Source organism: Streptomyces sp. 1331.2, from assembly GCF_900199205.1.
GTDB lineage: Bacteria > Actinomycetota > Actinomycetes > Streptomycetales > Streptomycetaceae > Kitasatospora.
In genome coordinates this window covers 2752498-2810168 of record NZ_OBMJ01000001.1, presented here as the reverse complement: position 1 = coordinate 2810168, position 57671 = coordinate 2752498, and the positions used below count along the sequence as shown (strand labels likewise).

At 73.7% G+C, this 57671-nt stretch carries 46 protein-coding genes, 1 tRNA gene and 1 pseudogene (2 of these 48 only partly in view); 33 read left to right on the top strand and 15 right to left on the bottom strand.

The window, feature by feature from the left end; translation table 11 throughout:
* The 4 genes from CRP52_RS11770 to CRP52_RS11755 form a co-directional block, all read left to right on the top strand.
* A protein-coding gene (locus CRP52_RS11770) for an MGMT family protein (protein ID WP_097236350.1) crosses the window boundary here: on the top strand, positions 1-48 show its 3' end. 321 nt of this gene lie to the left of the window's left edge; only the last 48 of its 369 coding nucleotides appear in the window; its start codon lies beyond the left edge, outside the window; its stop codon occupies positions 46-48.
* Between the two features lie 165 nt (positions 49-213).
* On the top strand, positions 214-3576 hold the full coding sequence (locus tag CRP52_RS11765; RefSeq protein ID WP_097236349.1) for an ATP-dependent helicase: 3363 nt from the start codon (positions 214-216) through the stop codon (positions 3574-3576).
* Between the two features lie 104 nt (positions 3577-3680).
* Positions 3681-6905, top strand: a complete 3225-nt coding sequence (locus CRP52_RS11760) for an ATP-dependent DNA helicase (RefSeq protein WP_097236348.1) — start codon at positions 3681-3683, stop codon at positions 6903-6905.
* A gap of 194 nt (positions 6906-7099) precedes the next feature.
* Positions 7100-8284, top strand: coding sequence for a PP2C family protein-serine/threonine phosphatase (locus CRP52_RS11755; protein ID WP_097236347.1), 1185 nt, complete (start codon positions 7100-7102; stop codon positions 8282-8284).
* A 4-nt stretch (positions 8285-8288) separates the two neighbouring features.
* On the opposite strand, the gene CRP52_RS11750 is transcribed toward CRP52_RS11755, so the two are convergent.
* Complete coding sequence (locus CRP52_RS11750) at positions 8289-9260, bottom strand: endonuclease/exonuclease/phosphatase family protein (protein WP_097236346.1); 972 nt, start codon at positions 9258-9260, stop codon at positions 8289-8291.
* Positions 9261-9411: 151 nt separating this feature from the next.
* On the opposite strand from CRP52_RS11750, the gene CRP52_RS11745 reads away from it, so the two are divergent.
* From CRP52_RS11745 to CRP52_RS11720, 6 genes are all read left to right on the top strand, one after another.
* Positions 9412-10053, top strand: coding sequence for a PadR family transcriptional regulator (locus tag CRP52_RS11745; RefSeq protein ID WP_097236345.1), 642 nt, complete (start codon positions 9412-9414; stop codon positions 10051-10053).
* Positions 10054-10181: 128 nt separating this feature from the next.
* Positions 10182-10949, top strand: a complete 768-nt coding sequence (locus tag CRP52_RS11740; RefSeq protein WP_373560554.1) for an ABC transporter ATP-binding protein — start codon at positions 10182-10184, stop codon at positions 10947-10949.
* Positions 10946-13813, top strand: coding sequence for an ABC transporter permease (locus CRP52_RS11735; protein WP_097236343.1), 2868 nt, complete (start codon positions 10946-10948; stop codon positions 13811-13813). Before CRP52_RS11740 ends, CRP52_RS11735 begins: the two co-directional genes overlap by 4 nt.
* A gap of 134 nt (positions 13814-13947) precedes the next feature.
* Positions 13948-15351 (top strand): dipeptidase, encoded by a 1404-nt coding sequence (locus CRP52_RS11730; protein ID WP_097236342.1) that lies wholly within the window; start codon positions 13948-13950, stop codon positions 15349-15351.
* A 60-nt stretch (positions 15352-15411) separates the two neighbouring features.
* Positions 15412-16362 carry an NAD(+) diphosphatase gene (nudC, locus tag CRP52_RS11725; RefSeq protein WP_097236341.1) on the top strand — a complete coding sequence of 317 codons (951 nt, stop codon included), beginning with the start codon at positions 15412-15414 and terminating at the stop codon, positions 16360-16362.
* Between the two features lie 222 nt (positions 16363-16584).
* On the top strand, positions 16585-17424 hold the full coding sequence (locus CRP52_RS11720; protein WP_097236340.1) for a GntR family transcriptional regulator: 840 nt from the start codon (positions 16585-16587) through the stop codon (positions 17422-17424).
* A gap of 64 nt (positions 17425-17488) precedes the next feature.
* Here the strand turns inward: CRP52_RS11720 and CRP52_RS11715 are convergent, their stop codons facing one another.
* Entirely contained in the window at positions 17489-17746 is a 258-nt protein-coding gene (locus tag CRP52_RS11715) for a mycoredoxin (RefSeq protein WP_097236339.1), read from the bottom strand.
* A 164-nt stretch (positions 17747-17910) separates the two neighbouring features.
* Here CRP52_RS11715 and CRP52_RS11710 point away from each other — a divergent pair, with 164 nt between their 5' ends.
* The 4 genes from CRP52_RS11710 (at position 17911) to CRP52_RS11695 (ending at position 21856) form a co-directional block, all read left to right on the top strand.
* Entirely contained in the window at positions 17911-20178 is a 2268-nt protein-coding gene (locus CRP52_RS11710; RefSeq protein ID WP_097236338.1) for an ATP-dependent DNA helicase UvrD2, read from the top strand.
* 288 nt (positions 20179-20466) lie between these two features.
* Complete coding sequence (locus CRP52_RS11705) at positions 20467-20925, top strand: hypothetical protein (protein WP_097236337.1); 459 nt, start codon at positions 20467-20469, stop codon at positions 20923-20925.
* A gap of 167 nt (positions 20926-21092) precedes the next feature.
* Positions 21093-21461 (top strand): WhiB family transcriptional regulator, encoded by a 369-nt coding sequence (locus tag CRP52_RS11700; protein ID WP_373560481.1) that lies wholly within the window; start codon positions 21093-21095, stop codon positions 21459-21461.
* A complete protein-coding gene (locus CRP52_RS11695; RefSeq protein WP_097236336.1) occupies positions 21458-21856 on the top strand; it encodes a hypothetical protein in 399 nt (132 codons plus the stop codon). Before CRP52_RS11700 ends, CRP52_RS11695 begins: the two co-directional genes overlap by 4 nt.
* A gap of 105 nt (positions 21857-21961) precedes the next feature.
* On the opposite strand, the gene CRP52_RS11690 is transcribed toward CRP52_RS11695, so the two are convergent.
* The gene (locus tag CRP52_RS11690) at positions 21962-23344 is read right to left on the bottom strand and encodes an ABC1 kinase family protein (protein ID WP_097236335.1); all 1383 of its coding nucleotides are present in this window, start codon (positions 23342-23344) and stop codon (positions 21962-21964) included.
* Positions 23345-23567: 223 nt separating this feature from the next.
* The gene (locus CRP52_RS11685) at positions 23568-24287 is read right to left on the bottom strand and encodes a TetR/AcrR family transcriptional regulator (RefSeq protein ID WP_097236334.1); all 720 of its coding nucleotides are present in this window, start codon (positions 24285-24287) and stop codon (positions 23568-23570) included.
* A 155-nt stretch (positions 24288-24442) separates the two neighbouring features.
* Between CRP52_RS11685 and CRP52_RS11680 the strand changes: the two genes are divergently transcribed.
* Positions 24443-25996: an MFS transporter gene (locus CRP52_RS11680; protein ID WP_097236333.1), complete on the top strand. Its 1554-nt coding sequence runs from the start codon at positions 24443-24445 to the stop codon at positions 25994-25996.
* 531 nt (positions 25997-26527) lie between these two features.
* On the opposite strand, the gene CRP52_RS11675 is transcribed toward CRP52_RS11680, so the two are convergent.
* A complete protein-coding gene (locus CRP52_RS11675; RefSeq protein ID WP_179852763.1) occupies positions 26528-27616 on the bottom strand; it encodes a ThiF family adenylyltransferase in 1089 nt (362 codons plus the stop codon).
* A 324-nt stretch (positions 27617-27940) separates the two neighbouring features.
* Between CRP52_RS11675 and CRP52_RS11670 the strand changes: the two genes are divergently transcribed.
* Positions 27941-28600, top strand: coding sequence for a M48 metallopeptidase family protein (locus tag CRP52_RS11670; protein WP_097236331.1), 660 nt, complete (start codon positions 27941-27943; stop codon positions 28598-28600).
* 74 nt (positions 28601-28674) lie between these two features.
* Here CRP52_RS11670 and CRP52_RS11665 read toward each other — a convergent pair whose 3' ends face one another.
* Complete coding sequence (locus CRP52_RS11665) at positions 28675-29262, bottom strand: NUDIX hydrolase (protein ID WP_097236330.1); 588 nt, start codon at positions 29260-29262, stop codon at positions 28675-28677.
* Complete coding sequence (locus CRP52_RS11660) at positions 29259-30788, bottom strand: zinc-dependent metalloprotease (protein ID WP_097240021.1); 1530 nt, start codon at positions 30786-30788, stop codon at positions 29259-29261. The genes CRP52_RS11665 and CRP52_RS11660 overlap by 4 nt, the downstream gene beginning before the upstream one ends.
* A gap of 198 nt (positions 30789-30986) precedes the next feature.
* On the opposite strand from CRP52_RS11660, the gene CRP52_RS11655 reads away from it, so the two are divergent.
* The 4 genes from CRP52_RS11655 (at position 30987) to CRP52_RS11640 (ending at position 34279) form a co-directional block, all read left to right on the top strand.
* Positions 30987-32135, top strand: a complete 1149-nt coding sequence (locus tag CRP52_RS11655) for an NAD-dependent epimerase/dehydratase family protein (protein ID WP_373560480.1) — start codon at positions 30987-30989, stop codon at positions 32133-32135.
* Between the two features lie 135 nt (positions 32136-32270).
* The gene (locus CRP52_RS11650; RefSeq protein ID WP_234434744.1) at positions 32271-32711 is read left to right on the top strand and encodes a molybdenum cofactor biosynthesis protein MoaE; all 441 of its coding nucleotides are present in this window, start codon (positions 32271-32273) and stop codon (positions 32709-32711) included.
* Between the two features lie 239 nt (positions 32712-32950).
* Complete coding sequence (locus CRP52_RS11645) at positions 32951-33124, top strand: hypothetical protein (protein WP_306458854.1); 174 nt, start codon at positions 32951-32953, stop codon at positions 33122-33124.
* Between the two features lie 42 nt (positions 33125-33166).
* Entirely contained in the window at positions 33167-34279 is a 1113-nt protein-coding gene (locus CRP52_RS11640; RefSeq protein ID WP_097236328.1) for a YlbL family protein, read from the top strand.
* Between the two features lie 25 nt (positions 34280-34304).
* On the opposite strand, the gene CRP52_RS11635 is transcribed toward CRP52_RS11640, so the two are convergent.
* Entirely contained in the window at positions 34305-34877 is a 573-nt protein-coding gene (locus CRP52_RS11635) for a PPA1309 family protein (RefSeq protein WP_097236327.1), read from the bottom strand.
* A 246-nt stretch (positions 34878-35123) separates the two neighbouring features.
* Here CRP52_RS11635 and CRP52_RS11630 point away from each other — a divergent pair, with 246 nt between their 5' ends.
* From CRP52_RS11630 to CRP52_RS11620, 3 genes are all read left to right on the top strand, one after another.
* A complete protein-coding gene (locus CRP52_RS11630; protein WP_097236326.1) occupies positions 35124-38141 on the top strand; it encodes a UPF0182 family membrane protein in 3018 nt (1005 codons plus the stop codon).
* 114 nt (positions 38142-38255) lie between these two features.
* A tRNA-Met gene (locus CRP52_RS11625) sits at positions 38256-38329 on the top strand.
* A 369-nt stretch (positions 38330-38698) separates the two neighbouring features.
* Positions 38699-40672, top strand: a complete 1974-nt coding sequence (locus CRP52_RS11620; RefSeq protein ID WP_257032427.1) for an SEL1-like repeat protein — start codon at positions 38699-38701, stop codon at positions 40670-40672.
* Between the two features lie 25 nt (positions 40673-40697).
* On the opposite strand, the gene CRP52_RS11615 is transcribed toward CRP52_RS11620, so the two are convergent.
* On the bottom strand, positions 40698-41111 hold the full coding sequence (locus CRP52_RS11615) for a Fur family transcriptional regulator (RefSeq protein ID WP_097236325.1): 414 nt from the start codon (positions 41109-41111) through the stop codon (positions 40698-40700).
* Positions 41112-41215: 104 nt separating this feature from the next.
* On the opposite strand from CRP52_RS11615, the gene CRP52_RS11610 reads away from it, so the two are divergent.
* A complete protein-coding gene (locus CRP52_RS11610) occupies positions 41216-42691 on the top strand; it encodes a catalase (RefSeq protein ID WP_097236324.1) in 1476 nt (491 codons plus the stop codon).
* A 269-nt stretch (positions 42692-42960) separates the two neighbouring features.
* Here CRP52_RS11610 and hisN read toward each other — a convergent pair whose 3' ends face one another.
* From hisN to CRP52_RS11585, 5 genes are all read right to left on the bottom strand, one after another.
* A complete protein-coding gene (hisN, locus tag CRP52_RS11605; RefSeq protein ID WP_097236323.1) occupies positions 42961-43758 on the bottom strand; it encodes a histidinol-phosphatase in 798 nt (265 codons plus the stop codon).
* Between the two features lie 240 nt (positions 43759-43998).
* A complete protein-coding gene (locus tag CRP52_RS11600) occupies positions 43999-44322 on the bottom strand; it encodes a DMT family transporter (protein ID WP_097236322.1) in 324 nt (107 codons plus the stop codon).
* A gap of 129 nt (positions 44323-44451) precedes the next feature.
* Positions 44452-45507: a ribosome small subunit-dependent GTPase A gene (rsgA, locus tag CRP52_RS11595; protein WP_097236321.1), complete on the bottom strand. Its 1056-nt coding sequence runs from the start codon at positions 45505-45507 to the stop codon at positions 44452-44454.
* Between the two features lie 15 nt (positions 45508-45522).
* Positions 45523-46854: a 3-phosphoshikimate 1-carboxyvinyltransferase gene (gene aroA, locus CRP52_RS11590; RefSeq protein ID WP_097236320.1), complete on the bottom strand. Its 1332-nt coding sequence runs from the start codon at positions 46852-46854 to the stop codon at positions 45523-45525.
* A 116-nt stretch (positions 46855-46970) separates the two neighbouring features.
* Positions 46971-47696, bottom strand: a complete 726-nt coding sequence (locus CRP52_RS11585) for a M50 family metallopeptidase (protein WP_097236319.1) — start codon at positions 47694-47696, stop codon at positions 46971-46973.
* Positions 47697-47903: 207 nt separating this feature from the next.
* On the opposite strand from CRP52_RS11585, the gene CRP52_RS11580 reads away from it, so the two are divergent.
* The 9 genes and pseudogenes from CRP52_RS11580 to CRP52_RS11540 all read left to right on the top strand — a co-directional run bounded on the left by CRP52_RS11580 (position 47904) and on the right by CRP52_RS11540 (position 56691).
* Positions 47904-48656 carry an SOS response-associated peptidase gene (locus CRP52_RS11580; protein WP_097240018.1) on the top strand — a complete coding sequence of 251 codons (753 nt, stop codon included), beginning with the start codon at positions 47904-47906 and terminating at the stop codon, positions 48654-48656.
* A 28-nt stretch (positions 48657-48684) separates the two neighbouring features.
* Positions 48685-49350 (top strand): alpha/beta hydrolase family protein, encoded by a 666-nt coding sequence (locus CRP52_RS11575; protein ID WP_097236318.1) that lies wholly within the window; start codon positions 48685-48687, stop codon positions 49348-49350.
* Positions 49351-49459: 109 nt separating this feature from the next.
* Complete coding sequence (locus tag CRP52_RS11570) at positions 49460-50365, top strand: sigma-70 family RNA polymerase sigma factor (RefSeq protein ID WP_373560479.1); 906 nt, start codon at positions 49460-49462, stop codon at positions 50363-50365.
* Positions 50362-50643: pseudogene (gene rsrA, locus CRP52_RS40435) on the top strand (mycothiol system anti-sigma-R factor); the annotation flags it as partial. The gene CRP52_RS11570 and the pseudogene rsrA, both read left to right, overlap by 4 nt.
* 484 nt (positions 50644-51127) lie before the next feature.
* A complete protein-coding gene (locus tag CRP52_RS11560) occupies positions 51128-52561 on the top strand; it encodes an HD-GYP domain-containing protein (RefSeq protein WP_257032425.1) in 1434 nt (477 codons plus the stop codon).
* 161 nt (positions 52562-52722) lie between these two features.
* The gene (locus CRP52_RS11555) at positions 52723-54054 is read left to right on the top strand and encodes an HD-GYP domain-containing protein (RefSeq protein WP_097236316.1); all 1332 of its coding nucleotides are present in this window, start codon (positions 52723-52725) and stop codon (positions 54052-54054) included.
* A gap of 289 nt (positions 54055-54343) precedes the next feature.
* A complete protein-coding gene (locus CRP52_RS11550) occupies positions 54344-55336 on the top strand; it encodes a tetratricopeptide repeat protein (RefSeq protein WP_097236315.1) in 993 nt (330 codons plus the stop codon).
* A 79-nt stretch (positions 55337-55415) separates the two neighbouring features.
* The gene (gene def, locus CRP52_RS11545) at positions 55416-56069 is read left to right on the top strand and encodes a peptide deformylase (RefSeq protein WP_097236314.1); all 654 of its coding nucleotides are present in this window, start codon (positions 55416-55418) and stop codon (positions 56067-56069) included.
* Between the two features lie 154 nt (positions 56070-56223).
* A complete protein-coding gene (locus CRP52_RS11540; RefSeq protein WP_097236313.1) occupies positions 56224-56691 on the top strand; it encodes a flavodoxin family protein in 468 nt (155 codons plus the stop codon).
* A gap of 46 nt (positions 56692-56737) precedes the next feature.
* On the opposite strand, the gene CRP52_RS11535 is transcribed toward CRP52_RS11540, so the two are convergent.
* Positions 56738-57671, bottom strand: the 3' portion of a protein-coding gene (locus tag CRP52_RS11535; protein ID WP_179852762.1) for a ferritin-like domain-containing protein. 128 nt of this gene lie beyond the right edge of the window; 934 of the gene's 1062 nt are visible here — the last part of the coding sequence; its start codon lies off the right edge, out of view; its stop codon occupies positions 56738-56740.

Here is a 57671-nt window from a genome sequence, read left to right as displayed (position 1 = left end):
CGGGCCCGCTGGGACGGGGAGCCGATTCCTGAGGCCGCCGATTCCTGAGGTCGCTGATTCCTGAGGTCGCTGATTCCTGAGGGAGCCGATTCCCGAGAAAGGTCCGCACGGACGGGATTGACAGGGGAGGATCGTAGGCTCGATGGGGGCGGGCCCCGGCGGGCCCGCCCCCGCCGTGCCCCCCCGTTCCACCGTTCGACCCCAGGACCGTCCGTGAGTTCCCCCTACCGGCTCGTGCGCAACCCGCTCGTCCAGCCCGATCCACCGGTGCTGGACGCCTATCAGCGCGCCGTGGTCGAGCACACCGGAGGCCCACTGCTGGTCCTCGCCGGGCCGGGCACCGGAAAGACCACCACCCTGGTCGAGGCCGTCGCCCGGCGCATCGCCGACGGCACCGACCCCGAGCGGATCCTCGTCCTCACCTTCAGCCGCAAGGCCGCGACGGAACTGCGCGACCGGATGGCCGGCCGGCTCCGCAGCACCGCCGCCGCCCCGCAGGCCACCACCTTCCACTCCTTCTGCTACGCCCTGCTTCGCGCCCACCAGGACCCGCAGGACTACGCCGAGCCGCTGCGACTGCTCTCCGGCCCCGAGCAGGACGTCATGGTCCGCGAACTGCTCGCCGGCGGCGCCGAGGACGCCCGCCTCGGCAGCTCCCGGATCCCCTGGCCGCTGGACCTGCGGGCCTGCCTCACCACCCGCGGCTTCGCCGACGAGGTCCGCGCCGTCCTCGCCCGCAGCCGCGAGCTCGGCCTCGGCGAGGCCGAACTGGAACGCTTCGCCCAGGGCGTCCAGCGCCCCGACTGGGCCGCCGCCGCGCACTTCCTGGCCGACTACCTCGACGTGCTCGACCTGCGTGGCGTCCTCGACTACGCCGAACTCGTCCACCGCGCCGTCCTGCTCGCCGAGCGCCCCGACGTCGAGGAGGAACTGCGCGGGCGCTACGACGTCGTCTTCGTCGACGAGTACCAGGACACCGACCCCTCCCAGGTCCGGCTGCTGCGCCGGCTCGCCGGCGGCGGACGCGACCTCGTCGCGGTCGGCGACCCCGACCAGTCGATCTACGCCTTCCGCGGCGCCGACATCAACGGCATCCTCGACTTCCCGCAGACCTTCCGCCGGGCCGACGGCAGCCCCGCCGAGGTCAAGGTGCTGCGCGTCTCCCGCCGCTCCGGCGCCCTCCTGCTCGCCGCCTCCCGGGAGATCGCCCGGCGGATGCCGATGGGCCGCCTGCCCGCCGACAAACTCGCCCAGCACCGCGCCCTGCTGCCCTCCCGCGAGGGCGGCCGGGTCGAGGTGTACACCTACCCGACGCCCGGCGCCGAACTCGACTCGATCGCCGACCTGCTGCGCCGCGCCCACCTGGAGGACGGCGTGCCCTGGGGCGAGATGGCCGTCCTCGTCCGGGCCGGCGCCCGCTCCATCCCCGGCGTCCGGCGGGCGCTCGGCGCCGCCGGCGTCCCCCTGGAGATCGACGGCGACGACCTGCCGCTGCGCGAGGAGCCGGCCGTCGCCCACCTGCTGCTCGCCCTGCGGGTCTGCGCCGAGCAGGCCGCCCGGCAGAACGCCCTCGACCGGCAGGGCGACCCCGGCGACGAGGACCCCGCCTCGATGGCCGGCGCCGACACCCCGGACCCGCTCACCACCGAACGGGCGCACGCCCTGCTCACCGGCCCGCTCGGCGGCCTCGACGGCTCCGACCTGCGACGCCTGGGCCGCGCCCTGCGCGAGGAGGAACGCGCCGCCCTGCGCGCCGACGGCCGTCCCGCCGCCGCCCCGCGCCCGGCCGGCGAGCTGATCCGCGAAGCCCTCGCCGAACCCGAACGCCTCGTCGCCCTCGACCCCGCACACGCCCGCCGCGCCCGCGACCTCGGCACCCTGCTGCGCAAGGTCCGCGAGATGCTGGCCGGCGGCTGCACCGCCGAGGACGCGCTCTGGGAACTGTGGGACGGCAGCCGCCGCTGGCGCGAGCGCCTGGAGCGGGCCGCCCTGCGCGGCGGCGCCGCCGGCCGCAACGCCGACCGCGACCTGGACGCGCTGTGCGCCCTGTTCGAGACCGCCGCCCGCGCCGAGGAGCAGGTCACCGGCCACCGCAGCGCCCTCGACCTGCTCGCCGAACTCGAAGCCCAGGACATCGCCGCCGACACCCTCACCGTCCGGGCCGTACGCCCCGAAGCCGTCCGGCTGATGACCGCCCACCGCTCCAAGGGCCTGGAATGGCGCCTGGTCGTCGTCGCCGGCGTCCAGGACGGCCTCTGGCCCGACCTGCGCCGCCGCGGCTCCCTGCTGGAAGCCGACCGGATAGGCCGCGACGGCCTCGCCGAACCGCTCTCCCCGGCCGCCCTGCTCGGCGAGGAACGCCGCCTCTTCTACGTCGCCGCGACCCGTGCCAGGGAACGGCTGGTCGTCACCGCCGTCAAGGCCCCCGCCGACGACGGCGACGAACCCTCCCGCTTCCTGCGCGAGCTCTACCGCGAGGACGTCGACCCGCGCACCGGCAAGGTGGTGCGCCGCACCCCGCCGGTCACCGTCGAGGACGTCACCCACCGCCCGCGCCGCCCGCTGTCCGTCGCCGCGCTCGTCGCCGAACTGCGGGCCGTCACCGTCGACCCCGCCCGCTCGCCCGAACTGCGCCGCGCCGCCGCCGAACGGCTCGCCACCCTCGCCGCCGCCACCGACGAGGAAGGGCTGCCGCTGGTGCCCGCCGCCCACCCCGCCCGCTGGTGGGGCCTGGACGACCCGACCGCCGCCCCCGAACCGCTGCGCGACGCCGAGCTGCCGGTGCGGCTGTCCGGCAGCGGCCTGGAACAGCTGGAGAACTGCTCGCTGCAGTGGTTCCTGGACAAGGAGGTCAAGGCGCGCGGCGCCGGCTCCGCCGCCCAGGGCTTCGGCAACGTGGTGCACGCCCTCGCCGACGAGGTCGGCTCCGGCCGCACGCCCGCCGACCTCGCCGTCCTCATGGAACGCCTGGACACCGTCTGGGACGCGCTCGCCTTCGACGCGCCCTGGAAGTCCCACCAGGAGAAGACCGAGGCCCGCGCCGCCCTGGAACGCTTCCTCAACTGGCACGTCCTCGAACGCGGCCGGGACGTCGTCGCCACCGAGCACGGCTTCGACGTCACCCTCGACGTCGGCGGCGTCTCGGTGCGCATCCGCGGCTCGATGGACCGGGTCGAGAAGGACGCCGCCGGGCGCGCCTACGTGGTCGACTTCAAGACCGGCAAGCAGATCCCCACCGACAAGTCGCTGCCCGAGCACAAACAGCTCGCCGTCTACCAGCTCGCCGTCCGGGCCGGCGCCCTCAACCAGCTGCCCGGCTTCACCGAGCACCCCCCGGACACCGGCGGCGCCGAACTCGTCCACCTGCGCGAGCCCTCCGCCAAGGCCGCCCAGGACGCCCCCAAGATCCAGCGGCAGGAGCCGCCGGAGGGCGAGCCCTGGATCGAGAACCTGCTCGCCGAGGCCGCCGGGAAGGTCCTCGCCGAACGCTTCGTCCCGCAGACCGGCGGCGGTTGCGACCGCTGCACCTTCCGCCGCAGCTGTTCGGCGCAGCGGGACGGGGCGCAGCTGCTTTGACGGCGCGCCCCTTCGGCTCGGGGCGCAGCTGGGTAGCTGCCGAGTAGCCAGGGTCACCCCGGCCGGGCGTCCGGAGTGTCGGCTGCGACCGTTACGGTTGCGGGGTGACCGCCGTGCTCAGCCATCCCGACCAGCTCAAGGAGCTGCTGGGGATCCCCTTCAACCGGGAGCAGATGGCGGCCATCGGCGCCCCGCTGGAACCGGCCGTGATCGTGGCCGGCGCCGGCTCCGGCAAGACCACCGTGATGGCCGCCCGGGTGGTCTGGCTGGTCGGCTCCGGCGCCGTACGGCCCGAGGAGGTGCTGGGCCTCACCTTCACCAACAAGGCCGCCGCCGAGCTCTCCGAACGCGTCCGCACCGCCCTGCTCCGGGCCGGCGTCGCCGACCGGGACGCCGTCGAACCGCTCGGCGACCCGGAGATCTCCACCTACCACGCCTTCGCCGGCCGCCTCCTCAAGGAACACGGCCTGCGGATCGGCATCGAACCGGACGTCCGGCTGCTCGCCGACGCCACCCGCTTCCAGCTCGCCGCCAAGGTGCTGCGCACCGCCCGCGGACCGTTCCCCGCGCTCACCGGCACCTTCGCCAACCTGGTCGCCGACCTCACCGCCCTGGACGGCGAACTCGCCGAGCACCTGGTCGAGCCGCAGGCCCTGCGCGACTTCGACGAGCGGCTGCTGGACACCCTCGCCACCGTCAAGCTGACCAACGACGACCTGCGGGCCGTCCCGGCCACCGCCCGCGCCCGGCAGGAGCTGCTGCGCCTGGTCGAGGACTACCGCCGCCGCAAGCAGTCCGCCGGGCTGATGGACTTCGGCGACCAGATAGCCGCCGCCGCCCGCCTCGCCCAGCAGCGCCCCGAGGTCGGCGAACTGCTGCGCGGCCAGTTCCGGGTCGTCCTGCTGGACGAGTACCAGGACACTTCCGTCGCCCAGCGGCTGATGCTGGCCGGCCTGTTCGGCGCCGGTCCGGACGGCGGGGGCCCGGACGGCCGGGGGAGCGGCCACCCGGTGACCGCCGTCGGCGACCCCTGCCAGGCGATCTACGGCTGGCGCGGCGCCTCCGTCGCCAACCTCGACGAGTTCCCCCGGCACTTCCCCAAGGCCGACGGCCGCCCCGCCGACCGCTACGCGCTCAGCGAGAACCGCCGCAGCGGCGGGCGCCTGCTCGCCTTCGCCAACACCCTCGCCGCGCCGCTGCGCGCGATGCACGAGGGCGTCGAGGCGCTGCGCCCGGCCCCCGGCGCCGAGCAGGACGGCTTCGTGCGCACCGCCCTGCTGCCCACCCACGCCGAGGAGGTCGACTGGCTCGCCGACTCGATCGCCCACCTGGTGCGCACCGGCACCGCGCCCGGCCGGATCGCCGTGCTGTGCCGCGGCGGCGCCGCCTTCCCGGACATCCATGCGGCGCTGGTCGCCCGCGAGGTGCCGGTCGAGGTGGTGGGCCTGGGCGGGCTGCTGCAGCTGCCCGAGGTGGCCGACCTGGTGGCGGTCTGCGAGGTGCTGCAGGACCCGACGGCCAACGCCGCGCTGGTGCGCCTGCTGATCGGCCCGCGCTGGCGGATCGGCCCGCGCGACCTCGCCCTGCTCGGCCGGCGGGCCGCCGAACTCGTCCGCACCGAGCGGCCCGAGGGCGTCGAGGCGCTGGCCGCGGCCGTCGCCGAGGCCGACCCGACCGAGGTGGTCTCGCTGGCCGACGCGGTGGAGACCTTCCTGGACAGCGACCAGCCGGACGAGCTGCCGTTCTCCGCCGAGGCCCGGGTGCGCTTCGCCCGCCTGGCCCAGGAGCTGCGCGAGCTGCGCCGCTCGCTCGCCGACCCGCTGATGGACGTGCTGCACCGGGTGCTGTCCGCCACCGGCCTGGAGGTCGAACTCGCCGCCTCCCCGCAGGCGCTGGCCGCCCGCCGCCGGGAGACCCTGCACGCCTTCCTGGACGTCGCCGCCTCCTTCGCCGACCTCGACGGCGATCCGGGCCTCGCCGCCTTCCTCGGCTTCCTGCGCGCCGCCCAGGAGTACGAGCGCGGCCTGGACAGCAGCCTGCCCGGAGGCGAGGACACCGTGAAGGTCCTCACCGCTCACAAGTCCAAGGGCCTGGAGTGGGACGTGGTGGCCGTCCCCGGCCTGGTGCGGGGCGCGTTCCCCTCCGCCACCCCGCGCGAACGCTGGACCAGCGCCAAGCGCGTGCTTCCGCACGCCCTGCGCGGCGACGCGGCGACCCTGCCCGACGTGCGCGGCGGGTGGAACAGCAAGACGATGACGGCCTTCAAGAAGGAGCTGGCCGAGCACTCCGGCACCGAGGAACTGCGCCTGGGCTACGTGGCGTTCACCCGCCCGCGTTCGCTGCTGCTGGCCTCCGGGCACTGGTGGGGGCCGAGCCAGAAGACCGTCCGCGGGCCGTCCGCCTTCCTGGAGGCGCTGCGCGAGCACTGCGAGGAGCCCGGGGCCGGCGAGGTCGAGCACTGGGCCGCGCAGCCCGAGAAGGGCGCCGAGAACCCGGCACTGGCCGCGCCCGTCGAGCACCCCTGGCCGCTGCCGCTGGATCCGGCCGCGCAGCACGCCCGCCGCCGGGTCGCCGAGGTGGTGAACGCGAGGATCGCGGGTGCTGCTGCTCCCGACCCCGAGGAGATGGCCCCCGAGGACCAGCGGCAGGTGGCCTCCTGGGACCGTGACCTGACCGCGCTGCTGGGCGAGTTGGAGCGGTCCCGGCGCACCGTGCGGGAGGTGCCGTTGCCCGCGGCGCTGTCCGCGACCCAGCTGCTGCGGCTGGCCGCCGACCCGGACGGCTTCGCGCACGACCTGGCCCGTCCGATGCCGCGGCCCCCGCAGCCCGCCGCCCGGCGCGGCACCCGCTTCCACGCCTGGGTGCAGTCCCGGATCGAGCCGCTGCTGCTGGTCGAGCCCGGTGCGCTGCCCGGTGCCGACGACGACGGCATCGAGGACGAGCAGGACCTGGAGCGGCTCAAGGAGGCGTTCCTGCGCACCCCGTACGCGCAGCGCAAGCCCTACCGGGTCGAGGCGCCGTTCCAGCTGGTGCTGGCGGGGCGGGTGGTGCGCGGGCGGATCGACGCGGTCTACCGGGACGGTGACCGGTTGTCGGGATCCGGTGGTGCGTCACGCTACGAAGTGGTGGACTGGAAGACCCACCGCGAGGAGACCGCGGATCCGCTGCAGCTCGCGGTCTACCGACTGGCCTGGGCCGAGCAGATGGGGGTCGACCCCGAGCTGGTCACGGCTTCGTTCCTGTACGTCCGCAGCGGGCGGATCGAGCGTCCGGCAGGACTTCCCGACCGAAAAGAGTTGGAACGGCTCCTGATCGGGAACAGTGACTAATGAGTCACGCAGTGCATCCAAGTCGTCACGCCAGTGCCCGAAACCTGTGTGTCACGCACGTTTCGCGCCTATTGTGGGGTCGGTAACCGGTCAACTCCCGTACTCCGGCCGCCAGCGAGGCCCGCATTCCCTAACCCTCAGTCATCACCGCAGGTGCCCCCGGGCATCGGCGTCTTCTGCTGGAGAGTCCGAAGTTGAGCGCGACCGGATGGATCAGAGAGCGGTTCACCGGGCCGGCCCCGGCGCCCGCTTCCGGCGCGACCGGCACCTGGCCGAGGACGGCGCTCGCGCTGCCCTTCCTCGGCATGGCGCTGATCGTCGTCCTCGACTACCTCAGCGGCACCGAGGTGACGGTCGAACCCGCCCTCACCGCCGTACCCGCGCTGGCCGCCGTGGTCAGCCGCCGCACCTGGTACCCGTTCGTCATCGGCCTGTGCACCGAGGCGGCGGCCTTCCTGATGGCCTTCCGCAGCGACGCGCTCCACGAGTCCGTGCACGCCGCCAGCGTCATCGCGATCCTGCTGGTCGCCACCATCGGCTGGGTCAGCGCCACCCTGAGACTGCGCCAGGAACGGGCGCTGGCCGACGCCCAGCTGGTCGCCTCGATCGCCCGCCGGGTGCTGCTGCGCCCCGTCCCCGAACGGGTCGGCACCGTCCGGGCCGCCGTCCACTACGAGGCCGCCGCCGCGCACGCCCGGATCGGCGGCGACCTCTACGAGGTGGTCAACACCCGGCACGGCGTGCGGGCCGTGGTCGGGGACGTGCGCGGCAAGGGCCTCGGCGCGGTCGAGACGGCCGCCGCCGTGCTCGGCGCATTCCGCGAGGCCGCCCACCAGGAGCCCGCACTGGACCGGGTGGCCGGCTGGCTGGCCGTCAGCCTGGACCGCGCCCTGCACGAGAACGACCACCCCGGAGTGGAGGAGGAGTTCGTCACCCTGGTGCTGATCGGCGTCCGGCCCGACGGTTCCGCCGAGATCGTCAACTGCGGCCACCCCGCCCCGCTGCTGCTGCGCGGCAGTCAGGTCGTGGCGCTCGAACTCGCCGAGACCGTACCGCCGTTGGGCGTCCTCGACCCAGCCGACGTCCGCCCGCCGGTGCACCGGGTGCCGCTGCTCGGCGGCGACCGCGTGCTGCTCTTCACCGACGGAGTGATCGAGGCCCGCGACCGCGCCGGCACCTTCTACCCGCTCGCCGAACGCTTCCCGCGCTGTGCCGACGGCCACCCCGCCGACGTCCTGCAGCGTCTGCACGAGGACGTGGTGCGCCACGTCGGACGCCAGCTCGGCGACGACGCGGCGATGCTGCTCCTGCAGTACGACCCCCCACCCGCCAGCATCCTCCAACTCCCGCAGCAGGCCGGGGTCCTGACCCGCCACTGACCTTCTAGAGCGAGACCTCGACCAGCAGCGGCCGGTGGTCCGAGACCTCCGTGCGCGGCGCCGCCGCCGGGCCGACCGCCGTGCGCGGCACACCGATCGCCAGCACGTGGTCGAACTGCACCGCCGGCCGGTGCGAGGGGTAGGTCGGCGTGCGCGCCAGGTCGTACCAGCCCTGCAGCCGCGCCCGGGGCTCGCGCACCCGCCGCCGGCGCGGCTCGGTCAGCTGCGGCCGTGCCCGCCGGGCCGCCCGCAGCTCCCGCACCCGGGCCCGCGGCGCGGTGCGCTCCAGCACCGTCGCCCCGCCGAGCACCGTGCGCGGCACCGCGCCGACCAGGTTGAAGTCGCCCAGCACCAAGTACGGCTGCGGCAGGTCGGCGATCCACCGCCGGATGCCCGCGAGCTGCGCCATGTTCCAGCCCGGCACGAAGGACAGGTGCGCCGCCACCACGGTGAACGGCCCGCGATCGCCCTCCAGCACCGCCGCCAGCGCCGCCCGTGGCTCGTCCGGCACCGGGGTCAGTCCGCGTCGACCGGCCACCCGCAGGGGCAGGCCGAACGGTGCCGGGGCGAACCGTCGGGCCCGCCAGTGCCGTACCGGAAGCCTGGTCAGCAGGGCCGTCCCGTACGAGGGTGGGGCGTCGTCGTCCACCTCGCCGGGCCCGTACACCCGCAGGCCGTTCGGCCCGTCCGGCTCCGGCAGCCAGCCGGCCACCGGGGCCGGGCGCCCGTGCAGGGCGGCGGCGAAGCGCCAGTCCTTGGCGCCCATCGCCGCGGCGGCCACCGCGGCCTGGTCGGTGCCGCCGGAGCGGGCCTGGCCCCGGTCGACCTCCTGGAGCGCCAGCACGTCCGCGTCCAGCTCGGCCACCGCCCGGGCCAGCGGGGCGCCGGGGTCGGGCGGGTAGGGCCGTGGCGCGCCGTCCGGGGCGAGCGGCTGACCGTGCAGGAGGTTGAAGGTGGCGATGCGCAACTGGCTCACACCGCACGACGGTACCCGGTCGCCGGGGGGAGGGGGCGCGGCTGAGGGGGCGCCGGCTTGACGGGGGCGACTGGAAAGGGCGCGGCTTGAGGCGTGCGGCTGGAGGGGCGCGGCTTGAGGCGGTGGGGCATACCGGGTATACATACTCGGTATGTCCATCCGTCACGGTCTGCTCGCCCTGCTCGACCAGGGCCCGCGCTACGGCTACCAGCTGCGCACCGAGTTCGAGGCGCGCACCGGCGCCACCTGGCCCCTCAACGTCGGGCAGGTCTACACCACGCTGTCCCGGCTGGAGCGCGACGGCCTGGTCGAGCCCGCGGGGGAGGACGAGGACGGCCACCAGTTCTACGCCGTCACCGACGCCGGCCGCACCGAGCTGCGGGCCTGGTTCGACACCCCGGTGCCCCGGACCAACCCGCCGCGCGACGAACTGGCCATCAAGCTCGCCATGGCCGTCACCGTCCCCGGCGTGGACGTCTCCGCGGTCGTCCAGGGCCAGCGCCGACACAGCATCAAGGCGCTGCAGGACTACACCCGGCTCAAGGGCCGCGCCCTGGCGGGGGAGTCACGCCCCGGCGTGGTGCCCTCTGCGAGCAACGACCTCGCCTGGCTGCTCGTCCTCGACCAGCTGATCTTCCAGACCGAAGCCGAGATCCGCTGGCTCGACCACTGCGAGACCCGGCTCGCCCAGCAGGCCGAAGCCCTGCAGGCCGAGGCCCGGGCCGCCGAGGCCGGCGGCGGCCCGGGCACCGCGCCCGCGCCCGCCAAGCGCGGCCGCCGACTGCGTGCCTGAACGCCCGAGCGCCTGAACGCCCGAGCGCCCGAGCGCCCGCGGGCTTGAACGCCTGCGCTTCGGGTGCCCCGGCACCGAACCACCGGCTCGGACCCCGACCCCGAGCCCACACCCAGTACAAGGGGGGAATCGTGTCCCACACCCAAGAAGGCCGGCCCGCGCCGGTGCTGCACCTGGAGAACGTCACCCGGGTCCACGGCCACGGCGCCGCCGAGGTCCAGGCCCTGCGCGGTGTCGACCTCAAGGTCCACCCCGGCGAGTTCGTCGCCGTCATGGGCCCCTCCGGCTCCGGCAAGTCGACCCTGCTCACCCTCGCCGGCGGCCTCGACACCCCGACCGACGGCCGGGTCCTGATCGAGGGCACCTCCCTCGGCGAGCTCAACCGCAAGAAGCTCGCCCAGGTGCGCCGCCGCTCCGTCGGCTACGTCTTCCAGGACTACAACCTGATCCCGGCCCTCACCGCCGCCGAGAACATCTCGCTGCCCCGAGAACTCGACGGCCTCTCCGCCCGGGCCGCCCGCCGCGAGGCACTGGCCGCACTGGAGGAACTCGGCATCCCCGAACTCGCCGACCGCTTCCCCGACGACATGTCCGGCGGCCAGCAGCAGCGCGTCGCCATCGCCCGCGCCCTGATCGGCGACCGCCGCCTCGTCCTCGCCGACGAACCCACCGGCGCCCTCGACTCCACCACCGGCGAAGCCGTCCTCGCCGTCCTGCGCGCCCGCTGCGACGCCGGCGCCGCCGCCATGATGGTCACCCACGAGGCGCGGCACGCCGCCTGGGCCGACCGCGTCGTCTTCCTGCGCGACGGCCGCATGGTCGACGAGTCCGTCAGCCAGGACGCCGCCAGCCTGCTCGTCAGCGCCGCCACCAACAGCAGGAAGGTGGACGAGTGAAGCTCAGCGCCTGGCGGGTCGCCCTGCGCATCGCCCGCCGTGACGCCCTGCGGGCCAAGGGCCGCAGCGCCCTCGTCATCGCGATGGTCGCGCTGCCCGTACTCGGTGTCACCGGGGCCGACGTGGTCTTCCGCAGCGCCGACCTCTCGCCCGCCGAGAAGGCCGTGCGGATCATGGGCCAGGCGGCCGCCGAACTGGAGATGGTCGAGCGCGGCTCCGCCGTCCTCCAGGCGCCCGACCCGTCCGACGGGCTCAGCGTCGAGAACCCCACGGACGACCTCAAGCCCGGCGACGTCCCCCGGCACACCCCCGAGCAGCAGCGCGCCCTGGACACCGCGCCCGGCGACCTGGTCAAGCAGCTGCTCCCGGCCGGTGCCGTCCTGGTGCCCGAACGCGAGGGCCCGAACACCGCGGCGAGCAGCGTCATGGGCCTGCTGTCCACCCGCGTCAACGAGATGGACCTGAACGACCCGGTCTGGCAGGGCCGCGTCGACCTGGTCAAGGGCCGGGCCCCCGCGAACGGTCACGAGGTCGCCGTCACCCCGGCCTTCCTCAAGCGGTCCGGCCTCAAGATCGGCGAACGGACCGCCGTCCGCGGCCTGGAGGCCGACCCGTTCACCATCACCGGCGTCTACGAGTACCCCGGCGAGCTCACCGCCAGCGAACTCTTCGCGCCGCCCGGCACCCTGATCGACCGGCTCGCCACGCCCCCCGGCGCCTCCCGCGGCCCGGCCACCGGCACCGACGAGCCCGTCCGCTGGCTGGTCAAGCTCCCGGCCGGCGCCGACCTCGACTGGCGCAAGGTCGTCGAACTCAACCGGTACGGCTTCAGCGCCACCTCGCGCGCCGTCCTGATCGACCCCCCGGCCCGCGCCGACGTCCCCTTCTACGTCAAGGCGGACGAGCGGTCGCAGAACCAGACCTCCTACTTCGACCGGACCAGCGTGGTCATCCTGGCCACCGTGGTCGGCATGGCACTGCTGGAGATCGTCCTCCTCGCGGGCCCCGCCTTCGCCGTCGGAGCCCGGCGCTCCCGGCGGCAGCTCGGTCTGCTCGCCGCCGCCGGCGGTGACCGTGCCAACGTCCGCGCCGTCGTGCTCGGCGGGGGCATCGTCCTCGGCGTGACCGGTGCCGTCGTCGGCCTCGGCCTCGGCGTCAGCCTGGTCGCGCTGCTGCGGACCCAGGCCGAGGAGTACTCCGGCCGGCGCTTCGGCCACTTCGCCCTCCAGCCGCTCGATCTGATCGGCGTGCTCGTGGTGGGCCTGGTCACCGGTCTGCTCGCCGCGGTCGTCCCCGCCGTCCAGGCCTCCCGCCAGGACGTCGTCGCCGCGCTCACCGGCCGGGACTCGCTCAAGCCGCCGAACCGCAAGCTCGCCGTGCTCGGCCTGCTGATGCTGGGCGGAGGCGCCGCCCTGGCCCTGCTCGGCGCCACCAGCGGCATCGGCAGCCGCAGCCTCGCCGTGCTCGGCGGCTCGGTCGTCGCCGAACTCGGGATGGTCGCCCTCACGCCCTACCTGGTCGGCCTGTTCGGCCGGCTCGGCCGCTGGCTCTCGCTCGGCCCCCGGCTCGCCCTGCGCGACTCGGTGCGCCATCGGGGCCGCACCGCGCCCGCCGTCGCCGCCGTCATGGCCGCGGTGGCCGGCGCCGTCGCGGTCGGCGTCTACACCACCAGCGTTGCGGAGCAGAACCGGCGCGAGTACGTCGCGCACGGTCCCTCCGGTTCCGTCCTGCTCGGCCGGGGCTGGCTGTCCGGTACCGACGCCAAGCTGCTGCCGCAGATGCGGGAGGCCGTCGAGCGCAGCATCCCCGACCTCGGCCCGCGCGCCGACGTGCAGAACGTGCACTACAAGGGGGACTGTTCCGAGAACTCGTCCTGCGGCTACATCAGCGTGGACCTGCCCAAGGAGATCCGCTGCCCCGTCCTCGACCCGGGCCGCGAGTTCGCGCCCGGTGAGGCCGAGCGGATCCTGTCCACCGACACGCGCTGCCAGACCGACAACCGCCGGGGCAACCCGTACGGCGCGCTGACGGCCGGTGACGCCACCCTGCTGCACAACCTGTACGGCGTCACCGACCCGGCCGCCGGGCAGGCCCTCGCCGCCGGCAAGGCCGTGGTCTTCGACCCCCGGTACCTCAAGGACGGCAAGGTCGCGGTGCAGTTCAGAGAGCCGGCCGACCTCAGCACCGGCCCCGCCGACCGGAAGCAGGTCAGCCACGAGATCGCCGTCGACGCGGTGCTCGCGGACACCTCGGTTCCCTCGCCCGGGCAGGCCGTGATCAGCCCGGCCACCGCGGCCGGACTGGGGTTCACCACCACGTCGGTCGGCTCGGTCTGGCTGCCCGGCGCGGCGCCCTCGGACGGCTCCCAGCAGAAGGCCGACGGCGCGCTCGCCAGGATCACCGACCGCAGCCTCCTCACCGTCGAGCGCGGCTACCGGTCCCAGGCCGATCTCGTCACCCTCGGCCTGACCGTGTTCGCCGGCCTGGTCGCCCTCGGCGCGGCCGGCATCGCCACCGGCCTGGCCGCCGCCGACTCCCAGCGCGACCTGACCACCCTCGCGGCGGTCGGCGCCGAGCCCCGCATCCGGCGCTCGCTGTCCGGCTTCCAGTGCGGCGTGATCGCCGCGATGGGCGCCGTGCTCGGCGTGGTCTGCGGCATCGTGCCGGGCGTGGCACTGCGCAAGGTCGAGAGCGCGGGGGGAAGTTACCCCGGCATCAGTCCGGAGGAGCTCGCCAACCAGGCGATCGTGGTCCTCCCGTGGCCCACCATCGCCGGCGCCGTCGTGGTGCTCCCGGTGCTCGCGGCCGCCCTCGCGGCGGTGCTGACCCGCTCGCGGATCACGCTGCTGCGCCGCTCCGGCTGACACCCGGACGTCGGCCTCCGTCACCCCCGTCTGCGCCCGTGCGCGACGGGGGTGACGGAGGTTACAGCCCCGGGAGGGCCCGGCCGCCGGACGGCCGGGGCGGGCACCCACACGGGCGAACTACAGTCGTCGGTATGACGAGAACCCCGGACAGCGCCGTCCGCTCCTACATCGACTCGCACCAGGCCGCCTTCCTCGCCGACCTCTCGGAGTGGCTGGCCATCCCCTCGGTCTCCGCCGACCCGGAGCGCGCCGGCGAGGTGCGGCGCTCCGCCGAGTGGCTGGCGGCCAAGTTGCGCGAGACCGGCTTCCCGGTGGCCGAGGTGTGGGAGACGGACGGCCTGCCGGCGGTGTTCGCCGAGTGGCCCTCCGGGGACGCGTCCGCGCCGACCGTCCTGGTGTACGGGCACCACGACGTGCAGCCCGCCGCCAAGGAGGACGGCTGGGAGACCGAGCCGTTCACCCCGACCGTGGTCGGCGGCCGGCTGTACGCGCGCGGCGCCGCCGACGACAAGGGGCAGGTGTTCTTCCACACCCTGGGTGTGCGCGCCCACCTGGCCGCCACCGGCCGCACCGCCCCGGCCGTCAACCTCAAGCTGCTGATCGAGGGCGAGGAGGAGTCCGGCTCGCCGAACTTCGCCGCCCTGGTCCGTCGGGAGGCCGAGCGGCTGGCCGCCGACGTCGTGGTCATCTCGGACACCGGCATGTGGTCCGCCGAGACGCCGACCGTCTGCACCGGCATGCGCGGGCTCGCCGACGCCCAGATCGACCTGTACGGGCCGGACACCGACATCCACTCCGGCTCCTTCGGCGGCGCCGTCCCCAACCCGGCCCAGGTCGCGGCCGAGCTGGCCGCCGCCCTGCACGACGCGGACCGCAGGGTCGCCGTCCCGGGCTTCTACGACGGCGTGGTCGAGCTGACCGAGCGCGAGCGCGAGCTCTTCGCCGAGCTGCCCTTCGACGAGGAGCAGTGGCTGCGGGTCGCCAAGTCGTACGGCACCCGCGGCGAGGCCGGGTACACCACCCTGGAGCGGATCTGGGCCCGGCCGACCGCCGAGGTCAACGGCATCTGGGGCGGCTACACCGGCCCGGGCGGCAAGACCATCGTGCCGACCTCGGCGCACCTCAAGCTGTCCTTCCGGCTGGTCGCCGGGCAGGAGGTGGAGAAGGTCCGTGAGGCGGTGCGGGCCTGGGTGGCCGAGCGGGTGCCCGAGGGCATCCGCTACGAGCTGGTCTTCCCGGGCGCGACTCGGCCCTGCCTGACCCCGCTGGACCACCCGGCGCTGCAGTCCACCGTCCGCGCGATGGGGCGGGCCTTCGGGCAGAAGATCCTGTTCACCCGGGAGGGCGGCTCCGGCCCGGCCGCGGACCTGCAGGACGTGCTGGGCGCGCCGGTGCTGTTCCTCGGCATCTCGGTGCCCTCGGACGGCTGGCACTCGGTCAACGAGAAGGTCGAACTGGACCTGCTGGCCAAGGGCGTGGAGACCGCCGCGTACCTGTGGGGCGACCTGGCCGAGAACTTCCGGCCCGGTGCGTGAACTGCTCCCTGCACACCTTGGCCTGTCAGATCACTCATCCGGATGATTCACCACGTGGGGATGGAACCTGTGAGCACCGTGCCTGAGACCGAGCGCCCGCTGTACCTGGCACTGGCCCGGTCCGGGGTGGACCGGGCGGCCGAGCACCGCTTCGACGAGCCCTGGCTGGCGGCGGCCTGGAGCCACCCGGCCACCCGGGTGCTGCCGATCGCCGGCGGCGAGGCCTTCGTGGTCGACACCCCGCAGGGCACCGAACTCGTGCTGCTGCCCTCGTTCGAGGCACCGCAGACCGGCGACCGGTACTTCCTCGGCACCGACCAGGACGGCGTCTCGTACTTCGCGCTGGCCGGCGAGAGCCTGCCCGGGCGCTTGGACGGCGATGCCCGCCCGGCCGGGCTGCGGGAGGTCGGCGCGATGCTGTCGGACCGGGACGCCGGACTGCTGGTGCACGCCGTCGCGCTGGAGCACTGGCACCGGCTGCACAGCTTCTGCTCGCGCTGCGGGCACCCGACCGAGAAGGCCGGCGCCGGCCACGTGCGGCGCTGCACCTCCTGCGCGGCCGAGCACTACCCGCGCACCGACCCGGCGGTGATCATGGTGATCACCGACGAGCAGGACCGCTGCCTGCTCGGCCGTCAGGCGCTGTGGCCGGAGGGCCGCTGGTCGACGCTGGCCGGCTTCGTCGAGCCGGGGGAGTCGATCGAGCAGGCGGTGGCCCGCGAGGTGCACGAGGAGGCGGGCGTGCAGGTCGGCGAGGTGCAGTACGTGGCCAGCCAACCCTGGCCGTTCCCGTCCAGCCTGATGCTCGGCTTCACGGGCCGGGCACTGCCCGGCGGCACCGAGATCACCGTGGACGGCGAGGAGCTGGCCGAGGCGCGCTGGTTCTCCCGCGAGGAGCTGCGGGCCGGGATGGAGGCCGGCGAGATCCTGCCGCCGTCCGGGATCTCGATCGCCCGGCACCTGGTGGAGCTCTGGTACGGCGAGCCGCTGCCCGCGGCGGCGCGCTGGTAATCCGGTACGAACATTCCGCGGAATAGGGGGCGTGCAGCTGACGCTGCGCGCCCCCTATTTTCCTTCCGATCCCTTTCCGAATTCCGCACCACCAGATGTTCGTATCCGGACGGGCCAGTTCTGCTACCGGAAAGCATCTCCAGGCCCCCGTCGTCAACCCGCGCGGACGACATTGCCGGAAACGGCAGAAACCGCGTCACCGCGCTCGCTACATTCACTCGGGTGACAATCCCCCGGGGCACCGCCCAATCCCCCAAATACCAGCGCCTCGCCGCCGACCTGCGCCGTCGGATCGCCGAGGGCGAGTTCACCGCCGACGCCGCCCTGCCGGTCGAGAGCGAACTGGAACGCCAGTACGGCGTCGCCCGCAACACCGTTCGCCTCGCCGTCGACGTCCTGGTCAACGAGGGCCGCCTGGTCCGCCTCCAGGGCAAGGGCACCTACCTGCGCGAACACCCCGTCCTGGACCACCGCGCCTACGGACCGACCTCGGCCCCCGCGCCGCGCGACTGCCTCGCCGCGCCCTCCGAGGTCTACCTCGGCGAGGCCGCCGAAGCCGGGCGCGAACTCGGCACCGACTTCGAGATGATGATCGTCCGGGCCCGGGTGGACATCGCCGAACGGCTCGGACTGCGCCCCGGCGAGGCCATCGTGGTCCGCCGCCAGCTGCGGCTGCTCGACCGCGAGCCGTACTCCATCGAGGAGAGCCACTACCGGGCCGGCCTCGCCGCCGGCACCCCGCTGATGGAACCCGACCCCGTCGAAGGCGGCGACGAGGCCGTGCTCGCCGCCCTCGGACGCACCGAGATCGGCGCCGTCGACCACCTCGTCGCCCGGATGCCCGGGCCCGAGGAGGCCCAGTGGTTCCAGGGCGGCCCCGGCGTGCCGCTCATGGTGCAGACCCGCGTCACCTACGACCGGCGCGGGCCCGTCCGGGTCATCGAGACCCGCTACTCGGCCGACCGCAGCCGGCTCGTCTACGGCGTCGGCGACCTCGGCGCGCGCACCACGCTTCCCGCGCCCGCCGCACCCGTCGACCCCGCCCGGGCCGACGCGACGTGACCCGCGCCGGTCCCGGACGGCCCGGCCGGATCAGGCCGCGCCGGCCCCGGACGGCCCGGCCGGATCAGGCCGCCAGGGCCTTCTTGACCTGCAGCAGGCTCGGGTTGGTCATCACGACCTGCTCGCCGCCGCCCACCGGCGTCACCAGCACCGTCGGCACCGTCTGGTTGCCGTTGTTCACCGACTCGACGAAGGACGCCGACGCCGGGTCCTCCTCGATGTTGATCTCGGTGTAGCCGATGCCTTCGCGCTCCAGCTGGCTCTTGAGTCGGTTGCAGTACCCACACCAGGTCGTGCTGTACATCGTCACGGTGCCGGACATCGAGGGGGCTCCTTCGGAAGAGGGATGCGTACGGTCTCCGGACGCAACGTCCGCCGGGCGGCGGGCATTCCGGCAGCCCGTCGACCGTCCTGCGGAGCGATCATCCGGCGATCACACCGGGCCTGTGGACAACCCCGCCCCCGTTGTCCCACCGGGCTGAGAGGATGGAACGCATGCAGGAAGACCTCTTGAGCGGCAGCCCCCACGACGCCCCCCACGGCTCCCCCTGGGCCGACCCCGGCGCCGCCACGGGGCCCGACGCCGTGCTCGCCGGGCTCGACCCCGAACAGCGCGCCGTCGCCACCGCCCTGCACGGCCCCGTCTGCGTCCTCGCCGGCGCCGGCACCGGCAAGACCCGCGCCATCACCCACCGCATCGCCTACGGCGTGCGCAGCGGCGTCTACCACCCCCAGCAGGTCCTCGCCGTCACCTTCACCGCCCGCGCCGCCGGCGAGATGCGCGGCCGCCTGCGCCAGCTCGGCGCCGAAGGCGTCCAGGCCCGCACCTTCCACGCCGCCGCCCTGCGCCAGCTCCAGTACTTCTGGCCCCGCGCCGTCGGCGGCCCCGTCCCCCAGCTCCTCGAACGCAAGGTCCAGCTCGTCGCCGAAGCCGCCGGCCGCTGCGGACTGCGCGTCCAGCGCACCGAACTGCGCGACCTCACCGCCGAGATCGAATGGGCCAAGGTCACCCAGACCGCCCCCGAGGACTACCCCGCCGCCGTCGCCAAGTCCGGCCGCGAAGCCCCCCGCGACCCGGCCGAGACCGCCCAGGTCTACCGCGTCTACGAGGAGACCAAGACCCGCCGCGGCAACATCGACTTCGAGGACGTCCTGCTGCTCACCGCCGCCATCCTGGAGGACCGCCCCGACATCGCCGACCAGGTCCGCTCCCAGTACCGGCACTTCACCGTCGACGAGTACCAGGACGTCTCCCCGCTCCAGCAGCGCCTGCTCGACCAGTGGACCGGCCCCGACGGCGGCGCCAGCCTCTGCGTCGTCGGCGACGCCAGCCAGACCATCTACTCCTTCACCGGCGCCACCCCCGACTACCTGCTGAACTTCCGCGGCCGCCACCCCGGCGCCACCGTCGTCAAACTCGTCCGCGACTACCGCTCCACCCCCCAGGTCGTCCACCTCGCCAACGGACTGCTCGCCCAGGCCCGCGGCGAGGCCGCCCGCCACCGGCTCGAACTCGTCTCCCAGCGCGAAGCAGGCCCCGACCCCGTCTACACCGAGTACGAGGACGAACCGACCGAGGCCGAGACCACCGGCCGCCGGATCAAGGACCTGCTCGCCGCCGGCGTCCGCGCCAGCGAGATCGCCGTCCTCTTCCGCACCAACGGCCAGTCCGAGGTCTACGAACAGGCCCTCGCCGACCTCGGCGTCCCCTACCAGCTCAAGGGCGCCGAACGGTTCTTCGAACGACCCGAGGTCCGCGACGCCGGAGTCCTGCTGCGCGGCGCCGCCCGCGCCGCCTCCGACCCCCTCACCGACGGCGCCCCCGACCTCGCCGGCCAGGTCCGCGCCGTCCTCGCCACCCGCGGCTTCACCGCCGAACCCCCCGCCGGCTCCGGCGCCGTCCGCGACCGCTGGGAATCCCTCGCCGCCCTCGTCCGGCTCGCCGAGGAGTTCGAGCGCACCCGCACCGCCGCCGGCCAGGGCACCGACCTCGCCGCCTACGTCGCCGAACTCGACGCCCGCGCCGCCGCCCAGCACGCCCCCGCCGTAGAAGGCGTCACCCTCGCCTCCCTGCACGCCGCCAAGGGCCTCGAATGGGACGCCGTCTTCCTCGTCGGCCTCACCGAGGGCACCCTGCCGATCATCTACGCCAAGACCGACGAACAGATCGAGGAGGAACGCCGCCTCCTCTACGTCGGCGTCACCCGCGCCCGCAAGCACCTGACCCTCTCCTGGGCCCTCTCCCGCTCGCCCGGCGGCCGCGCGAGCCGCAAACCCAGCCGCTTCCTCGACGGGCTGCGCCCCGGCTCCTCCGCACCCGGCGCACGGACCGGCGCGCGCGGCGGTCGGGGGAGCGTCGAGCCCGGCGAGCGCTCCGCCGCCCGCCGGGTCCGCGGACCGGTCAAGTGCCGGGTCTGCGACAAGGCGCTCACCGAGGCCGTCGAACGCAAGCTGCGCCGCTGCGAGAGCTGCCCCTCCACGATGGACGAGGCACTCTACGAGCGGCTGCGCGAGTGGCGGGCCCGGCAGGCCAAGAAGCAGGGCGCCCCGGCCTACGTCGTGTTCACCGACGCGACGCTGATGGCGATCGCCGAGGACGTGCCCGCCAGCCGCCAGGAGCTGGCCTCCATCTCGGGGGTGGGCGCGATGAAGCTGGACAAGTACGGGGCCGCCGTGCTCTCGTTGTGTGCGGGGGAGGAGCCCGAGGAGGATCCGGACGGCGTCGAGGACGACGGTCCGGTCGATCCGGCGTGAGTCGGCGCGGGCGCGGTCCAGGGGACTGCTCGGGGGACTTCGAAGCCGGCTGCGGGACACACCGCGCAACTCGCCGCGAAAAATAGTTTGCGCGGCGTACCGGGAGCGCAATAGCCTGCCGGGGCGGTCAAGGGGACGCGGTCGCACGGGGTCACACCTGTGCCGATTCCCCCCTGGACTGACAGCTTCATCTGCTTCATCGATTCACCTGCTTCACCGAGACAGACATCCGAACATTCGGCGCCGGGGGAACCTGGCTCCGCGAGACGCCGAGAGGAGGCGAAGACAGTGGGAAACATCATGATCACCAAAATGACTGGCCAGACCGTTGTCGCTGCCTCCCTGCGTGCCGCCCGTCTGCGGGCGCTCGCCGAGCTCGGTGGAACCGGTCTGGGTCTCGACACCACCGGTGTCTCCGTCGCCCCCGTTGTCAGTGGTCCTGGACACACTGAGCTGTGCCTCACGGCCGGCAGGAGCATCGAAGGCACCGCTGTCGAGACCGGTCTGTCCCGTGACTGGGCGCCGGTCGGCACGTCGCGCTCCCCGCGTGATGAGCGACCGACCCAGGCACCGAAGGCAGCCGTAGCCGCCGCTGTTCATGGCGGCTATGCGCAGGTCATCGGTGCCGGAAACACCCAGAAGCAGAACGAGCAGCTGATCAACCAGGCCAAGGCCGCCTTCATCGGCGCCGAGGCCATCCGGATGCAGGCCTTCCGCGGCCCTGAACCCTGGAGAGAACGGACCTGAGGAAGCCTCAGGTCGGCACCTCCAGGGCCGCGGAACCCGTCACACCGGGATCCGCGGCCCTTCTGTTTTGTCCGGTACGCAAGACCACCCAGGCCCTCCGGGGCCTCCGGCCCAGCACCACCAGTCACCTGGGCCGGAACCACTGAGAAGACGAGGAAGACGCCACAGTGTCCACGGTCATCACACCGCCCACCCCGTCCGTACCGCCGACAAGCCAGATCACCAAGGCCGACCAGGCCGACCCCCCGGAGGTTCTTTCCATGCAGATCACCTCGATCGAGCAGGCCGAAGCGCTCGGTCTCCCCATCCCCTGCCGCGCCTTCGACCCCGAGGTCTTCTTCGCCGAGACGCCCGCCGACGTCGAGTACGCGAAGTCCCTCTGTGGCACCTGCCCGGTGAAGGACGCCTGCCTCGCCGGCGCGCTGGAGCGGCGCGAGCCGTGGGGCGTCTGGGGCGGCGAGCTGTTCGTCCAGGGCGTCGTCGTGGCCCGCAAGCGGCCGCGTGGCCGTCCGCGCAAGACCGAGGTCATGGCGTGAACCCCGCCGACCACGTCGGGTCCGTCCGCAGGGGAGAGCAGCCCCCGCTGGACAGCGCCCTCCGCCGATCCGTGCGGATCGCCGCCGCCAAGGCCGACGCCGCAGCCCACCGCCCATTCCCGAGCACGCACCACGAGCAGGACCACGACATGACCCCCGCCGCTTTCGATCCCACCGCCCGCGCCGAGCAGGCCACCGAACGTCAGACCCAGAACAGGATCCTCGAAATGCAACTCCTCCACGAATCCCTGGCCCGGGCCCATATGCAAGACAGGCTCCAGGAGGCCGAGAACCAACGGCTCGTCAGCCGGGTCGTCCGGGCCCGCAAGCTCAAGCAGCGGGCCGAGCGGGCCTCGCTGCGCGCCCGAAAGGCGATCGCCGTGGCGCTGATGTAAGGCCCGTCCACCGCAGGACCTCCGTCGTGCCGCAGGCCGCTCCCCCTCGTCGGGGAGCGGCCTGCGGCCGTTCTGCGGTGCGGTTGTTCTGGGCTGTGGTCGGGGTCAGCCCTTGCGCGGCCGGCGCTTCGCCGCGGCCTTGGCGGGGGCGGCCCGGTGCCCGTCGGAGAACTCGGGCAGCCACTCCAGCATCTCGGCGCGGAACGGCGCCTTCGCGCCCAACTGGCAGAGCACCCCGATGGTGCTCAGCGTCACCCGGTGGATCAGCAGGTACGCGGGCGGCAGGTTGAGCTGCTTGCCCAGGTTGTACGCCGGAGAGCGCGGGTCGGCGATCCGGGCCGCCTGGGCGCGCATCCACACCCGCGTGAAGTGGAAGACGTCCACCGCGGCCGGCTCGATGATCGGCAGCAGGTAGTCCAGCACCGCATCCGGATCGAGCTGGATCGAGGGCTTCACGAAGCCCTCCTCGCGCAGCATCTTCAGCACGCCCGCCGCGTCCCCGTCCAGCGCCATCCGCAACGAGGCCCCGATCGGCGCGGGCAGCCCGCCCGGAAGCCGGTCCACCGTGCCGAAGTCCAGCACACCGAGCCGCCAGCCCTCCGCCGGACCGTCGTCCTTCAACAGCCGGAAGTTGCCCGGGTGCGGATCCGCGTGCAGCAGCCCCGTCCGCGACGGGCCGGCGAACAGGAACCGGGCCAGCAACTGCCCGGCGCGGTCACGCTCCTCCTGGGAGCCGCGCGCGATCACCTCGGCCAGCGGGGTGCCGTCCATCCACTCGGTGACCAGCACCTGGTCGGCCTGCGCCACCACGCCCGGCACCGCGATGTCCGGATCCCCCGCGAACTCCTCGGCGTGCCGGCGCTGCGCCTGCGCCTCCAGCTCGTAGTCCAGCTCCTCCGAGACGCGCTCGCGCAGCTCGGCGATCAGCGGCTTGATGTCCAGCCCGGGGATCAGCGGCCCGAGCAGCCAGGCCACCCGGCTCAGCTGCGAGAGGTCCGCGAGCAGGGCGTCGCCCGCACCCGGGTACTGCACCTTGACCGCGACCGCGCGGCCGTCGTGCCAGACCGCCTTGTGCACCTGGCCGATCGAGGCCGCCGCAGCGGGCCGGTCGTCGAACTCCAGGAACAGCTCGCGCCAGCCGTCCCCGAGCCGCTGGGCGAGGGCGGTGTGCACCTTGGCCGCGGGCATCGGGGGCGCGGCGTCCTGCAGCTTGGTGAGCGCCGCCCGGTACGGGCCGGCGACCTCCTCGGGCAGTGCGGCCTCGAAGACGGACAGCACCTGCCCGAACTTCATCGCCCCGCCCTTGAGCTCGCCGAGCACCTTGAACAGCTGGTCGGCGGTGGCCTGTTGCAGCTCGGCGGTGACCACCTCGGCGGACCGGCCGCCGATCCGCCTGCCCAGACCGAGCGTGGCGCGACCGGCTATCCCCAGCGGCAGGGCGGCGAGCCGTGCCGTGCGGGTCACTGCCTTGCGCGGAAGATCGCTCACCCGGGCCTCCAATCCCTGGCCCCCCGACACCGGACGGCCGACCATCACTACGCCATTGTGCCCGCTCCCCGGCCCGGGCCCGCCGGAATTCTGCGAGGTGGGGCGGGGAGTGCCCTCCCTTTGCGGGGAGTTGGGCGGCTTGGTCCGGTCGGTGGCCGGGCCTGGGGGCCGGGGGCGGCGGGCCGTAACCGGTGGGTCGTAACCGGGGGGCGGCAGCCAGTGGTCAGCGGGACATGCGCAGGGCGAGGCCGTCCAGGACGACCGCCAGCCCGTAGGCGAACTTGGCGTCGCGCTCGGCGGCCGGGTCGAGCAGGGCGGTGGCCGCGTGCCCGTTGGTGAGGTGCTGGTAGCCGGCCGTGGCCTCCTGGGCGGCCGGCAGCAGCCGGGCGACGAACTCGGCCTCGTCCTCGCCGGAGCGGGCCACGGCACTGAGCCAGGCCGCCTCGGTGGTGCTCATCCCGACGACGTAGGCGATCAGGGCGTCGATCGCCCGGGCCGGATCGGGGAAGTCGGCCGCGACGAAGAGGGCGGACAGCCGCTCCGAGAAGGACATCAGATTGGGGCCGAGGTAGGCGAGGCCGGCCTGGCCCAGCACGGAGGAGAGCCAGGGGTGGCGCAGGGCCGTCGCCCGGAACGCCTCGGCGGCCTCGACGGCGGCGGCACGCCAGTCGGGGCTGTCGGCGGGCGGAAGGGCGATCTCCCCGAACACCTCGTCCACCGCGAGCTCCATCAGCTCGTCCTTCGTCGCGACGTGGCGGTAGAGGGAGGTCGCGCCCGCGTTCAGCCGGGCGGCGAGCTTGCGCATGCTCAGCGCCTCGACGCCGTCGGCGTCCAGCAGGGCGACCGCCTCGCGGACGATCGTCGCCCGGCTGAGGGCGGGCTGCTCCGGCTCGCTCGGCCGGCGGGCCCATACGGACGGGATCGGGTTCGTTCGGGCGGCCATGGGCGACTCCTCCTCCTGTAGTGCGTACACCGTTCGCATTGAGCGTACAGCAGTCGGGAGTTGCGCACACCGTTCCGCTGTGCGTACAGTGTTCGCATCGAAGGAACGCAGTGCGCACTCGGGGAACGGTGTGCGCAGATGGGGAGGGATGGCTGATGTCGGCCGACCACGTGACCGGCGCCGAAGGGCGCAACCCGCACCGCTGGTGGATCCTGCTCGTGCTCTGCCTGAGCTCGCTCGTGCTGGTCGTCGACAGCATGGCCCTGACGGTCGCGGTGCCCTCGATGACCGCCGACCTCGGCGCCAGTGCTCAGGACACCCAGTGGATCCTCGACTCCTACGTGCTGGTCTTCGCCGGGCTGCTGCTCACGTCCGGCAGCCTCGGTGACCGGTTCGGCCGCCGAAAGATCATGATCATCGGCTTGCTGCTCTTCGGTGCGGCCTCCCTGGCGGCGACCGTCTGCACCAACCCCGGCGAGGTGATCGCGGCGCGCATCGCGATGGGCGTCGGCGGCGCGCTGATCATGCCCTCGACCCTGTCGATCCTCATCACCGTCTTCGACGAGGAGGAGCGCAACAAGGCGATGGCCGCCTGGGGCTCGGTGTCGATGCTGGGACTGGTCGGAAGCCCGGTGCTCGGCGGTGTGCTGATCAACCACTTCTCGTGGCACTCGATCTTCTTCATCAACGTTCCGGTCGTCGCGCTGGCGATCCTGGCGGGCCTGCTGCTGATGCCGGAGTCCAAGGGCCCGTGGCAGAAGCCCGACCCGCTCGGCGCGGTGCTGTCCGCGGTCGGCATGACCGCCCTGATCTGGTGGATCATCGAGATCCCGCAGCACGGCGCCTTCGGCACCCGCTCGCTGGTCACCCTGATCATCGCGGTGGTCTCGCTGATCGGCTTCGTGGTGTGGGAGAACCTCAGCTCCGCGCCGATGGTGCCGCTGGTGCTCTTCCGCAACCGCAACTTCAGCGGGGGCTCGCTGTCGCTGACCCTGGTGCAGATCGGCAACGGCGGCCTGCTGCTGGTGCTCACCCAGTACCTCCAGTTCGTGCTCGGGTACTCGCCGGTCAAGGCGGGCCTCGCGTTCCTGCCGCTGGCCCTCGCCGCGCTGATCGGCAACGGGGCCGGGGCCAAGCTCGCGGCGAAGGCCGGCAACCGCCCGCTGATCCTCGCCGGGATGCTCGTCATGGCCGCGTCGTTCGCCCTGCTGACCACCGTCTCGGCCGACACCGGCTTCGCCGTCCCGGCGACTGCGCTCGGCCTGCTCGGCCTCGGCGCGGGCCTGGCCATGCCCGCCGCGGTGGGTGCGCTGATGGCCACCATTCCGCCGGAGCAGGCGGGCGTCGGCTCGGCGCTGAACGACACCATCCAGCAGGCCGGCACCGCGCTCGGCATCGCGATCCTGGGCTCGCTGCTGTCGAGCGGCTTCGCGAGCGAGATGCCGGCCGGGATGCCGGAGCAGGCGAAGGGTTCCATCGCCGGGGCGCTGGCGGTCGCCGGTGGTGACACCGGGCTCGTCCGGACCGCTCGGGAGGCGTTCACCTCGGCGATGTCGACGACCTTCACGGTCAGCGCGATCGGTGTCCTGTCGGCGGCCCTGCTGGCCGTGCTGCTGATGCGGGACCGGAAGGCCGGGACGGCTGCCGATCCGCAGTCCGCTGAAGGGGCTGCTGCGGAGGCCGCCGAGGGGGCCGGGCTCGCGGCCTGAAGCCGGTGGCGGTGGCTCTCTGAGATCTGAAGCGCTGCACAGGAAGTCGGATGGGCCGACTTCCTGTGTGGCATTTCCGGGTTGTTGGGATCTGGGCGGGGAGGGGTGTGGGGGTTTCGGCCCGGCCCTCCGCTTCGGCGGAGGGCCGGGCCGCGGGGTAATCGGATTCGCTGTTCCTCTCCTTGGGGCCCCCTCCCCCCCACCCCCCACCCTCCGCCCACCCACCGCCTCGCCGCCCACCCACCCGCCTCGCCGCCCGCCTCCCGCACCGCGCCTCGCAGCCCGGAGCCAGGGGCTGCCTGCTTCGGCCGGCCCGCGCCCTGCCCGGGGCAGGGCGCGGGCTTCGGGCTCGCCTCGCTTCGGGCTCGCCTCGCTTCGGGCTCGCCTCGCCACGGGGGCTCCTGGCCATGGGCTCACATGGCCGGGTGCTCGCCCGTGTCGCTTCGGTGCCCGGCCGGGCGGCTGCCGAGCCTCACAGCCGCCCGCCCGCTTCCGTTCACGCCTCGGTCTTCGGTCTCTCCACACTCCTCCTCAGCCCGGCGGCAGCGGCTGCCACAGGCATCCGCAGTCCGGGTGCCCGCGCAGTCGCAGTCGCCGGGGCATCCCGTCGCGTGCCGACACCTCGCACCACCCGTCCACGCTCGGCGGCCGGCCGCCGTCCAGGTACACCTGCACCTGCAGCGCGGCCAGCCCCGCGATCGCCGTCGCCAGGGCCGTGTCGCAGGCCGGGGTGCGCGCCTGCCCGCTGCCTCCGTGCGCCAGCTGGGCCAGCACCCGCGGCCAGGCCGCGTCCTCGTCCTCCCGTCGCAGCACCAGGCAGTGCCCGCACGCCGACATCCCGGGGATCACCAGCGGCCCGATGACGCCGAACTCCTCGACCACGCCCACGTACAGGTGCGGCACGCCGGCCCGAAGCAGTAACCGGGCCTCGTACGTCCCGCCGGCGAAGGCCGCGCTGCCGTCCCGCGGTGCGAGGACCACGAAGTCGGGCGGTGGCCCGTCGGGCTTTCGCCGGGGACCGGGCAGCAGCGGCCGGGCCGAGGCCCGTTGTACCGCCTCCCGCGCGGCCGTCGAGCGCAGCCGCCCGACGTCCCCCGGTGACAGCCCCGCCGGGGAGCAGTCGCCGGGGCGTACCCGCCCGCCGTCGGCGACCGTGACCGTGCCCGCTCCGCCCGCGGCGAGCACCGCGGCCACGGCCGCGCCGACCCGGCCCGCGCCGCGGACCTCGATCCGTGCGTCGGCCCGGCGGGCCAGGATGGCGGGTGCGGCGCACGGGGCGGAGTGGACGAGGGACAGTGAGGCGAGGTCGGGCCCGAGCAGTTCCCGGTGCTGCTGGGGGAAGCGGGCCAGCGCCCTGTCGGTCGCCTCCGCGTCGTCCAGCAGCCCGATCTCCTCCAGTTCCGTCAGCAGGGTGTCGGCCGGTTCGCGGCCGAGGCCGACGCGTTCGCCGGCCTCCAGGAGCGCCGGGCGGTCACGTGTCCCGTCGACGAGCCCGAGGAAGTCGCACAGGGCCTTGTCGGCGTGGTCGAGCACCCCCGCGTACCGGGTGACGGTCCCGAACTGCAGGGTTTCTTTGTCCCGCCAGCTGCGGGACAGGGCGGGCTTCAGGACGAGGCGCACGGCGGTCTCCCTTCCGATCGTTTCCGGACGGCTGACCGCAGCTTGCCCCATCGGGCCGACCTCGTGCTGAAAGTTATCCACAGGCCCGTGCGCATGATCGCATCATCTGTTCGTAGGCCCTGTGGGTAACTGCCCATCCCCTCCGGCGTCGGTTTCCGGACACCCTCCGTCGACTTTTCGTTCGCGATCACTCCATGAAAGATTCCGGCCACGGCAGCGGACTTCTGTCCGTGGTACCGGGTAACGTCGTGTGCCATGGCAGCCGAGCGGGACTCCCATCCACCGGCGTCGCGTCGGCGTGCCCGTGCAGCATCCGGGTCACAGATGGCGACGCCGAGCACGCGCGGGCGCCCGGACCAGAACCAGCAGCCGAGGCCGGCGCCGTCGCAGCACCCGCCCGCCGGGGTCGTCTCCCCGGAGCCGCACGACCGCAGCCGGGTCGAGGTGCGGCGCAGCGCCCGTCGCAGTCGCACCGTCTCCGCCTACCGCGAGGGCGACCGCACCGTCGTGCTGATCCCGGCCCGGATGTCGCACGCCGAGGAGCAGCGCTGGGTCGCGCAGATGCTGGAGAAGCTCGCCGTCCAGGAGTCCCGGCGGATCCCCGGGGACGAGGCCCTGATGGCGCGGGCCCGCGAGCTGTCGGCGGCCTACCTGGACGACCGCGCTCACCCCAGTCAGGTCCGCTGGGTCACCAACCAAAACTCGCGCTGGGGTTCCTGCACCCCGAGCGAGGGCACGATCCGCCTCTCGCACCGGCTCCAGGGCATGCCGGAGTACGTGCTGGACTACGTGCTGCTGCACGAGCTGGCGCACCTGCTGGTGCCGGACCACGGCCCGGCGTTCTGGGCGCTGTTGGAGGCGTACCCGCGGACGGAGCGGGCCCGCGGCTACCTGGAGGGCGTGGTCTCCGCCGGCCGCCTGCCGCACATCCCCGGTGCCCGGCACGCGGACCCGGGGCCGGATCCGGCGGCCTCCTGCGGCTGAGGGCCGGGACGAGTCGGTACGAAAGGAGGGGGCGCGGGCCGTATCGGCCCGCGCCCCCTCCTGGTTGCTTCACCTCAGCCGGTCAGCCGGCGGGCCCGGGTCACCAGGTCGCGCACCGAGTGGTCGGTGAGCTCCGGCAGCCGGTCGTAGTCGAACCAGCGCAGGTCCAGCGACTCCTCGCTGATCAGCGCCTGGGCGCCGGCCGGGGCCAGCGCGATGTACTGGACGTCCAGGTGGGTGTTCTCCGGCCGGTCCTTGCCGGCGCAGCGGACCAGGTGGCGGTCCAGCTTGACCGGTACGGGGGCACCGTCCGACTCCAGCAGGACGAGGTCGGGGATGCCGGACTCCTCGACGGCCTCGCGCAGCGCGGCCGCGGCGAGGTCGCGGTCGCCGGGCTCGCAGTGCCCGCCCATCTGCAACCACATGCCGACCTTGGGGTGCAGGGTGAGCAGCACCCGCCCGGCCGCCGGGTCGACGACGGCCGCGCTCGCGGTGATGTGCGCGGGCAGGCAGGACCGGTACAGGCCCTGCGGTTGCGCGGCCAGGTGCTCCAGGTAGTCGAGCCGCAGCCGTTCCTGGTCCTCGTCGGCGGGCTGCCAGGCGGACAGGGTGCGGACGGCGTCCGCGTGCAGGGTGGACGCGGACGTCCCGGTGTCCGTCATGCGGTGGGCTCGCCCTTCCCGTCGGTGTCGGTGTCGTCGGCCTTCGGCTGCTCGGTGCCCTTGGTGAGGTCGGGCTTGCCGGCCGCGGCCTCGCCGAGCAGCTTGTCGATGGCGTCGAAGTCGAGGCCGCCCTCCAGCTCGTCCCCGGAGCCGCGGTGCACGAAGGCGTCCGGGTCGTCCAGGTCGGCGGCGGTGGGCAGCATGTCCGGGTGCTCCCAGAGGGCGTCGCGGCCCTCGACGCCGCGGGCGTCGGCGAGCAGCGCCCACAGCCGGGAGGCGTCGCGCAGGCGGCGCGGGCGCAGTTCCAGGCCGACCAGGGTGGCGAAGGTCTGCTCGGCGGGCCCGCCGGCCGCGCGGCGGCGGCGGACGGTCTCGCGCAGCGCGCCGGCCTGCGGCAGGTGCGGTTCGGCGGCGGCGTGCACGACGGCGTCGACCCAGCCCTCGACCAGGGCGAGCGCCGTCTCCAGGCGGGCGAGCGCGGCCTTCTGCTCCGGGGTGTCCTCGGGCTGGAGCAGGCCGCCGGCCAGGGCCTCCTGGAGCGCTTCGGGGTTGGTCGGGTCGAGCTGGCCGACGAGCTCCTCCATGCGGGAGGTGTCGACCTTGATGCCGCGGGCGTAGGCCTCGACGGCGCCCAGCAGGTGGGCGCGCAGCCACGGCACGTGGGCGAAGAGGCGCTGGTGGGCGGCCTCGCGCAGGGCGAGGTAGAGGCGGACCTCGTCGGCGGGCACGCTCAGGCCCTCGCCGAACTCGGCGACGTTCTGCGGCAGCAGCGCGGCCTTGCCGGCCGGGGCGAGCGGCAGGCCGACGTCGGCGGAGCCGACCACCTCGCCGGCGAGCGCGCCGAGCGCCTGGCCGATCTGGGTGCCGAACATGGCGCCGCCCATGGAGCGCATCATGCCCATCAGCGGGCCGGCCATGGCCTGCATCTCCTCGGGCAGGACGCCGCCCATGGCGTTGCCGACGCGCTCGGCGACCGGGTCGACCAGGTCCTTCCAGACCGGGAGGGTGGCCTCGATCCACTCGGCGCGGCTCCAGGCGACGGCGGTGCCGGCGCCGGAGGGGAACTCGGTGGCGCCGTCGAGCCAGAGGTCGGCCAGGCGGACGGCCTCGGCGACGGCGGAGCGCTCCGCGGCGCTGACCGAGCGGTCCTTGCTCTTGCCCTCGGCGGGCTCGGCGACCACGGTCTGGCGGGCGATGTTGGTGGCGAGGTCCCAGTTCACCGGGCCGCCCTCGAACGAGAGCATCTGTCCGAGCTGCTGGAACGCGGCGCCGAGGTCACCGGGGTTCATGCCGCCGAACATCGCGGCGAAGGGGTTGTCGCCGGCGGCGCCGCCGGGGCCACCGGGGGCGCCCGGCATGCCGAAGATCGCGCCGAAGGGGTTGCCGGCGCCGAAGCCGAAGGGCTGCGGGTCGTTTCCGGAGCCGGACTGCTCCTGGTCCTTCTTCTTCTGGGCGTCGTCGGGCTTGGCCTTGCCGTCCTCGGGCTCCTCGGGCGGAACGCCGAATCCGAAGGGAAGGTCGCTCACGGGGTCCTCGATCCGGTCGGCCGTCATACGGGTGTGGCGGAAAAGTCTGCGCCCGGGGCGGCGGCGGAGTGGGGTACTCGGGGGCGGCTCCCGCGCGGCAGGCCCGCGCCGGGTGCACCGCCGGGCCTTCGCCTCGGGCAGGATGGTCGTACGTGACACACGTCCGTACGCACATAAGCTAACCGTGGAGGATGGCCGGTGAGTTCCCCGCCTTCGGACGTTCGCTCTGGGCTGACCGGAGGAGAGGACGCGTCGGACACCACGGCGTCGCCGCCTCCAGCCTACGGCGGACGGCCGCTGATCGTGGCGGTGACCGGTGCCGCAGGCGTGCTGGGAGAGCGGGTCGCGGCGCGGCTGGTGGCCTCCCCGCACGTGCGCAGGGTCCTGGCGGTGGACGACCGGCGCGGCGACGTGCCGGGCGTGCAGTGGCGGGTGCTGGACGTGCGGGACCCGGCGGTGGCCGAGCGGCTGGCCGGGGTCGACGTGGTGGTGCACCTGGCGATGGACTTCGGCATGGAGTCCGACCCGCGGGCCCGCAGCGCCTACAACGTGCGCGGTGCGCAGACGGTGCTGACCGCGGCCGCGGCCGCCGGGGTGCACCGGGTGGTGCTCTGCACCTCGGCGATGGTCTACGGCGCGCTGGCCGACAACGAGGTGCCGCTGGCGGAGGACTCCGAGCTGCGGGCGACCGAGGAGGCCTCGCTGGTCGGGGACCTGCTGGAGATCGAGCGGCTGGCCCGCCGCGCGCCGCGCGCCCACCCGGGGCTGCAGGTGACGGTGCTGCGCCCGGCGGTGGTGGTGGGCCCGGGTGTGGACACCGTGCTGACCCGGCACTTCGAGGCGCCCCGGCTGCTGGTGGTGGCCGGTTCGCGCCCGTGCTGGCAGTTCTGCCACGTGGACGACCTGGCGGCGGCGCTGGAGTACGCGGCGCTGGGCCTGGTCGAGGGCGAGGTGACGGTCGGCTGCGACGGCTGGCTGGAGCAGGAGGACGTGGAGCGGCTGTCGGGGATCCGGCGGATGGAGCTGCCGGCCGCGCTGGCGCTGGGGACGGCGGCCCGGCTGCACCGGCTGGGGCTGACGCCGGCCCCGGCGGGGGACCTGGCCTACACGATGTACCCGTGGGTGGTGTCCGGGAGCCGGCTGCACGAGGCGGGGTGGCGGCCGGCGCACACCAACGAGCAGGTGCTGGCCGAGCTGCTGGCGCAGGTGTCGGGCAAGCACGCGGTGGCGGGGCGCCGGCTGGGTGGCAAGGAGGCCGCGACCAGCCTGGGGGCGGCGGGGGCGACGGTGGCGCTGGTCGGTACGGCGGCGCTGGTGCGCCGGGCCCGCAAGCGGCGCCGGTTCTGACCCGGTGCTCTGACGGGGCGCCGGTCAGCCGCTGGGCGCCCACAGATCGGTGCCACTTCTCACGATGCGAAATTTCGAGATCGTGATGCGGAAGACCCTTGCCTCCTCCGGGCCCGGATGAGGAATCATGGGGTCATGTCCGAGAACCACGACCCCATCCGGCTGCTCGCCGTCCGTGACACCCCGCTCTCACTGGACGAGGTGTACGAGGCGGTCGGCGACGACGCGGCCGGCGGCACCACCGTCTTCGTCGGGACGGTCCGTGACCACGACGGCGGCAAGTCGGTCGCCGCGCTGGAGTACAGCTGCCACCCGAGCGCCGAGCAGGAGATGCGCCGGATCGCCGAGAAGGTCGTCGCCGACTTCCCGGTCCGGGCGCTCGCGGCGGTCCACCGGATCGGCCGGCTGGAGATCACCGACAAGGCCGTCATCGTCGCCGTCTCCTGCGCCCACCGCGGGGAGGCCTTCGCGGCCGCCCGCCGGCTGATCGACGACCTCAAGCACGAGGTGCCGATCTGGAAGCACCAGGTCTTCGCCGACGGCGAGGAGGAGTGGGTCGGCGCCGGCGGCTGCTGAGCCGAGCCGTAGGAACACCGGGAAGGTCGGAACCGCGGGCACGGCCCGCGCGTCTGTCGGGTCAGGCGCGCCGGGGCCTCACTCGAACGGGTCCGGAGCGGCGCCCCGAATACTCCCTGGAAGTGAGCCGATCGGCCGTCCCGTAACCCGGATGGCGCCGGCTGCGTTGTCCGCCGGAGTGGTTAGTCTGCTCATAGACACGACGAGCTGGGAGTACTGATATGGGTGCGCTCGCCTGGTTGATCATTCCGGTTGTCGCCGTCCTGCTCGCCGCACTCTGGGCGGTCTGGGCCCAGCGGGCCCCACGGGCCACGGGGGATCCGGCCTCGCTCGCCGAGCACCGACGCTTCATGGCCGCGATGGAACGCACCACGGCCGGGACCTCGGCCCCCGGCGAGGGTGTCGGCCGGTAGCCCGGCGGGCATCGCGTCACCCGCGTCCCGTACTGTCGAGGCATGCCACGCCGCTCCGCGACGATGCTCGCTGCCACCCTGCTGCTCATAGCGCTGCTCTGCGTCTCGGTGCTGATGAAGGTGCCGTACACGGAGATGAGCCCGGGGCCGACGTACAACACGCTCGGCAACCAGGGCGGCAAGCCGGTGATCAGCATCGCCGGGCACGACTCGTACCCGACCAGCGGGCACCTCAACATGACGACCGTCCAGGTCACCGGGGCCAAGTACGAGCCCAGCCTGGTCAACGCGGTGGTCGGCTGGCTGCGCGGCGACGTGCTGGTGGTGCCGCACGACAACGTGTACCCGAAGGGGCAGTCGGACGCCGACGCCAAGAAGCAGAACGCCGAGGAGTTCGCCTCCTCCGAGGACAGCGCCCGCACCGCGGCGCTCAAGCAGCTGAACATCCCGGTCGGCAACGAGTTGATCGTCAAGTCGGTCACCGCGGGCGCCCCGGCGGAGGGCAGGCTGCACGCGGGCGACCAGATCGTCGCCGTCGACGGCGCGCCGGTCTCCTCGGTCGACCAGGTCGTCGCCGCCGTCACCAAGCACAAGCCGGGCGAGTCGGTGGTCTTCACCGTCGTGCCGCGGGTCAAGGACGCGGCCGGCAACGCCGCCGCGGCGCCGGGGGCCAAGACGGACGTCAGCGTCCCGACCGTACGGGCCAAGGACCTCGACCCGAAGGCCCCGGCCGAGCGGGCCGAGCTCGCGGTGATCGGCATCGGCACCGGGATCCGGCACACCTACCCGTTCCAGATCGACATCGGGCTGCAGGACGTCGGCGGCCCGAGCGCCGGCCTGATGTTCTCGCTCGGCATCATCGACAAGCTGACCCCGGGCGGCGACCTCACCGGCGGGAAGTTCGTCGCGGGCACCGGCACCATCGACGACGACGGCAAGGTCGGCCCGATCGGCGGGATATCGATGAAGCTGATCGCCGCCCGGGACGCCGGGGCCGAGTACTTCTTCACCCCGTCCTCGAACTGCGCCGAGGCCACCAAGAACACCCCGTCCGGGCTGACCCTGATCAAGACGGACACCCTGGACGGCGCGCTGAAGTCGCTGGAGCAGCTCCGCTCCGGGCAGACCCCCGCGCTGCCGTCCTGCCCCAAGTAGTCCTCGGGTAGGGCCCGGGCTCGTCCTACGCGAAGGTCGCCAGCAGGGCGTCGGTCAGGCCGGGCACCAGGTCCGGGCCGGTCAGCACCTCGCGGGCGACGTCCTTGGAGCGCAGCCGCAGGGCGATCTCCTTCTTGCCGTCGCGCAGCACCGCGGCGGTGATCCGCACCTCCTCGCGCTGGGGGTGGTTGGCCACCCAGTCGGCGAGCTGGGCGTCGGAGGCGCCGCGCGGGCGGGACTGCTCGGCGCCCGGGGGGAGCATCAGGCGCTCGACGACCAGGGCGCAGCCGGCCACCGCGTCGGGCCAGGCGATGGTGCCGAGGAACTTGTCGAGCTCCATGCCGGCCGGCAGCTCGTCCTGCTCGACGGGGGTGAGGCCGGGCTCGTCGCTGTCGGCGAGGCCGAGCTGCTTGGCGACCCGGGGGTCGGCCTTGCGCAGGGCGGCGCTGTCCACCAGGGCGAACAGGCGGGCCGGGAGGTCCCAGCCGAGGGTGGCGGCGTACTCGTCGATCTCCAGCGCGGCCCGGGTGAGCGGGGACGCGGCCGGGAGCTTGGAGACGTCGTCGGGGGAGTTGGTGAATGCAGACGCGTCGGACATGCCTCAATCCTCACACGTCGGGCGGGGCGCGCTCGCCGGGCGGCCCGGGGGAAGGCCCGGGGGAAGGCCCGGGCGGCCGGCCCGGGGGTCGACCGTCGGCGCCGGATCAAGAGCGCCCCGGAGGCGAGCGGGCGGGCAACCGTAACCGTCTGCTAACGGTGGGAACTCGGCCAAAGCCTGGTTAAGTTGCTCTGACGACCGATCGATCCCAGACGACACAGCTGAGGTGCCACCGTGGTATTCCAGATGCCGGAACGCTCAGGGCCGGGTTTCCGGCGAAGGGTGGGTCCGCCCTCGCGGCGGGCGCGGGTGGCCCTGCTGACCCTGGGCGTGCTCGCGGTGCTGTTCCTGCTGTTCGTCATGTTCGCGGGCTTCTGGACGGACTGGCTGTGGTTCAGGTCGGTCCACTACTCCTCGGTGTTCACCACCCAGCTGTGGACCAAGATCGGGCTGTTCGCGGTGTTCGGCCTGCTGATGGCGGTGATCGTCGGCTTCAACATCTGGCTGGCGCACCGGCTGCGGCCGCCGCTGTCGGCGATGTCGGTGGAGCAGCAGAGCCTGGACCGCTACCGGGCCGGCCTGGCGCCGTTCAAACGCTGGGCGCTGATCGGCGTCTCGCTGGTGATCGGGCTGGTGGCAGGCGCCGCGGCGTCGGGCCAGTGGCGGACCTGGCTGATGTGGACGAACTCCACGTCCTTCGGGGAGAAGGACGCCCAGTTCGGGATGGACGTCTCCTTCTACGCCTTCGACCTGCCGTTCTACGAGTTCGTGCTGGGCTTCGCGTTCAGCGCGGTGATCGTCTCCCTGCTGACCTCGGCGCTGGTGCACTACCTGTACGGCGGGTTGCGGCTGCAGGGCCCGGGCCGGCGGGCGAGCGCGGGCGCGCAGGGGCACCTGGCGGTGCTGCTGGGCGTGTTCGTGCTGCTGAAGGCCGTGGCGTACTGGCTGGACCGGTACGCGCTGGCGGTCAAGACCGGTTCGTACAAGGGTGTTTCGGGCTGGACGGGCCTGCGTTACGTGGACGCGAACGCGTTCCTTCCGGCCAAGACCATCCTGTTCTTCGTCGCGATCATCTGCGCGGTGCTGTTCTTCCTGACCCCGGTGCGCCGCACCTGGGCGCCGGCCCTGATCGGGCTGGGGCTGATGGTGCTGTCGGCGGTGCTGATCGGCGGCCTGTACCCGGCGATCGTGCAGCAGTTCCAGGTCAAGCCGAACGAGCAGGCCAAGGAGACGCCGTACATCCAGAAGAACATCGACGCGACGCGGCAGGCGTACGGGATCGCGGACGCGCAGCCCACTCCGTACACCCCGCAGGGCTCGACCACCGGTGACGCGCTCAAGCCGGACGCGCAGACCATCGCGGACGTGCGGCTGCTGGACCCGAACATCGTGTCGCAGACGTTCCAGTCGCTGGAGCAGCAGCGCAACTACTACGCCTTCCCGAGCACGCTGGACGTGGACCGCTACGGCAAGGGCGCGGACAAGCAGGACACCGTGATCGGCCTGCGCGAGCTCGACCTCAACGGCGTGCAGCGCAACTGGATCAACGACCACTTCAAGTACACCCACGGCTACGGTGCGGCCGTCGCCAAGGGCAACCAGGTCGACGACAAGGGCGGGCCGGTGTTCACCGAGTCCGGCCTGCCCGCCACCGGTGCGCTGGGCGACTACGAGCAGCGGATCTACTACGGCGAGAAGACGACGACGTACTCGATCGTCGGCGGCTCGAACAAGGAGATCGACTACACCGACACCAAGACCGGCCAGAACGTGGAGTACACGTACGGCGGTGCCAGTGGTGTCTCGCTGGACAACCCGCTCACCCGGGCCGCGTACGCGGTGCGCTTCGCCGAGCCGCAGATCCTGTACGCGGGGGCGATCACCGACGGCGCCAAGGTGATCTACAACCGGACGCCGAAGGAGCGGGTGGAGAAGGTCGCGCCGTGGCTGTCGATCGACGCCGACCCGTACCCGGTGGTGCAGGGCGGGCACCTGGTGTGGGTCGTGGACGGCTACACCACCTCGGACGGCTTCCCGTTCTCGTCGAAGACGACGCTGGGTGCGGCGACCAAGGACTCGTTGACCAACCAGCGCGGTGAGCTGCTGACGGTGGCCAACCAGGTCAACTACATCCGCAACTCGGTGAAGGCCACGGTGGACGCCTACACCGGCGAGGTGAAGCTCTACCAGTGGGACGAGAAGGACCCGGTCCTGAAGACCTGGATGAAGGCCTTCCCGGGCACAGTCGAGCCGAAGGCGGACATCCCGCAGTCGCTGCTGCCGCACCTGCGCTACCCGCAGGACATGTTCAAGGTGCAGCGCGACCTGCTCGGCCAGTACCACGTGACCGACGCCAACTCCTTCTTCAACGGCAGCGACATCTGGCAGGTCCCGGTGGACCCGACCAGTGACACCAAGCAGGTCCAGCCGCCGTACTACGTGACGCTGCGGATGCCGGACGCCGCCGCCGCGAGCTTCTCGCTGACCAGCACCTTCGTGCCCAACGGCCGCCCGAACCTGGCGGCGTTCCTGGCCGTCAACGCGGATCCGGGCGACGACTACGGGAAGATCCGCCTGCTGAAGATGACCGGCGAGTCCGGAGCCCCCGGCCCCGGGCTGGTGCAGTCGAAGTTCAACTCCCGCCAGGAGGTGGCCAACCAGATCTTCGCGCTGAAGAGCGGCGGGGACACCGAGCTGGAGTACGGCAACCTGCTGACCCTGCCGGTCGGCGGCGGGCTGCTCAACGTCGAGCCGGTGTACGTGCGCGGGCGCGGCGCCAAGTACCCGACGCTGTCGAAGGTCCTGGCGGTGTACGGGGACGACAACGTGGCGTTCGAGGACACCCTGGAGAAGGCGCTGACCAAGCTGTTCGCCGGGCAGGCCCCGCCGGCCACGCCGGTGGCGCCGTCCAACCCGGGCAACGGGACGGCCCCGGCCTCCCCGACGACGCCGACCAGCCCGACGGCCCCGGCGACGCCCGCGCCCACCGCTTCGGCCACGCCGGCGCCGGGCGGGACGATCTCGCCCGAGCTGCAGAAGGCGCTCTCGGACGCGGCGAAGGCGTACAGCGACAGCCAGACCGCGTTCAAGAACGGCGACTGGGTGGCGTACGGCAACGCCCAGAAGGCGCTCGGCGACGCGCTGAAGGCGGCCGACGCGGCCCGCGGCGCCGGCCCGGCCCAGGCCCCGACCGCGCCCGCGACCCCGGGCGCCACCCCCGCCCCGGGGACCGGGGGCAGCGGATCGCCGAGCCCCCAGCCGTAGCCCCAGCCGTGACCGCGGCTGCGGTCCGGCGGCCGCGGCTTCCGGCCGTGGCCGCTGAGCTGCGGCAACCGTTTTCCGATCCACCCCGCGTCCGTGCTATGGTTCAACCACCGACGCGGGGTGGAGCAGCTCGGTAGCTCGCTGGGCTCATAACCCAGAGGTCGCAGGTTCAAATCCTGTCCCCGCTACAAAGGCCTGAGGCCCGGAGGATCCTTCCTCCGGGCCTCAGGTGTTTCCCGGGGAGAGTTTCCGCCCATAAGCGGTGGGAACCGCTCCGGTACTATCGACCGTCGCCAAGGAGGACGGCAGCGGGGTTTGTGAGGTTGACGTGTCGGGAAATCGACAAAGCGCCGAAGCAATGTCGTCGGCTTCGGGTCAGCCCCGCCCGAATTCGGCCGGGGCAGGTGTACGCGGGTAGCGGGTGATGCGACGATGGGACACATGGGGGACGGTGCACGGCCGCTGATCGGCCGTCGGGTCCGGCGCCTCTCCTGGGAGTCCCCCCGGCCGCACGCCGGGGCACGATGCCGCGACACTCTGGGGGAGCGGGAGTCGGCATGAGGCTGATCGGCAAGTCAGGAGGCAAGCCCTCGGCGGCCGTCGAGGCGGACACCGACGCGTGGGCGGAGAGCGCCGAGAGCCCCGAGAACCGTCCCGGAACCCTGCCCGCCCAGCGCACCAGCGGACTGTCCGAGCGCCCCGCACCGGGCTGCGGCCCCGACAGCCTGGTCCACGTGTCCACCCGTCAGTTCGCCGCCGCCGTCGGCGCGTACGGCGAGCCGGCCGGCGGGGAGAGCGCGCCCGGCGCCGCACTCGACCCGGCGGGCCTGGACCCGACCAGCTTCGAGACCGCGCTCGCCGCCCGGGAGTCCGCCGCCCTGGAGGCCCGGCACCGGCAGGCCGCCGACGGCGGGGACGCGGACGCCGCCGGCCGGCTGGGCACCCTGCTGCTGCGCCGCGGCGACCTGGAGGACGCCGAACCGTACCTGCGCGCCGCCGCGGCCGCCGGGGTGCGCGCCGCCGCCAACAACCTCGGGGTGCTGCTGCACCAGCAGGGCCACCGGGGCGAGGCCGCCCAGTGGTGGCGCCAGGCCGCCGTCGCGGGCAGCGCGCCGGCCGCGCACGCGCTCGGGCTGCAGCTGCGCGACCAGGGCGAGGAGGAGGCCGCCGAGTACTGGCTGCACTTCGCCGCCGACCACGGGCACCCGCTGGGCGCCTACGCACTGGGCGACCTGATGGAGCACCGGCGGGACGTCCGGGCCGAACGCTGGTTCAAGGTCTCCGCCGACGCCGGGCACCGCGAGGCCGCCTACCGGCTGGCCCGGATGCGCGAGGCCGCCGGGGACAAGGACACCGCCGAGGCCTGGTACCGCACCGCCGCCGCCCGCAGCCACGCCCGCGCCGCCCTGCGCCTGGGCGTGCTGCTGGAGGAGCGCTCCCGCACCGACCAGCCGCTGCTGGAGGAGGCGGCCCGCTGGTACCGGCAGGCCGCGCAGAACGGCGAGCCGCGCGCGGCCTGCGCGCTGGGCTTCCTGCTGCGCGACTCCGGGGACACGGCCGCCGCCGCCGACTGGTGGCAGGAGGCCGCCGAGGCCGGCGACGGCAACGCGGCCAACGCGCTCGGCGCCCTGCACGCGAGCCGCGGCGAGGTCAAGGAGGCCGAGCACTGGTACCGCGCGGCACTGGACGCGGGCGACCAGAACGGCGCCTTCAACCTGGGCCTGCTCTGCGCCGGCGAGGGCCGCGAGCAGCAGGCCGAGCAGTGGTACCGCCGGGCCGCGTACGCCGGGCACCGGGAGGCCTGCAACGCGCTGGCCGTGGTGCTGCTGCAGCGCGGTGACGAGTCCGGCGCCGAGCCGTGGTTCTCCAAGGCGGCCGAGGCCGGCAGCGTGGACGGCGCCTTCAACCTCGGCGTGCTGCACGCCGGGCGCGGTGAGCAGCAGCAGGCCCAGGAGTGGTACGCGCGGGCTGCTGCCGAGGGGCACGGCGAGGCGGCGCTGCAGCTCGCCGTCGCCCAGGAGCAGCGCGGCAACCTGTCCGGGGCACTGGAGCGCTACCGCCAGGCGGCGGCCGGCGGTTCGGCGGAGGGGGCGTTCCGGCTGGCCTCGCTGCTGGACCGGCGCGGGGACGCGGACGAGGAGGCCGAGCACTGGTACGCGCTGGCCGCCGACGCCGGGCACCGGCGGGCCCAGGTGCGGATGGGCGTACGGGCGGCCGAGCGCGGGGCGCTGGAGATCGCCGAGAGCTGGTACCGGCGGGCGGCCGAGGCCGGCAGCCGCAGCGCGGCGTTCAACCTGGGGCTGCTGCTGGCCCGGCAGGACAGCGAGGCCGAGGCGATGCTCTGGTACACCCGGGCCGCCGACGCCGGGCACGGGCGGGCCGCACTGCGTCTGGCGCTGCTGGCGCTGCGCCGGGGTGAACCGGTGCAGGCGGAGAACTGGTGCCGGCGGGCGATCGACTACGGGCCGGCCGAGGTCGCGGAGCGGGCCGGGCGGCTGCTGGGCGCGCTGCACGCCGAACTGAGCGCGTAGCCCGGCCTGTGCCGGAACTACCCCGCTATGGGCGGCAGTTCGGGCACAGGCCGCGGTAGGTGACCTCGGCGGCGGTGACGGCGAAGCCGAAGCGCTCGGTGGCCGGCAGGGCGGCGAGCGGGTCGCCGTGCGGGTGGACGTCGCGGATCGCGCCGCAGCCCGAGCAGACCAGGTGCTGGTGGGCGCGGTGCGCGTTGGGGTCGTAGCGCCGTGCGCGGCCGTCGGTGGCGACCTCCAGGACCTCACCGAGGGCGACGAGTTCGCCGAGCGTGTTGTAGACGGTGGCGCGGCTGATCTCGGGCAGCCGGGCCACCGCGCGGGCGTGCACCTCGTCGGCGGTCAGGTGCACGTGGTCGCCGTCCAGGACCTCGGCCACGACCCGGCGCTGCGAGGTCAGCCGCCAGCCGCGTCCGCGCAGTCTCTCCAGCAGGTCGCTCATGGGATTCAGGGTAATCCAGGTCTCGGATTGGTTCCAGTGTTGACTTGGACAAAGTCCAAGTTAGGATCGTGTCATTACGACCGGACCCCCGTGGAGGCACCCGAATGACCACCCAGGACGAGCTGCGCCCGATCCTCACCACGGAGGCGGGTGCCCCCGTCGCCGACAACCAGAACACCGAGACCGCGGGCATCGGCGGCCCGGCGCTGATCCAGGACCAGCTGCTGTTCGAGAAGCTCGCGCACTTCAACCGCGAGCGGATCCCGGAGCGCGTGGTGCACGCCCGCGGCGCCGGGGCGTACGGCACCTTCACGGTCACCGCGGACGTCACGCCCTGGACCCGGGCGGCCTTCCTGTCCGAGATCGGCAAGCAGACCGAGGTCTTCCTGCGCTTCTCCACCGTCGCGGGCAACCTCGGCGCGGCCGACGCGGTGCGCGACCCGCGCGGTTTCGCGCTGAAGTTCTACACCGAGGAGGGCAACTACGACCTCGTCGGCAACAACACCCCGGTGTTCTTCATCAAGGACGCCATCAAGTTCCCCGACTTCATCCACACCCAGAAGCGCGACCCGTACACCGGCTCGCAGGAGGCCGACAACGTCTGGGACTTCTGGGGCCTGTCGCCCGAAGCCACCCACCAGGTCACCTGGCTGTTCGGCGACCGCGGCATCCCCGCCTCGTACCGGCACCTGAACGGCTACGGCTCGCACACCTTCCAGTGGCAGAACGAGGCCGGCGAGCACTTCTGGGTCAAGTACCACTTCAAGACCGACCAGGGCATCCGCAACCTCACCCAGGCCGAGGCCAACGCCCTCGCCGGCGAGGACCCGGACAGCCACCAGCGGGACCTGCGCGAGGCGATCGAGCGCGGCGAGTTCCCCAGCTGGACGGTGCAGGTGCAGATCATGCCGGCGGCCGACGCGGCGACCTACCGCTTCAACCCCTTCGACCTGACCAAGGTCTGGCCGCACGCCGACTACCCGCCGATCGAGATCGGCCGCCTGGAGCTCAACCGCAACCCCGACAACGTCTTCGCCGAGGTCGAGCAGTCGGTCTTCTCCCCGGCCCACTTCGTGCCCGGCATCGGCCCGTCCCCGGACAAGATGCTGCAGGGCCGGCTGTTCGCCTACGCCGACGCCCACCGCTACCGGGTCGGCATCAACGCCGACCACCTGCCGGTGAACCGCCCGCACGCCACCGAGGCCCGCACCAACGGCCGCGACGGCCACCTCTACGACGGGCGGCACGGGCGGCAGAAGAACTACGAGCCGAACAGCTTCGGCGGCCCCGTGCAGACCGGCCGCCCGCTGTGGGCCGCCACCGCCGTCGACGGCAGCACCGGCAACCACGCCGCGCCCTCGCACGCCGAGGACGACGACTTCGTGCAGGCGGGCACCCTGTACCGGCTGTTCTCGGAGGACGAGAAGCAGCGGCTGATCGCCAACCTGGCCGGCTTCATCGCCAAGGTCTCGGCCGACCGCGAGGACATCGTGGAGCGGGCGATCGACAACTTCCGCAAGGCCGACGCCGACTACGGGCAGCGGCTGGACGCGGCGGTCCGGGAGCTGCGCAAGCAGTAGCCGCAGCCGGGCCGAGAAAGCAGCAGGCCCTGTGACCAGCTCCCACTGGTCACAGGGCCTGCACTGTTATTCGCCCGCACTGTTACTCGCCCGCTCGCCTCCGGGGCGCTCGGACCCGGCGCCGACGGTCGGCGCTCCGGCGCTCGTGCCTCGCTTGTCGCTTCTCCCTTTCGGCACCGGCGCGCCCCTTCGGCTCGGGGCGGGGACTCGCCCGCTCGGGGCGGGGACTCGCCCGCTCGGGGCGGGGACTCGCCCGCGCGGGGCGGGGCTCAGACCGAGAGGCGGCGCAGCGCCTCCTCGTGCAGCAGGCCGTTGGAGGCGACGGCGTCGGCGCCGCCGGGGCCGGGGACGCCGTCCAGGCCGGTGAAGCGGCCGCCGGCCTCCTCGACGATGACGCAGTTGGCGGCCATGTCCCACAGCGACAGCTCGGGCTCGGCGGCGATGTCGACGGCGCCCTCGGCGACCATCATGTAGGACCAGAAGTCGCCGTAGGCGCGGGTGCGCCAGCAGGCGCGGGTGAGGTCCAGGAACGGGTCGAGGCGGCCGCGCTCCTCCCAGCCGCTGAGCGAGGAGTACGAGAAGGAGGCGTCCTCGATCCGGGAGACGCCGGAGACGTGGATCCGGGAAGCCTTGGCCAGGCTGCGGCCGGCGAAGGCGCCCAGGTCCTTGGCCGCCCACCAGCGTCGCTGCAGGGCGGGGGCGGAGACGATGCCGACCACCGGGCGCTCCATGCCGTCCGGGCCGTCCTCCAGCAGGGCGATCAGGGTGGCCCAGACCGGGACGCCGCGGATGTAGTTCTTGGTGCCGTCGATCGGGTCGATCACCCAGCGGCGCGGGCCGGAGCCCTGCAGGCCGAACTCCTCGCCCAGGACGGCGTCGCGCGGGCGGGCGCGCTGGAGCACGCTGCGCACGAGCTCCTCGGCGGCCTTGTCGGCGTCGCTCACCGGGGTGAGGTCCGGCTTGGTCTCGATCTTGAGGTCGAGGGCGCGGAAGCGCTCCAGGGTGACCGAGTCGGCCGAGTCGGCGAGGACGTGGGCGAGTCGGAGATCGTCGTGGTAGTCGGCCATGTCCGAAACCCTAGCGAGCCCACCCGGATCGGGACAGCCGGGCTCGCGGAGCGGGACGGGGGCTGAGGGCGCGTGGGCCCCGCCGCGAGCCACCCCGAGGGCGAGTGGGCGAGAACGCCGCCCCGAGCCGAAGGGGCGCGCCGGTGCCGAAAGGGAGAGCGCGAGGGAGCGACGCAGGAGCGAGGGAGCGCCGGCCGTCGGCGCCGGGTCGGAGCGTCCCGGAGGCGAGCGGGCGAGATTTCAGTGCGCCGTGCCGCTGAGCTGGAGGCCGATGACGCCGGCGATCACCAGGGAGATCGAGACCAGCTTGAGCACCGAGGTGGTCTCGTCCAGGAAGACCATGCCGTAGATGGCGGTGCCGGCCGCGCCGATGCCGGTCCACACCGCGTAGGCGGGACCGACCGGCAGGCTCCTCAGGGAGAGGGTGAGCAGACCGAAGCTGCCGAGGGCGAACACGCAGAAGCTGACGGTGGGCCAGAGCTTGGTGAAGCCCTCGCTGAGCTTGAGGTTGATCGCGAAGCCGGTCTCCAGCAGGCCGGCCAGGACCACCAGGGCCCATGCCATCGCGTGCCCTCTCTGTCGATCGACGGGTCGGGCCGCGCTGTGGCCCGACTTTCCTATGATCGCCAGGCGGACGCGGTCCGACACCTCGAACGGGCCGCGGACCCGGGGGAGCGGTGCGGCGGGGCTGGCTCAGTCGCCCTCGCGGGCCTCCTTGCTGGCCAGCAGGCGGCGCAGCGAGTAGAGCCGGGCGGCCTCGGCGTGGCCGTCGGCGACCCAGGCGTCCAGCGCGCAGTCCGGCTCGTCGTGGCTGCAGGCGCGCGGGCAGTCGGCGGTGCCGGGCTCCAGGTCGGGGAAGGCGTGGATGACCCGGGACGGGTCGATGTGCGAGAGGCCGAAGGAGCGGAAGCCCGGGGTGTCGATGACCCAGCCGGGGTTCAGCGCCTTCTTGGAGCCCGGCTTGGCGCCGGGCGGCGGGGGCAGGCGCAGCGCGAGCGCGGAGACGGTGGTGTGCCGGCCGCGGCCGGTGACCGCGTTGACGTGGCCGGTCTGCCGCTGGCGGTCCGGGACGAGGGCGTTGACCAGGGTGGTCTTGCCGACGCCGGAGTGGCCGATGAACACCGTCGAGAGCCCGCGCAGGTGCTCGCGGACGGCCTCGGCGCCGGTGGTCTCCAGCTCGTCGCGGCGGGTGACCACGTAGTCGATGCCCAGCGGCGCGTACGACTCCAGCAGGGAGGCGGCCGGTGCGAGGTCGGACTTGGTGAGCACCAGCAGCGGCTCCATGCCCGCGTCGTAGGCGGCCACCAGGCAACGGTCGATCAGGCGGGGGCGTGGCTCCGGGTCGGCGAGGGCGGTGACGATGGCCAGCTGCTGGGCGTTGGCGACGACGATCCGCTCGTACGGGTCGTCGTCGTCCGCGGTGCGCCGCAGCACCGAGCCGCGCTCCTCGACCCGGACGATCCGGGCGAGGGTGTCGGTGTCCCCGGAGAGGTCGCCGACGATGTTGACGACGTCGCCGACGACGACGCCCTTGCGGCCCAGCTCGCGGGCCTTCATGGCGACGACCTGGCGCTCCTGCTTGGTGCCCGGGTCGACCAGGCAGGTGAGCCGGCCGCGGTCGATGGTGAGCACCATCGCCTCGGCGGCGTCCTCGTGTTTGGGCCTGATCCGGGTCCGCGGCCGGGAGCCCCGGCGGGCGGGGCGGTTGCGGATGTCGTCCTCGTCGGCGTCCTTGCCGTAGCGGCGCATGGCTTCAGTCTCCGCTCAGGCGTCCGCCGCCGCTTCGCCGAGCAGTTCGGCCCACATCCCGGGGAAGTCGGGCAGGGTCTTGGCGGTGGTGGCGACGTTCTCCACCTCGACGCCGGGTACGGCGAGGCCGAGCACGGCGGCGGCGGTGGCCAGGCGGTGGTCCTCGTAGGTGTGGAAGACGCCCCCGTGCAGCGGGCGCGGGCGGATCCGCAGGCCGTCCTCGGTCTCGGTGACGTCGCCGCCCAGGTCGTTGATCTCCTTGGCGAGCGCGGCGAGCCGGTCGGTCTCGTGCAGGCGCAGGTGGGCGATGCCGTACAGGTGGGACTCGGAGTCGGCGAGCGCGGCGACGGCGGCGATCACCGGGGTGAGCTCGCCGACGTCGTGCAGGTCGGCCTCGATGCCGTGGATCCGGCCGGTGCCGGTGAACTGCAGGCCCTCGTCGGTGAACTCGTAGGCGCCGCCCATCCGGGTGTAGATCTCGCGCAGCTGGTCGCCGGGCTGGGTGGTGTGCTTGGGCCAGTCGCGGACGGTGACCCGGCCGCCGGTGACCAGGGCAGCGGCGAAGAACGGCGCGGCGTTGGACAGGTCCGGCTCGACCACCAGGTCGCGGCCGATCAGGGCGCCGGGGGTGACCCGCCAGACGTCCTTCTCGCCGCCGTCCTCGGGGGCGTCGACCTGGGCCCCGGCCAGGCGCAGCATCTCGACGGTCATCCGGATGTGCGGCAGCGACGGCACCGGGCCGCCCACGTGCCGGACCTCGATGCCGTGGTTGTAGCGGGCGCCGGAGAGCAGCAGCGCGGAGACGAACTGGGACGAGGAGGAGGCGTCCAGCTCGACCGGGCCGCCGTCGAGGGACCCGGTGCCGTGGACGGTGAGCGGGAAGGCGCCGCGGCCGCCGTCGTCGATGCGGGCGCCGAGCGCGCGCAGGGCGTTGATCACGCCGTGCTGGGGGCGCTCGTAGCAGCGCGGGTCGCCGTCGAAGTGGACCGGGCCGTCGGCGAGGACGGCGAGCGGGGGCAGGAAGCGCATGACCGTGCCGGCGTTGCCGACGTCGACCGAGGCGGGGCCGCGCAGCGCGGGGGCGGGGATGACCCGCCAGGCCTCGCCGCCGCCGGTGCCGCCGGCGTCGTTGTTGACCTTCTCCTCGATGGTGACCCCGAGGGCGCGCAGGCCGTCGGCCATCAGCTGGGAGTCGCGGCTGCGCAGGGGGCGGCGCACCCAGCCGGGCTTCTCGGCCAGTGCCGCCAGCAGCAGGGCCCGGTTGGTGACCGACTTGGAGCCGGGGATGGTGACGGTGGCGTCGACGGGGCTGGTCGCGACGGGGGCGGGCCACAGGGTCTCGGTCATGTGGCAAGTCTAGGGGCCGTACCGGAACGGTTCCCGCGCCGGTTGGGCGGCGGGCCCGGGGCGGTTCGGTGCGGGGGTCGTGGACGGTTCGGCGCGGTTCGGTGCAGGGGCTGGAGTCAGTGCAGGGGCTGGAGGAGCCAGTCGGCGCCGAGGGCGAGGCAGCCGAGGGCGACGAGCAGGAAGACGGTGACCCAGGCGAGGGCGGGGACGTGGGTGAGCCGGGCGAGCTGGTCGGCGTCGGAGTCGCGGGCCCAGCCGATCCGGCGCTGGTGCTGCAGTTCCAGGACGGGCCGTACGGCGCCGAACAGCAGGAACCAGCAGCCGAGGTAGGCGAAGCCGGCCTGGACCTGGGCGCTGCCGAACCAGGAGACCAGGAAGAAGGCGCCGCCGGCGACCAGGACGACGAACAGGCCGAAGGCGTTGCGGATGCGCAGGAGCAGGGCGAGCAGCAGGACGATCGCCAGCCACAGCAGCAGGGTGATCCGGTCGGCGGCGAGCAGGGCGGCGCAGCCGAGGCCGAGCAGGGCGGGGGCGGTGTAGCCGGCGGCGGCGGTGAGGATCATGCCGGGGCCGGTGGGGCGGCCGTAGGAGAGGGTGAGGCCGGAGGTGTCGGAGTGCAGCCGGATGCCGGCGAGCTTGCGGCGGGTGGCCAGGGCGACCAGGCCGTGGCCGCCCTCGTGGGCGATGGTCACGGCGTTGCGGGCGACGTGCCACAGCGGGCGGGCGAGGACGGTGAGCAGGGCGGCGGCGCCGGTGGCCAGCACCAGCCAGCCGGGCGGGGCGGTCTGGGTGCCGGTGACCTGGTCCCACAGGGCGCTCAGGGTCTGATCGTCGGTGCTCATGCGGTCGTCCCCGCCTCCGTTCACTGCGTTGGGCCGTTCGGGGCAGCCTCCCATGCGGGGACGGGCGGGCGGCAGCCGGTGGTTCTGGTGCGGGCGTGAGGAAGCGATGAGAACGGTCGCGTGGCGGGGACGGGCGCAACGTGAGGACCTGGTCTTGTGATGAGGACGGGCCGGTGGCGGCGCCGGCGGCGTGGCAAGCTGGCCCGCATGTGCGGTCGGTTCGCAGCCAGCAGCAAGCCCGAGTCCATCGTCGAGCTGTTCGACGTCGAGCAGTGGGATCCCGAGGAGACCCTGGACCCGAACTGGAACGTCGCGCCGACCAACAGTGCCTTCGTGGTGCTGGAGCGGATGAGCAGGGAGCAGCCCCGGGCGGTGCGGCAGCTGCGGGTGCTGCGCTGGGGGCTGGTGCCGCAGTGGTCGAACTCCGCGGAGACGGCGGTGAAGATGATCAACGCCCGGTCGGACACGGTGCACGAGAAGCCCTCGTACCGGCAGGCCTTCGCCGCGCGCCGGTGCGTCCTGCCGGTGGACGGCTACTACGAGTGGCAGACGCTGCCGGGCGAGCGGGGCAAGGCGCGCAAGAAGCCGTTCTTCGTCTCCCGGGCGGACGGCGCCCCGCTGGCGCTGGCCGGGCTGTACGAGTTCTGGCGCAACCGGGCGGTGCCGGCCGGGCACCCGGAGGCGTGGCTGGTGACCTTCACGATCGTCACCACGGACGCGGAGGAGTCGCTGGCGCCGATCCACGAGCGGATGCCGCTGTTCCTCGACCCGCAGTCCTGGGACGAGTGGCTGGACCCGCGGCTGACCGACCCGGACGAACTGCGCCGGCTGCTGATACCGCCGCCGCCCGGCGCGCTGCTGGCCACCCCGGTGTCGCCGGCGGTCGGCAGCATCCGCAACAACGGCCCGGAGCTCAAGGAGCCGTGGGCCGAGGTCGAGTACGAGACCACCCTGTTCTGACGTGCCTCGCAGCATTGGAGTAGCGGAGATGACCACCGAACCCGTCGCCACTGGACCCGTCGCCACCGAACTCGTGCCCACCGAGGCCGGGGAGGCCCGGATCACCCACCACCGGGCGGCGGCGCCGAAGGCCGTCCTGGCGCTGGGGCACGGCGCGGGCGGCGGGATCGAGGCCCGGGATCTGGTGGCGCTGGCCGCGCGGCTGCCGGCGCGTGGGATCAGCGTGGCGCTGGTCGAGCAGCCCTGGCGGGTGGCGGGGAAGAAGCTGGGCCCGGCGCCGAAGACGCTGGACCTCGGCTGGCGGCCGGTGGCCGAGCACCTGGCCGGGCAGGGGCTGCCGCTGGTGGTGGGCGGGCGCAGCGCCGGGGCGCGGGTGGCCTGCCGGACGGGGGCGCAGACCGGGGCGGTGGGGGTGGTGGCGCTGGCGTTCCCGCTGCATCCGCCGGGCAAGCCGGAGAAGAGCCGGGCGGAGGAGCTGCTGGGCTCGGGGCTGCCGACCCTGGTGGTGCAGAGTGCGCAGGACCCGTTCGGCGGGCCGGAGGAGTTCCCGGAGCTGCCGGCCGGGCACGAGCTGGTGGGGGTGCCGTACGGCAGTCACGGCTTCGCGGTGCCCAAGCGGGCGCCGGTGGGGCAGGACGAGGTGCTGGAGCTGATCTGCGCGGCGGTGGGGGACTGGGTGCTGCGGCTGGTGTGAGCGGCTGCTGTCCGCAGGGTCGTGCGCGGCAGTCGTGGGCGGGAATGCGGGCGGGGCCGGGGTGGTTGTCGTGTCCGTCAGCACGAGTCACCGGTGAGAGGCAGGGCAGATGGGTTCGATCGCGTGCCCCGAACGGCCTGAGGAGCGCGAGGCCACCACGGCGTTCGCCCCCTCCTGGCCGGAGTGGTTCGACGCGGGCGAGAAGCCCGTCAGCCCGATATCCTCCATTTCTGGGCGGCCCGCCGTGGGCCGTGCCCGTCATGCCGAGGAGGTGGGTACGGTCGTCGGGACCGAGCACGAGGCCGAGTCCGGCCGTGGCCCGGACGAGGTCCGGCCTGCGGGCGAGGCGCTCACCGGTGAGGAGCTGGCCGACGCGATCGGTGAGGACACCTACCGGGTGTCGTCGGAGGAGAGCGAGGAGGCCCGGCGGGAGCGCTTCGAGCGCGACGCCCTGGGCTACCTGGATCCGATGTACTCGGCCGCGCTGCGCATGACGCGCAACCCGGCCGACGCGGAGGACCTGCTCCAGGAGGCGTTCGCCAAGGCGTACGCGTCCTTCCACCAGTTCCGTGAGGGCACGAACCTCAAGGCCTGGCTGTACCGCATCCTCACCAACACGTTCATCAACTCGTACCGCAAGAAGCAGCGGGAGCCCCAGCGCACCGCGGCGGAGGAGATCGAGGACTGGCAGCTCGCCAGGGCCGAGTCGCACATGTCGACCGGCCTGCGCTCGGCCGAGACCCAGGCGCTCGACCACCTCCCCGACAGCGATGTGAAGGACGCGCTCCAGGCCATCCCGGAGGAATTCCGGATCGCCGTCTATCTCGCGGACGTAGAAGGCTTTGCGTACAAGGAGATCGCGGACATCATGGGTACTCCCATCGGTACGGTGATGTCCCGGCTGCACCGTGGCCGCCGTCAACTGCGCGGCATGCTGGAGGATTACGCCCGCGAGCGCGGGCTGGTCCCGGCCGGCAGCGGGGCAGGGCAGGAAGCGAAGGGCTCGGGCTCATGAGCTGCGGCGATCCGCACGACACCGAGTGTGGCGAGGTCCTCGACCACCTCTATGAATTCCTCGACAACGAGATGGCCGAGGGCGACTGCGCCAAGCTGCGCGTGCACTTCGAGGAGTGCTCGCCCTGCCTGAAGCAGTACGGGCTGGAGCAGGCGATCAAGGCGCTGATCAAGCGCTCCTGCGGGTGCGACGACACCCCGGCCGACCTGCGCAGCAAGGTGCTGGCCAGGATCGACTCGATCCGGTCCGGGCAGCGTTCGGGCGAGCAGGTGGTCGTCGCGGTGGAGCCCACCGTCGAGCTGCACGCCGAGTCCGCCCGGCCGGCGCCGCGGCCGGCGAAGGCCGAGGCGGCGCAGGAGCCCCAGCGGGAGTCGGCCCAGCGGGAGTCGGCCCAGCGGGAGTCGGCCCAGCGCCCCGGTGCGCCGGTGGAGGCCGGCGCCCCGGCGGAGTGAGCTGTCGGCCGGTCGCGTGTCGACCGGTCACTTGTGAGGAGCCAAGCGGCCCCGGGAGCGTGCGCCCCCGGGGCCGCTCCCGTTCTGCTCGCATGCGCCCTCACTCGTTCGGGTGAGTTGGCGGTGCGCCAACTGCGCCATTGCGCCATCATGCGTCCCCGCGCCCGGACGGCGGCCTATCCTCCTGACGGGCACTCACCGCCGGTCTCCCCGGCGTGCTGAGGCAACACGGGGTCCGGACGGCGGGGAGGTCGAGATCGCTACCGACAGTGGAGGCGCGACCCTGCCGCCGGGCGCGGCGCGCTACCTGGTGGCCGTTCCGGTGGCGGCGCTGTGCTGCCTGGTTCCGCTGCTGCCCGCGGCCATCGCCCCCGGGCTGCCGCGCTGGCTCGGCGCACCGGTGGACTGGCCCAAGGTCGGGCTGCTGGCCTTCCTGCACGGCTGCTGGGAGTCGCTGGCCCAGGGCCTGCCCACGCCCTGCCTGGTACTGGTGCGCCGACTGCTGCGCCGCCCGGCACTGCCCGAGCGGATGCCCGCCCGGTCCGGGGCGAACGCCTTCTTCCCGGTGCTGTTCGCCGGAGTGCTGATGCTCCCGCCGGCCGCCGCCGCCCTGGTCGCCGTCCCCGCCGCGGTGCTCGGCGGCCCGAACGGGCCCGGCTGCCGTCGGCGCCAGCTGTTCAACGGCGCCCAGCTCGCGCTGTGCGCCTTCGCCTCCTCGGCCGCCTTCCACCTGCTGCGCGGCCCGCAACTGCTGCTGGGCTCCCGCTTCCCGGCCGCACTGCTGCCCGGATTCGCCGCCGTCGCCGCGTTCTGCCTGGTCAACGGGGTGGTGGTGGGCGTCATGTTGATGCTCAGCGAGGACCGCCGCGCCGGGGTGCTGCTGCGCGGGGCCTGCGCGGTGTGCGGGCTGCCGGTGCTGGTGCACGCGGCCGGCGGGCTGATGGTCGCGGTGCTCTGGCAGGGCCCGTACGGCGCGTTCGCGGCGCTGCTGGCGCTGCTGCCGCTGTCCATCTCCGCCTGGGTGTTCGCCCAGGGGCAGCGCGAGCGGGACGCCCACCAGGCCACCGTCCAGTCCCTGGTGCAGGCGGTGGAGATCAAGGACGCGTACACCCGCGGGCACAGCGAACGGGTCGGCCGGGCTTCGGTACTGATCGCCACTCAACTCGGCATGGAGGCCGACCGGCTGCGCACCCTGCGCTTCGCGGGCATCCTGCACGACGTCGGCAAGCTCGGCGTGGCCACCGAGCTGCTGCGCAGAAACGGTCCCCTCACCGAGGCGGAGCGCCGGGCCGTGGAGATCCACCCGGTCTACGGGTACGAGCTGGTACGCGGGATCGACTTCCTCGGCGACGCGCACGCCGGGATCCTGCACCACCACGAGCGGATGGACGGCCGCGGCTACCCGAGCGGGCTGGCCGGCGAGCAGATCCCCGAGTTCGCCCGGATCATCTCCGTCGCCGACGCCTTCGACTCGATGACCTCCACCCGCTCCTACCGGCGCGGGCGCCCCGTCGCCGAGGCCGTGGCCGAGCTGGAACGCTGCTCGGGCAGCCAGTTCGACCCGGCGATGGTCCGGGCCCTGATCGACGCGCTGGCCGTGCACGACTGGCAGCCGGTCGTGCACTCCGAGGACTGCATCCAGGCCGTGCCGGACATCCCGCTCGGGGTGCCCGAGCCGGCCCGGGCGGCGCCCGGCCGGGTGCCCGCCGGCGGCGGGAGCATCCCCACGGCCGGGCCGTCGTGACGGGGCACGGGCGCAGCAGGTCGGGCCGTACGCGGCGCGACGGTACGGGGGCGGGCCGTACGGGGCACGGGCGTACGGGGTCGGGCCGTACCGGGTGCGGGCGTGCCGGGCACGGCCGTGCCGAGTACGGGCGGGCGGCGTGCGGGCGCACCGCCCGGGCGGTGCACGTGGGGGCGGCCGCGCTGCTGGCGCTCGCGCTGGGCACGGCCGCGCTGCGCGGGGTCGCCGAGCCCAGGGTCGCGCTGGCGTTCACGGTGCTGATCGCGCTCGGCGAATGCGTCCGGATCACCCTTCCGGGCGATCGCGAGCAGGCGCCCATCGGCGCGGCCGGCGCGCTGGCGTACGCCCTGCTCGGGCCGCTGCGCGGAGTGCCGACCGCGCACGGCACGCTGCAGGTCGTGGCGGTGACCGGGGCGGGACTGCTGCTGGCCTGGCTGCCCGGGCTCGCCCTGCCGCACCACCCCGGCCGCCCGCACCGCCGGCCGCCCTGGGCCGACCCGGCCCGCCGGGACAGCGCCGCCCGCCGGCTGCTCGCCGTCGGCTTCGCCGCCGCCGTCTTCCAGCCGCTCTACAACGGCGGCCTGGTCGACCGGTTCTCGCCCGAAGGTCCGGCGTACGGGGCGTTCCTGACCGCCGTCGCCGCGCTGGCCGCGCTCTGCGACGCGACCCTGGCGGCGCTGCTGCGCTGCGACTGGGTCGGCCGGCCGGAGGCGGGGCTGCCGGGGCCTGCGGGCTCTCCCGGCGTGGAGGGCGGGCCGCGGTTCCCGGCGGCGCTGGAGGACGAGCTGCGCTCGCTGTTCGGCATCGGCTCGGCGATCGTCGCCACCGGCATGCTGGTCAGCCTCGCGGCCGGCGAGGTCGGGCTGTGGGCGCTGCCGCTGTTCTGCACCCCGCTGCTGCTCGCCCAGGTGTCGTTCCGGCGGGCCGCCGCCGTACGCGCCACCACCGGGCAGACCATCGCGAGCCTCGCTCGCGCCACCGAGGTGGCCGGCTACACCCCGCACGGGCACGCGCGCAGGGTCGCGGACACGGCGTGCGCGCTCGGGCGCGAGCTCGGCCTGGGCACCCGCGAGCTCGCCCTGCTGGAGTACGCCGCACTGATGCACGACGTCGGCCAGCTGTCCCTGGTCGAACCGGTGCCGGACGGCGCCACCGCGCTGCTGCCCTGCGCCGAGCAGCAGCGGATCGCCCGCCTCGGCAGCGAGGTGATCAGCCGCACCGGAGTGCCCCGACAGGTCGCCGAGCAGGTCGCCCGGCTGGCCGACCCCTGCCCCGGTCCGGTCGCCGGCGAGGGCCCGGTGCCGCTCGCGGCCCGGATCATCCGGGTCGCCAACGCCCACGACGACCTGCTCACGGCCGCCCGCGGCCGGGGCGTCGGCGAGGCGGTGGGGCGGCTGCAGGCGCTGGAGGTGCTGCGGCTGGGGCGCGGGCGGGTCTACGACGCGCGGGTGGTGGACGCCCTGGCCAGGGTGGGCGGGCAGGCCCGGGGCTGACGGTCCCCGTGCGGCGCTCGTGCGGTGGCCGTGCGGTGGCCGTGCGGTGCTCGTGCGGTGCCGGAGCGCGGCTGCGGCTCCGCCAGGGGTTGAGAGGCTGCCATCGGGCGGGCAGGCTGGGGAGGGCGGGCCCCAACCTCGGCGGTGGGGAGCGCGGGCGGGGGCGGGCGTGGTTGGATGCGGTCGTAGCGTGGAACACCGACCCGGGGCAGCGGGCCTCGTACCCCCGCCGAGGCGGTACGGGCACGGTGGCACGGGACTTGAGCGGACGACGACGGCAGGGACGAACGTGAGGATCTTCCACCGGGCACGGCACCGGCCGTCCGCCACCTGGCGGCAGACGACCGACCGGGCCTTCACGCTGATCGGCGACGGCCGCTACGAGGACGCCGGCGCGCTGCTGGTGATGGCCGCCGACCTGGAGCCGTGGCTTTCCGACTCCTGGTTCAACCTCGCCCTCCTGCACAAGTTCCGCCGCGACTGGGAACAGGCCCGCTCGGCCGGCCTGCGCGCCGTAGCCCTGCTCGACCGCGAGCACGGCGCCCCCGACTGGTGGAACCTCGGCATCACCGCCACCGCCCTGCAGGACTGGCCGCTCGCCCGCCGGGCCTGGCAGGCCTACGGGCTCAAGCTGCCCGGCGGCCCCGGCGGGCTGCCCGACGGCCCGGTCAGCCTCGATCTCGGCACCACCCCGGTACGGCTCTCCCCGGACGGCGAGTCCGAGGTCGTCTGGGGCAGACGGCTGGACCCGGCCCGGATCGAAGTGCTGTCCATCCCGCTGCCCTCCTCCGGCCGCCGCTGGGGCGAGGTCGTCCTGCACGACGGCGCCCCGCACGGCGAACGCGTCACCGACGGCGTCGCCTACCCCGTGTTCGACGAGATCGAGCTGTGGGCGCCGTCCCCGGTGCCGACGTACGTGGTGCTGCTGCAGGCCGCCACCGCCGGGGACCGGGACGCGCTGGAACGGCTCGTCGCCGACGCCGGGTACGCGGCCGAGGACTGGACCTCCTCGGTGCGGCTGCTCTGCCGCGCCTGCTCGGAGAGCCGGATGGCCTCCGACGACGGCATCGCCGCCCATCACGACCCGCACGACGACGGCGACGCCTCGCACCCCGGCCACCTCAGCCACCTCAGCCAGGGCGGCGCCGCCGGGATGTCCTGGCTGGTCGAGCGGGAGTGCGGGATCGCCGCCCCCGCCCACCTGGTGCGCACCCTGCTGGACCGCTGGGTCGCGGCGGCCCCCGCCACCCGGGCGTACCGGGACCTCGAAGAGGTCTGCTGAGGTCTGCTGAGCCCGCCGAGTGCCGCTGAGTACCCTGGTGAGGTACGCGGTAGACCTAGGGAAAGCGGAAGACGGAGACATGGCGGAGCAGGCCGAGCAGCACGACCACTCGCACGAGCACGAGCACGACGTGGAGGGGGCGGCGCCCGAGACCCCCGTGAAGGTGATCGGCGAGGAGCCCGACCTCACCAAGGGCACCGCCCGTCCGATCACCGTCGTCGGCAACCCCGTCCTGCACCGCGAGGTCAAGGACGTCACCGCCTTCGACGGCGAACTCTCCGCGCTGATCGACGACATGTTCCAGTCGATGTACGCCGCCGAGGGCGTGGGCCTCGCCGCCAACCAGATCGGCGTCGACCTCAAGGTCTTCGTCTACGACTGCCCGGACGACGAGGGCGTGCGCCACATCGGCCACGTGATCAACCCCAAGCTGGAGGAGTACCCGGCGGACCGCCGGCGGGTGCTGGACGACGGCAACGAGGGCTGCCTGTCCGTCCCCACCGCCTATGCCGAGCTGCCGCGCCCGGACTACGCCGCCGTGACCGGCGTCGACAAGGACGGCAAGGCGATCCGCGTCGAGGGCACCGGCTTCTTCGCCCGCTGCCTGCAGCACGAGACGGACCACCTGTACGGCACCCTCTACATCGACAAGCTGTCGAAGCGCGACCGCAAGGACGCGCTGAAGCAGATGGCCGAGGGCACGGCGAAGTACGCGACGGTGCCCAACGCCTGACGGCGGGGCGGTAGTCGGCCGCCGGTTGTCGTCGAAGGCCGGTGCGGAGTTGTCCGCGCCGGCCTTCGGGCTTTCCGGGGCCGGAGTGATGTCACGTTCTTCCGGGGTGTCCGGTCCATCTGTCGGGTGTACCGCGAGCGGAAGGAGAACCGTCATGAAGGCCGTCATCGTCTGCGCCTCCGTGTCCCACGGCAACACGAGGAGGATCGCCGAGGCCATGGGCCGGGTGCTGTCGGCGCCGGTGGTCGAGCCGGAACGGCTCGATCCGGCGGGGCTCGCCGCGTACGACCTGGTGGGATTCGGCTCGGGCATCTTCTCGGGGCGGTTCCATCCGCTGTTGCGCGGGTTCGTCCGGTCGGTCCCCGAAGGGCAGTGCGGCAGGGCGTTCGTGTTCGCCACCAGCGGGCTGCCGGAGCTGCGGGTTCGACCGTTCAGCCGGCCGCTCGTGCGGGAGCTCGAACGGAAGGGGTTCGAGGTGGCCGACACCTTCGCGTGCCGGGGCTTCGACACCTGGCTCCCGTTCCGGCTCGTCGGCGGCATCAACAAGGCGCGGCCCGACGGCGGCGACCTGGCGGCGGCGGGTGCGTTCGCCGAGGGACTGCTGCGGACCGGCGGGCGGTGAGGACGGGCCGGTGCAGGGAGCGCCCCGCACCGGCCCCCGGACCGGGCTAGGGGATGAAGAGCCACTCCGGGCCGTAGAAGGAGTTCGGGTCGGAGGGGAGCTTGATGGCGTTCAACCTCCGTGCGGTGACGGCCAGATCGCTCATGCTGCTGGTCGCGTCGAACAGCCGGTCCGGCTGGCCGCCCCAGGCGTCCTGGAGGGCCCTCAGCATGTCGCTGTAGGTGGTGTTGAAGTCGTGCAGCGCGGCGGCGGTGGACAGGTCGGGTGCGTTGGCGGGGTCGTTGGCCCAGCCGCCGGAGGGGACGCGGGGGACCGGCGCGGTGGGCGGGAGCGGGACGTCGGCGCCGGTGAACTCGAACCTGCCCGTCGCCGGGTTCTTCACCAGCTTCTTGCCGACGGCGATCTCCTTGAAGGAGTAGTAGTGGGCGAGTTCGCCCGGGGCGCCGAAGAAGGGGTTGTCCGGGGAGACCGTGGTGCCCTCGCCCTGGGTCTGGATGATGTTGATCGCCTTCAGGACGTCGCCGATGGTGTTCATCGCCACGATGTCATTGCCGGCGCCGTGGCCGATCGCCCCGAGGGGGAAGGTCACCTGGTTGTTCCCGGTCAGCAGGTGTGCGAAGTTCGGGAAGACGTTGGCGATGCGCTGGTAGAAGGCGCCGATCGTGTTGCCGTCGGCGGCGAAGGCCAGCGGGTTCTCGGGCTTCTCGATGGCGGCGAAGAGGGCGGCCGAATCGCGGGTCAGCCCGCTGAGGAACACCTCCAGCCCCGGGTTGACGCCACCGGGCAGCTCGCTCGGGTACTTGGGGACGGTGAGCGGGTCGATGAGCTGGACCGTGCCGCCGATGCTGGTGAGCATGTTGCAGACCAGGCCGAAGTGCGACATCTCGTCGAAGACGATCTCGCGGATGGTGTGGGCGACGGGCTCGTCCTTGTTCGGGTCGATGATCGACCAGAGGGCGGTGGCGTAGGGCGGGATGGTG

Excerpts from the sequence above, each read along its gene's own strand:
- CRP52_RS11745 (WP_097236345.1), top strand. The coding sequence starts at position 9,412 with ATGTCCATCCGTCACGGTCTGCTCGCCCTGCTCGACCAGGGCCCGCGC.
- CRP52_RS11730 (WP_097236342.1), top strand. The coding sequence starts at position 13,948 with ATGACGAGAACCCCGGACAGCGCCGTCCGCTCCTACATCGACTCGCAC.
- nudC (WP_097236341.1), top strand. The coding sequence starts at position 15,412 with ATGGAACCTGTGAGCACCGTGCCTGAGACCGAGCGCCCGCTGTACCTG.
- CRP52_RS11715 (WP_097236339.1), bottom strand. The coding sequence starts at position 17,746 with ATGTCCGGCACCGTGACGATGTACAGCACGACCTGGTGTGGGTACTGC.
- CRP52_RS11710 (WP_097236338.1), top strand. The coding sequence starts at position 17,911 with ATGGAACGCATGCAGGAAGACCTCTTGAGCGGCAGCCCCCACGACGCC.
- CRP52_RS11685 (WP_097236334.1), bottom strand. The coding sequence starts at position 24,287 with ATGGCCGCCCGAACGAACCCGATCCCGTCCGTATGGGCCCGCCGGCCG.
- CRP52_RS11680 (WP_097236333.1), top strand. The coding sequence starts at position 24,443 with ATGTCGGCCGACCACGTGACCGGCGCCGAAGGGCGCAACCCGCACCGC.
- CRP52_RS11670 (WP_097236331.1), top strand. The coding sequence starts at position 27,941 with ATGGCGACGCCGAGCACGCGCGGGCGCCCGGACCAGAACCAGCAGCCG.
- CRP52_RS11665 (WP_097236330.1), bottom strand. The coding sequence starts at position 29,262 with ATGACGGACACCGGGACGTCCGCGTCCACCCTGCACGCGGACGCCGTC.
- CRP52_RS11650 (WP_234434744.1), top strand. The coding sequence starts at position 32,271 with ATGTCCGAGAACCACGACCCCATCCGGCTGCTCGCCGTCCGTGACACC.
- CRP52_RS11640 (WP_097236328.1), top strand. The coding sequence starts at position 33,167 with ATGCCACGCCGCTCCGCGACGATGCTCGCTGCCACCCTGCTGCTCATA.
- CRP52_RS11635 (WP_097236327.1), bottom strand. The coding sequence starts at position 34,877 with ATGTCCGACGCGTCTGCATTCACCAACTCCCCCGACGACGTCTCCAAG.
- CRP52_RS11630 (WP_097236326.1), top strand. The coding sequence starts at position 35,124 with ATGCCGGAACGCTCAGGGCCGGGTTTCCGGCGAAGGGTGGGTCCGCCC.
- CRP52_RS11620 (WP_257032427.1), top strand. The coding sequence starts at position 38,699 with ATGAGGCTGATCGGCAAGTCAGGAGGCAAGCCCTCGGCGGCCGTCGAG.
- CRP52_RS11615 (WP_097236325.1), bottom strand. The coding sequence starts at position 41,111 with ATGAGCGACCTGCTGGAGAGACTGCGCGGACGCGGCTGGCGGCTGACC.
- CRP52_RS11610 (WP_097236324.1), top strand. The coding sequence starts at position 41,216 with ATGACCACCCAGGACGAGCTGCGCCCGATCCTCACCACGGAGGCGGGT.
- hisN (WP_097236323.1), bottom strand. The coding sequence starts at position 43,758 with ATGGCCGACTACCACGACGATCTCCGACTCGCCCACGTCCTCGCCGAC.
- CRP52_RS11600 (WP_097236322.1), bottom strand. The coding sequence starts at position 44,322 with ATGGCATGGGCCCTGGTGGTCCTGGCCGGCCTGCTGGAGACCGGCTTC.
- rsgA (WP_097236321.1), bottom strand. The coding sequence starts at position 45,507 with ATGCGCCGCTACGGCAAGGACGCCGACGAGGACGACATCCGCAACCGC.
- aroA (WP_097236320.1), bottom strand. The coding sequence starts at position 46,854 with ATGACCGAGACCCTGTGGCCCGCCCCCGTCGCGACCAGCCCCGTCGAC.
- CRP52_RS11585 (WP_097236319.1), bottom strand. The coding sequence starts at position 47,696 with ATGAGCACCGACGATCAGACCCTGAGCGCCCTGTGGGACCAGGTCACC.
- CRP52_RS11580 (WP_097240018.1), top strand. The coding sequence starts at position 47,904 with ATGTGCGGTCGGTTCGCAGCCAGCAGCAAGCCCGAGTCCATCGTCGAG.
- CRP52_RS11575 (WP_097236318.1), top strand. The coding sequence starts at position 48,685 with ATGACCACCGAACCCGTCGCCACTGGACCCGTCGCCACCGAACTCGTG.
- CRP52_RS11570 (WP_373560479.1), top strand. The coding sequence starts at position 49,460 with ATGGGTTCGATCGCGTGCCCCGAACGGCCTGAGGAGCGCGAGGCCACC.
- def (WP_097236314.1), top strand. The coding sequence starts at position 55,416 with ATGGCGGAGCAGGCCGAGCAGCACGACCACTCGCACGAGCACGAGCAC.
- CRP52_RS11540 (WP_097236313.1), top strand. The coding sequence starts at position 56,224 with ATGAAGGCCGTCATCGTCTGCGCCTCCGTGTCCCACGGCAACACGAGG.